The organism is Micrococcus sp. Alg238-R198 (assembly GCF_900537135.1).
Taxonomy (GTDB): Bacteria; Actinomycetota; Actinomycetes; order Actinomycetales; family Micrococcaceae; genus Micrococcus; species Micrococcus luteus.
The window spans coordinates 1-56,137 of the sequence record NZ_UNRH01000005.1 but is presented as its reverse complement, the minus strand read 5'-3'; the positions used below and the strand labels follow the sequence as shown (position 1 = coordinate 56,137).

Genomic DNA, 56,137 nt, shown 5'->3' with positions numbered 1-56,137 from the left:
GATCCGGGCGGCGGGTCTGCCGTGGGACAGGGGCGTGCACGAGGCGCTCCTCACCGAGCAGCTCGGCCCCCGGCCTGCACAGGGCGAGCGTCCCGCCCGCCTGCAGGCCCTGGCCGAACGCATCGCCGACGTCCTGGGCTCCCCCGGGCTGAGCCCCGACTCGCAGCCCAGCCTGCTGCGGGCGCTGCAGACGGCAGGCGTGGCCGTGGAGTCCACGCGGCAGTGGGACCTGAAGCACTGGATCGACGCCGGCGGCGCGGAACGCGAGGCGCGGGCCGCGCTGCTCGCGCCGCTGCTGGAGTACAAGGCCCTGGTCCGGCTGTGGACGGCCAATGGCTGGCACTGGCTGGACCAGTGGATCGGCGACGACGGCCGGTTCCACGCCGCCTACCTGGTCGGCGGCGTGGTGACCGGGCGGTGGGCCGCCCACGGCGGTGGGGCCATGCAGATCCCAGCCGGGGTACGCGACGCCGTCCGCGCAGACCCCGGGTGGACGCTGACCGTGGCCGACGCCTCCCAGGTGGAGCCGCGCATCCTCGCCGCGATGGCCGCCGACGAGGCGCTGGCCCGTGCCGGGACCACGCCCGACCTGTACCGGGAGGTCGCGGAGCAGGGCCGGGCGGCCGGCACCGCGCTGGCCGACCGCGGGCGCGCGAAGATCGCCCTGCTGGGTGCGATGTACGGCTCGACGACGGGCGACTCCGCGGCGCTCATGCCGCACCTGCGCCGGCTCTACCCCCGAGCGATCGGCCTGCTCGAGCGGGCGGCCACCGTCGGCGAGGGCGGCGGCCAGGTGTCCACGTGGCTGGGCCGCTGGTCCCCCGCACCGGGGCGGAAGTGGCAGGAGTCCGTGTCCGACGTCGGCACCCAGGCCGCCGAGTCCGCGGCCCGGCGACGGCGGCGCTCCCAGGGCCGCTTCACCCGGAACTTCGTGGTGCAGGGCACCGCGGCCGAGTGGGCGCTGTGCTGGATGGGCGAGATCCGCCGTCGACTGCGGTCTGCGGGCATGCGCACGGAACTCGTGTTCTTCGTCCACGACGAGGTCGTCCTGCACGGCCCGGCCGCGGAGGCCGAGGCCGTGCGGACAGTCGTGGCGGAGTCCGCGAGCGCCGCCGGCCGCCTGCTGTTCGGTCCCGCCCCCGTGGACTTCCCGCTCACCGTCTCCAGCGTGGGGTCATACGCGGACGCGAAGTGAGGGGCGGCAGCGCGTCGGTCGCGGTCATGGCCTCCGTGCGCCGCACCGGGCCGAGGACCCTGGGACCTGGCACGATGCGGGACGAGGGCCGATCCTGGAGAGCGCCCGAGACACCCTTGTGAAGGAGACCGCATGCCCGTCGCCCCGCGTCCGTCCGACGGCGCCGCGTCCTCGGTCTTCACCCCGCACCAGCAGCGCATCCTCGCGGTGCTCCTCATCCCGATCTTCATGTCCCTGCTGGCCGTGTCCAGCATCAACGTGGCCCTGCCCGCCCTGCAGCGGGGCCTGGACGCCAGCGACGCGGAGCTGCAGTGGGCCATCTCCGGCTACACCCTCGTGTTCGGCATGGTGCTCGTGCCGGCGGGCCGGGCGGGTGACCTCTTCGGCCGCCGCCGGCTGTTCCTGGTGGGCCTCGGCGTGTTCGCGCTCGGTGCGCTCCTGTCCGGCCTGGCGCCCACGGGCGTCCTGCTCGTGCTCGCGCGCTTGGTCATGGGCGTGGGCGCGGGCCTGCTCAACCCGCAGGTCACCGGCTTCATCCAGGGCGAGTTCTCCGGCGCCTCCCGCGCCCGGGCGTTCGGGGCGCTCGGTGCCGTCGTCGGGGTGTCCGTGGCGGTGGGGCCGCTGCTCAGCGGCGGGCTCATCGCGTGGCTCGGCGGCGACCTCGGCTGGCGCGCGACCTTCCTGGTGAACGTGCCGATCGCCCTCGGCGCCCTGATCGTGGCCCGCCACTGGCTGCCGCGCACCGTCCCCGAGCGGGCGCGGCGTCCGGACCTGGACCCGGTCGGCGTCGTCCTGCTGGCCGGCGCCCTCGTGGCCGTCATGCTCCCGTTCCTGGACCGGGGGCTCGGGCCGTGGCGGTTCGTGCTCGTGCCCGTCGGCATCGGCCTGGCCGCCCTCTGGACGCGGTGGGAGGCCCGCTACGCACGACGGGGCCGCGCCCCGATGGTGGACCTGCGCCTGTTCCAGACCCGCAGCTTCGCGTGCGGCGCCCTGCTGATCGCCATCTACTTCACCGGCTCGACCAGCATGTTCGTCGTGATCGCCATGTTCATGCAGAACGGGCTGGGCTACCCGGCGCTGCACGCCGCGCTCATCGGCCTGCCTTCGGCGGTCATGTCGAGCGTGATGTCCACCGTGGCCGGGCGCGTGGTGCTGCGCACGGGCCGGAAGATCGTCGTCCTCGGCATCGCGCTGGCGCTGCTCGCCGTCGTGGGCTCCATCGGGGTGGCGTGGGCCAACCGGGAGTTCGGCCTGAGTCCGTGGTGGCTGCTGCTCACCCTCGCCATCTTGGGTGCCGGGCAGGGGCTGGTGGTCTCCCCCAACCAGACCCTCAGCCTGGCCGAGGTCCCGCCGCGGCACTCCGGCACGGCCGGCGGCGTCCTGCAGACCGGCCAGCGCGTCGGCACGGCCGTCGGCACCGCCGTGATCGTGGGGGTGTTCCTGGGCGTCGCCTCCAGTGCCGACTGGGACGGGGCGTTCATGGCCGCCTTCGCGCTGGTGGCCGGGTGCATGGCCCTCGCGCTCCTCGTCGCACTCGCGGACCTGCGCGGACCACGGACGGCGGCCCCCCGTGGCTGAGCCCCGCCCCGGCGACGTGCGCGTCACCCCCGGCCCCGGCGCACCCCGCGGGCTGATCATCCCCGCGGGCGAACTCGTCGAACGCTTCTCCCACGCCTCCGGCCCGGGCGGTCAGGGCGTGAACACGGCGGACTCGCGGGTCCAGCTCAGTCTGGACCTGGCGGCCACCTCCGCCCTCGACGACGTCCAGCGCGCCCGCGTCCTCGCGCGGCTGGCGCCCCGGCTGGCCGGGACGGTCCTCACCGTCAGCGTGGCGGAGCACCGGGCCCAGTGGCGCAACCGGGTGGCCGCCCGCGAGCGGCTCGCGGCGCTGCTGCGCGAGGCCCTGGCCCCGCCGACGCCGCGGCGGGCCACGACGCCGACGCGCGGCTCCCGGCGGCGCCGCCTGGAGGCCAAACACCGTCGCTCCGAGGTGAAGCGCACGCGCCGCCGCCCCGGCCTCGACTGAGGCCGCTCGCCCGCCGGCCGCGCGGGCTCAGACGCGGGTGTTCTGCGATTCCGGGGCCAGGGGCGCGTGGGCGGGGTTGGACAGGGAGAGCACGACGGCGGCCACGCGCGGGTGTTCGAGGAGGGCGTCCTCCACGCGCTGGAGCAGGACCGCGGCCTCGCTCTCCCGCTCGTCCCCGGCCAGGTCCACGGCCCCGACGACGAAGAGCTTCTCCGGGCCGACGTACTCGAGGTGCAGGTAGCTCACGGAGAGCACCTCGGGCCGCTCCAGCAGCCAGCGCAGCACCCGGGTCCGGATCACCGGGTCGGCGACCTCGCCGACGAGGAACGCCATGTTCCGCGAGAGCAGGAAGATCGCGACGACCCCGAGCAGCACGCCCACGAGGATCGAGCCGGCGGCGTCCCACCGGGGGTCCCCGGTGAGCTGGTGCAGGGCGAGGGCGGCGGCCGCGATGGCCAGGCCGATCAGGGCCGAGGCGTCCTCCACCCACACGGCGCGCAGGGTGGGGTCCGAGGTCTGGCGCAGGAACGTGGCATCGCTGATGTGCCGCCGCTCCGCGTCGCGGCGGACGCGCCGGTGCGCGTTCAGGAACGAGATGCCCTCGAGCACGAACGCGACGGCGAGCACGATGTACGCGATCGTGTACTCCGCCTCCTCCTCGGGGGCGGACCAGGCCGTGATCCCGTGCCAGACCGAGACCGCCGAGCCCACCGCGAACAGGCCGAAGGCCGCGACCATCGACCACACGTAGGCCGCGCGCCCGTAGCCCAGCGGGTGCCGCGCGTCGGGGGCTCGGCCGGCCCGACGCTCCGCCAGCAGCAGGAAGACCTCATTGCCGGCGTCGGCCCAGGAGTGCGCGGCCTCCGCCACCATCGCGGCTGAGCCGGTGACCGCGCCCACGATCGACTTGACGACGGCGATCACCGTGTTCACGCCGAGGGCGATCAGGACGGTCAGCAGGCTCTCGCCGCCGGACTCGGCGGCGGGCGGGGCGACGGCGGGCGGGGTGCGGGTCATCCTCCGAGTCTGCCCCTGCAGGCGCATGCCGGACCAGGCTCGCCGTGTCCGGGTCCGCCGGTCCAGGAGCGCGAGACGGGGTCCACGCGGATCGGCGTCGCCGAGCCCGTGAGGTCTCCGCATGCTCGGCCTAGCGTGGGGCCATGACGGATTCTCCCCTGCACCTCGACCACCCCGACGCCCCCCGCATCATCGTGCTCGGCGCGACGGGCTACGCCGGATCCCTCGTCGTGGACGCCCTCGTGGCCCAGGGCGCACGGCCCGTGCTGGCGGGCCGGAACCGGGACTCGCTCCAGCACGCGGCGAGGCGGCACGACGGGCTGAAGGTCGCCGTCGCCGACGCCGGTGACCCCGCCTCGCTGAGGGCCCTGGTCACGGAGGGCGATGTGCTGGTCTCCACGGTCGGCCCCTTCGAACGCTACGGCCGACCGGTCGCCCGCGCCGCCGCGGAGCGGGGCGCGCACTACGTGGACTCGACCGGTGAGGTCGGCTTCGTGAAGGACCTCAAGGCGGACCTGGACGCCACCGCCCGACGCACGGGCGCCACCCTGCTGCCCGCCCTCGGCTTCGACTACGCGCCGGGCATGCTCGCGGGCGGGCTCGCGCTGGCGGAGGCCGGTGGACGCGCACGGTCCCTGCAGATCGGCTACTTCGCCGACGGCGAGCTGGACCCGCGCGTCGACCTCAGCCACGGGACGCGCCAGACGATGGTGGGCGCCCTCACCGAGCGGACGATCACGTGGCGCGGCGGGCGGCTGGCGACCACGGGCCCGGCCAGCCGGTCGGCCGTCTTCCGGGTCGACGGGCAGGACCGCCGCGGCGTGCTGTTCGGCGGCACGGAGTCCCTGTTCCTGCCGCGGATGCAGCCCGGCCTGGACGAGGTCGAGGTCTTCAACGGCTGGTTCCCGGCGCGGCCCACGCAGATCGGCGCCGCCGCCCTCGGCGCGGTGGGGTGGCTCCCCGGCGTCGCCCGCGGCGTGCAGGCCCTGCTGCGGCCCCTGGCCGGGGGCCCGGGTGGCCCCGACGCCGCAGACCGGGCCCGCACGGGCTCCCGGGTCGGGGCGATCGCGCGCGACGCGGCCGGCCGCGTCGTGGCGGACGTCCACCTGAGCGGCCCCAACGCCTACACGTTGACCGGGGACCTCATGGCCTGGGGCGCCCGGCAGCTCGCCGCAGGCCGGGCCCGCGAGGCCGGCGTCGTCAGCCCGATCCAGGCGTTCGGCCTCGACGACTTCGAGACGGCCTGCACCGCGGCCGGTCTGGTGCGGGCATGATCCCGACGTCTGACCCCGCCCACGGCCCTCAGCGGGGGCGACGCCGGGGGCGGCTGATCCAGGCCAGATAGGCGCTGCCGCCGGTCAGGGCGGCGCCGCCGGCGGCCACCACCGGCCCGGCGAAGCGGCCGAGCCGGTCCTTGTACGCCACGAGCACGTTCGTGCCGCCGGTGATCATCGCGGCCACCACCATGGCGGCCACCACCCGGTCGCCCGTCCGCTCGAGGCGCGTCACGAGCGGCTCGAGCTCGCTCGCGCGGACGGTGACGTCGATCCCGCCGTCGTCGATGCGTTCCATCACCTTGCGGGCGTACTCCGGCAGGTCGATGCCGAGCTCGGCCGCCGCGATCGTGGCCCGGCCGATCCGGCCCGCCACCCGCCGGGGGTCGAGGTGCTCCCCCACGAGGCGCAGGGCGAAGGGGTCGAGCACGCGGGTGTAGTCGAAGCCGGGGTGCAGGCGGCGGCCGATGCCGTCCACGATGATCAGCATCCGCAGCAGCTGCACGAGCTCGGGCGGCAGGGACAGCCGGTGGCGCCGCACGAGGGCGAAGATCTCCGAGACCAGCTGCGCCACGCGGATGTCCTCGAGCTCGCGCCCCTCGAGGCGGCCGATGATCCGGGCCACCTCCAGCCGGAGCCGACGGCGGTCCACCGGCCCGCGCGGCGGGGCGATGTCCAGCAGGGCCCGCACCAGCCCGTCGGTGTCCTGCCGGGCCAGCGCCATGGCCAGGGCCGCGAACCGGCGCCGGAGGGACGGGGAGATCCGCCCGACGGAGCCGAAGTCGATGAACCCGACGGTCCCGTCCTGCTCGATGAACAGGTTGCCCGCGTGCGGGTCCGCGTGGAACACGCCGTGCTCGAACACCATGGCCAGCAGCACGTCGGCGGCCCGGTACGCCAGCTCCTCCCGGTCGATGCCGGCGGCGTCGAGTCCGGCCAGATCGTCCACGCGCAGCCCGGAGAGCTCCTCCATGGTCAGCACGCGCGAGGTGGTCAGGTCCCACTCGATCCACGGGAACCGCACGCCCGGGGTGTCCCGGAAGCCGGCGGCGATCTCCTCGCAGGCCCGCGCCTCCACCACGTAGTCGAGCTCGGCGCGCAGGGAGCGGTCGAACTCATCCACCATGGTCGGCACGTCCAGGTCGGCGAAGGTCCGCGAGGCCCGCGACCACGTGGCCGCCAGCGTCCGCAGGATCTCCAGGTCCGCCTGGACCTGCTCCACCACACCGGGCTTGCGGACCTTCACGACGACGGCGCGCCCGTCATGCAGGCGCGCACGATGGGCCTGGCCGATGGAGGCGGTGGCCAGGGGCGCCCGGTCGAACCAGGCGAACAGTGCGTCGACGTCGGCGCCGAGGTCCTCCTCGACCGTCCGGGCGACGGCCTCGAAGGGCACTGCCGTCGTGCTGTCCGTGAGGCGGGCGAACGCCGCGCAGTAGGCCTCGGGGAACAGGTCCGGGCGCGCCGAGATCAGCTGCCCGAGCTTCACGAAGGTGACGCCCAGCTCCTCGAACGTGCGCACGAACAGCTCGGGGCGGGCCGCGGCGTCGATGCCCAGGTGCGGCTCCCCCTCCTCGAGGGGCAGCCACCGGGAGAGCCCGGCCTGCACGGCCGTGGCCATGAGGCCGTTGCGGGCCATGACGTGGGCGATCTCGCGGTAGCGCTGCAGGTGGAGGGCCATGACGCCCACGCTACCGACCGCGCGGAGGGCCGAGCCCGCCCCGCTCAGTCGGCGTACCGCAGGGCGCCCGGCCGGACCCGTGCGTCGGCCCCGATCCGCACCCCGTCCGCGAGCGCGCCCGCCGCCCGCAGCTCCCGCAGCCGCGCCAGCACCCGGTCCCGCACGTCCCACGGGCTGAGCGTGTTGACGTTGATCTTGGTGGCGCCCTCGAAGCCGGCGAGTGTGGAGACGCGCCACTTGAGCATCACGCGCCAGGGCATCGGGAACGCGACGCCGGGCGGGCGGGTGTGCCATTCCTCGTTGGAGGGGACGTCGGGCCCGGTGGCCGCGTGGGCGGCGTGCAGCAGGTCGGACACGGCGCGCAGCTCGGCCGCGGACTGCCGCCACGGCTGCCCCACCGGGCTCGTGGAGTAGACCTCGACCGTCGGGTACCGGTGGCCGAAGCCGGCGAACATCACGGCGTGCTCGTTGGCGGCGATCACGAGGTCGTGCGCCACGGCCACGTCCAGCGCGGCGTGGTTGAACACCTGCGGGTCCTCGCGCAGCCGGTCCAGGGCGGCCGCGTTCTGCGCGCCGACCTCGTCGATGGCCACGAGCTGCTTGTGCAGGTGGTCGAAGGAGGCGCCGGCGGGCTTGAGCCAGTTCTGGAACACGGAGACGTACCGCACGGCGGGCGTGGTCGCGTAGAGGTCCCGCATCGCGTCGGCGGTCAGGGCCAGGAACGCGTGGTGCTCGTCCGGGGTGAGGGTGCCCGAGGAGGCCAGCTGGTGGTCGTCCACGGCGCCGTCGACGAAGTGCCGCCGGGCGATCACCACGTCGTGCGTGCCGCCGAAGAATGCGGCCGACGCCGCGATCAGCTCCGCCTCGGACATCGCGGCAGCCTCCTCGGCGGAGCGGCCGGAGGCGCGCAGCTTCGCGGCGACGACGGCGCGCACGTGGGCGCGGCCGGCCTCGGTGGCCAGGTACTCGTCACGGCGGCGGCGCGCGTCCGGGGGGAGTTCGTAGCCGTGGTTGAGACGCCAGTAGTCGTAGCTGAGGATCTCGAAGAGGTTGGGGACCCGGCGGAAGGCCGGGGTCGTCTCCCCGAGCCGCTCCGCGGCCGGATGCCGCAGGATCTGCCAAGCCGGGGCGCCGTCGTCGGCCCTCGTGGAGACGATGCGTGACTTCTCCGGCGGCGTCTCCAGCAGGCGGTGCTCGCAGAAGGCACAGTGCCGACCCTGCTGGGCGGGGTCGAGCGGCTGCGGGGCGGGCCGGACGAGGCCGAGCGGGCGGTGGCCGCGGCCGGGCACGGTCCAGACCTCGGTGCCGGTGAAGGGGTTGCGCTGCTTGACGGTGCCGTCCGGCAGTCGGGTGAGGGGCTCGCTCACAGACGGGTGCACGAGGCCAGGATACGAGGCGGTGCCGACCCGGTGTGCCGAGCCCTGTTCGCCGTCGTCGATCACGCAGGGCGGGCCCCGTGACCTCCGGCGTGATCATCCCCACGGCCACCCGTGACGCGGGTACGCTGATCGCTGTTCCACGTCACAGCGCTCTCGCTCGACTCGTCTCACCCGCACGGAGGCCTCACCCATGTCGTCCCGCATCCACCACCCCGGCCTCCGGTCGAAGGTGATGTCCGCCGCGGAGGCGGCGGCGTTCATCCAGCACGGCACCACCGTGGGCATGAGCGGGTTCACGGGGTCCGGCTACCCGAAGGCTGTGCCGATGGCGCTGGCCGAGCGGGCGAAGGCGCTGCACGCGCGCGGCGAGGAGTTCCGCATCAACCTCCACACGGGGGCGTCCACCTCCGCGGAGATGGACGGCGCGCTGGCCGAGGCGGACGCCGTCGCGCTGCGCACCCCGTTCCAGTCGGACCCGACGATGCGCGCCAAGATCAACGCTGGCGCGATCGAGTACATCGACACGCACCTGTCCCACCTGGCGCAGGCCGTGTGGAACGGCTTCTACGGGCCCATGACCACGGCGGTGATCGAGGTGTCCGGGATCCGCGAGGACGGCCGTCTCGTCCCCAGCTCCTCCGTGGGCAACAACAAGTCCTGGATCGACCTGGCGGATCAGGTGATCCTCGAGGTCAACTCGTGGCAGAGCGAGGACCTCGAGGGTCTGCATGACGTCTACTACGGCACCGCGCTGCCCCCGCACCGCTCGCCGATCATGCTCACCCACCCCGCAGACCGCATCGGTGAGACGTACCTGCGGTGCGATCCGGCCAAGGTGGTGGCCGTCGTCGAGACCCACGCCCCGGACCGCAACTCCCCGTTCAAGCCCGCCGACGCGGACTCGATCGCGATCGCCCAGCACCTCGTGGAGTTCTTCGAGCACGAGGTGGCCCAGGGCCGGTACGACGAGCGGCTGCTGCCGCTGCAGTCGGGCGTGGGCAACATCGCGAACGCGGTGATGTCCGAGCTCGTGAAGTCCCGGTTCACGGGCCTGTCCGCGTTCACCGAGGTGGTGCAGGACGGCATGCTCGACGCCCTGGACTCCGGCACCCTGGCGACCGCGTCCGCGACCGCGTTCTCCCTGTCCACCGAGGCCGCCGAACGGTTCAACGACAACGCCGCGAAGTATCGGGACAAGCTGATCCTGCGCACCCAGGAGATCTCCAACCACCCCGAGCTCGTGCGCCGGCTCGGCATCCTCGCCATGAACGGCATGCTCGAGGCCGACCTGTACGGCAACGTGAACTCCACGCACCTGATGGGCACGAAGATGATGAACGGTCTCGGCGGCTCCGGCGACTTCGCCCGCAACGCGTTCACCTCGTTCTTCCTCACCCCGTCCACGGCCAAGGGCGGGGACATCTCCTGCATCGTGCCGATGGTCTCGCACGTGGACCACACCGAGCACGACGTGCACGTGGTGGTCACCGAGCAGGGGCTGGCCGACCTGCGCGGCCTCTCCCCCAAGCAGCGCGCCCGCACGATCATCGACACGTGCGCGCACCCGGACTACAGGGAGCAGCTGCGGGACTACTTCGACCGCGCGATGCGCGGGTCGGACGGCCTGCACACCCCGCACCTGTTGGGCGAGGCCCTGTCCTGGCACCAGCGCTTCCTCGAGACCGGGACGATGCGTCAAGGCTGACGGCCCGCCGGACCGGACACCTGCGGGACACCTGCGACGGGGCACCCTACAGTGGGCCGCGCCTCGCGGCAGGGTGAGATCACGCCGGCTCCGGGCACGTGCCCGGAGCCGGCCCAGGCCCGCGGGGCCGGCGACGGCGTCAGCCGCGCCCGCCCTGCTCCCGCTCGGGGATTCCCGCGGCCCACAGGGCGGCCGCGATGAGGGCGGGCTGGCCGAACAGCCGCGCCAGGCGGCGGCCATCGGTGTCCAGCCCGAAGCCGTCCTTGCGCTCGGCGTACTGCCCGATGTTCCCGGGGTAGATCGCGGTGTAGAAGGCCGCCAGGGCGGTGCCGGTCAGGCGGCGCTGCCCGGGGAGCGCCAGCAGAGCGGCCCCGAGGCCGATCTCGGCCACGCCGGATCCGAGCACCACGAGGTCCGCCGGGAGCGGGACCCACGAGGGCACCTGGGCGCGGAACTCACGGCGTGCCACGGTGAGGTGGGACAGCCCCGCGGCGGTCATGAACCCGCCGAGGCCGAGGCGGGCGGCGGTCTGGGAGAGGGGGACGGACTGCCGGTGCTTCGTCATCACGCCTCCCCGAGCTCGAGGACGACGTCGATGTTGCCCCGGGTGGCGTTCGAATAGGGGCACACCTGATGCGCCTGCTCCATGAGGGCGCGGGCCTGATCCGCGGGGACATTGGGGAGCACGACCTCGAGGGTGACCTCCAGGCCGAAGCCCTCACCCTGGCGGCCGATGCCCACGCGCGCGCCGACGGAGGAGTCGGTGATGTCGGCACGGGAGGCACGGGCGACCATCTGCAGGGCCGAGTGGAAGCACGCGGCGTAGCCGGCGGCGAACAGCTGCTCGGGGTTGGTGCCCTGGCCGGAGCCGCCCATTTCGGTGGGCACGGCGAGGTCGAGGTCGACCCGCCCGTCGGTGGTGCGGACATGGCCGTCGCGGCCGGCGCCGGTGCTGAGCGCCTCGGCGGTGTAGATGGTCTCCATGGGAGGTCCTTTCATCCGCCCGCCCCGTGCGGGACGAGTCGGCTCCAGCCTGCCACCCGGCTAGGTCGCGCGCAACCAAGTCGCTCCCCAGCGACCACTAGAATCGCTCCCATGGATGCCGCGCCGACCCCCAGCCTCGCCCTCGAGGACCAGCTCTGCTTCGCCCTGCACCGGGCGACGCGCGCCGTCACGCGCGGCTACGGCCCCCTGCTCTCCCGCCTCGGCCTCACCTACCCGCAGTACCTCGTGATGCTCACCCTGTGGCAGGCGGAGAGTGACGCCTCGGCCGAGACGGAGGCGTCGACGTCGGACGCCGCCGGCGCGCTGGGGGTCGGCGCGCTGCGGGACCGGCTCGGCATGGACAACGGGACGATCACACCCCTGGTGCGGCGCCTGGCCGGCATGGGGCTCGTCACGCGGGAGCGCGACGTCCACGACGAGCGACGCGTGCTGGTCCGGCTGACGGACGAGGGGCGGGCGCTGCGGGCGTCCGCCCGGACGGTCCCGGTGGACGCCCTCACCCGGATCCCCCTCGACACCACCGAGCGCCAGGTCCTCATGGACCTGCTGAACCGGATCACCGAGGCCGCCGGGCCGCGCTGAGACGGCGGGAGCGGCCCGCGCGGAGCGCGGGTCAGCGCACCCGGTCCAGGATCGCCCGGGCGACGGCGTCCGCCTCGCGCTCGGGTAGCCAGTGGTCCGCGTCGAGCTTCACGAACCGGTACTCCCCCGCCACCTGCCCGGCCGTGAGCTCGGCGGCCCGCGGCCCCAGGGCCGCGTCCCGGGTGCCCCACACGTACGTGGTGGGGACCGACACGGGCGCGCTGCGCGTGGTGGTCACCAGATCCGGGTTCGCCCGATACCAGTTCACCGGACCGCGCAGGCTCTGCGGGGTGGAGAACCGGCGGGTGTAGTGCTCCGCCCCGGGGACCTGCCCCCGCTGCAGCAGGGAGCCCAGCCGTCGCGCGAGGATCCGTTCGGGGAGGGACGGTGCCTGGAAGGCGGCGATGTACCAGCTGCGGCGCAGCTGGTCCGGGCCGCGCAGGGCGCGGGCCAGGGCGGCCGGGTGCGGCGTGGACAGGACGGTCAGGGACGCGACGCGCTCGGGGTGGGCGGTGGCCAGCGCCCAGGCGACGGCGCCGCCCCAGTCATGGCCGACGACGTGGACGCGCCGCGCCCCCGCCGCGTCCGCCAGCGCGACGGCGTCCCCCACGAGCGCCGGGAGGCGGTAGGCCGCCGTCGCCCGCGGCGCGGCCCCCGGGGAGTAGCCGCGCTGGTCCGGCGCGAGGGTGCGCAGCCCCGCGGCGTGCAGCAGCGGCTCGACGTGCCTCCAGGACGTGGCGTCCTGCGGGAAGCCGTGCAGCAGCAGGACCACCTCCCCCTCGGCCGGCCCGCCGTCGCGGACATCGAAGGTCAGGCCCTGATGCCGGAAGGTGGCCATGCCGCCCCCGAGTGCGCCGTCGCTCGTCACAGCCGGACGACCATCTTCCCCGTGTTGGCGCCCTCGAGCAGGTCGATGAACGCCTGGGGCGCGTTCTCCAGACCCTCCCGGACGGTCTCGTCCCACTGGATCTTCCCGTCGGCGACCCACGGGCCCACGCGCTCGAGGAACTCGGGACGGACCTGCGCCGCGTACTTCTGCAGGACGAAGCCGCGCAGGGTCAGCCGCTTGCCGATCGCCAGGGCGAGGTTGCGCGGGGCCGCCGGCGGCTCCGTCGAGTTGTACTGGGCGATCGCACCGCACATCGCCACGCGGCCGTCGACCCGCATCGCGGCGATGGCGGCCTCGAGGTGGTCGCCGCCCACGTTGTCGAAGTAGACGTCGATCCCCTCCGGCGCGGCCTCGGCCAGCAGGTCCGTGGGCGAGCCGTCGTGGTAGTTGAACGCGGCGTCGAAGCCCAGCTCCTTCACCCACGCCACCTTCTCGGGCGTGCCGGCCGAGCCGACGACGCGCGAGGCGCCCAGGAGGCGGGCGATCTGGCCGGCGACCGAGCCGACGGCCCCCGCGGCGCCCGAGATGAAGACGGCGTCGCCCTCCTGCATCTCGGCCACGTGCACGAGGCCGGTGTAGGCGGTCAGACCCGTCATGCCCAGCACGCCCAGGTAGGTGCTGTCCGAGAACTGGGAGGTGTCCACGGCCTGGACGGTGTCGCCGTCGAGGACGGCGTGCTCGCGCCAGCCGAGGCCGTGGAGCACGGACGTGCCCTCCGGCACGTCCGCGTGGCGCGAAGCGATCACGGTGCCCACCGCGCCGCCGTCGAGGGGGGCGTCGAGCTGGAACGGGGGCACGTAGGACTCGACGTCGTTCATGCGGCCGCGCATGTACGGGTCCACGGACATCACGGTGTTGCGCACGAGGACCTGGCCCTCGGTGAGCTCGGGGAGCTCGACCTCGGTGAGGCGGAAGTTCTCCGGCGTCGGGGCGCCGTGGGGGCGGGAGGCGAGGTGGATCTCGCGCGTGTGGGTGGGGGTGCTCATCGAGTGGTCTCCTCGGGGTCGAAGTGGTGGGCTCGGCGGAGGGGGGTCAGCGCGCGAGCAGGTCGAGGACGCGGCGGGCGGCGTCGGCGGAGGAGGCCGGGTTCTGACCGGTCACCAGGGTGCCGTCCGTGACCACGAAGCTCTCCCCGTCCGGGCCCTTGCGGTAGTCCGCGTCGGCGGCGATCAGCGCGTCCTCGACGAGGAACGGGACGACGTCCGTCAGCTGGGCGGCCTCCTCCTCGCCGTTGGTGAACCCGGCGACCTGACGGCCGCGCACGAACGGGGTGCCGTCGGCCGCGGTGATCGGGTGCAGGATCCCGGGCGCGTGGCAGACGAGGCCGAGCGGGCGCCCGGCCGCGTCGCTGTCGAGGATGATCCGCGTGGAGTCGGCGTCGGACACCAGGTCCCACAGCGGGCCGTGACCGCCCGGGTAGAAGACGGCGTCGAACCCGTCCACGTCCACCCGGGCCAGGGGCGTGGTGTGGGCCAGGGCGGCCTTGGCCTCCTCGTCCTGGTCGAACCGGCGGGTGGCCTCGGTCTGCATCTCCGGCTGCGAGCTCGTCGGATCGATGGGCGGCTGGCCGCCGCGGGGCGAGGCGAGGGTGACCTCGTGGCCGGCGTCCGTGAAGACGTAGTAGGGCGAGGCGAACTCCTCGAGCCAGAACCCGGTCTTGCGGCCGGTGTCGCCCAGCTGGTCGTGCGAGGTGAGGATCATCAGGATGCGGGACATGTCTGGGGCCCTTTCGTCGGTGGGGACTGCACTCTCATGGTCGTACGCAACCGAATCTCGGGCAAGGGTGACGGTGCCCACCGGCCTCACGCCGCGGCCGCCGCGCCCAGGACATCAGCGCTCCGTCACCCGCCCGTCCTGGACCTGCCAGCGGCGGTCGGTGCGGACGGTGTCCAGCATGCGGCGGTCGTGGGTGACGAGCAGCAGGGCGCCCTCATAGGTCTCCAGGGCCTGTTCGAGCTGCTCGATGGCCTCCAGGTCCAGGTGGTTGGTGGGCTCGTCGAGCACCAGGACGTTCACCCCGCGGGCCTGGAGCAGGGCCAGGGATGCCCGGGTGCGCTCGCCGGGCGAGAGCTCGTCCACGGGGCGGTTCACGTGGTCGGCCCTGAGGCCGAACTTGGCCAGCAGGGTGCGCACCTCCCCGGAGGCCATCTCGGGCACGAGCGCCTCGACGGCCGCGGCGAGCGGGACGGTCCCGACCAGCAGCGAGCGCGCCTGGTCGATCTCCCCGATCTGCACGCTGGACCCCAGGGCGGCCATGCCCTCGTCCGGGGCCTGGCGGCCCAGCAGCCCGCGCAGCAGGGTGGACTTGCCGGCCCCGTTGGGCCCGGTGATGCCGATCCGCTCCCCCGCGTTCACCTGGAGGGACACCGGGCCGAGCGTGAAGCCGCCCTGCCGGAACACGGCGTCGTTGAGGGTGGCGACCACCGAGCTGGAGCGCGGCGCCGCACCGATGGTGAACTCCAGCCTCCACTCCTTGCGCGGCTCCTCCACCTCCTCCAGGCGCGCGATGCGGCTCTCCATCTGCCGGACCTTCTGGGCCTGCTTCTCGCTCGACTCACTGTTGGCCTTGCGGCGCAGCTTGTCGTTGTCCGGGGACTTCTTCATCGCGTTGCGCACGCCCTGGCTGGACCACTCCCGCTGGGTGCGGGCGCGGGAGACGAGGTCCTGCTTCTGCTCGGCGAACTCCTCGTACTTCTCCCGGGCCTGCCGGCGGAGCGTGGCGCGCTCCTCCAGGTAGGCCTCGTAGCCGCCGCCGTACACGTGGTTGCTGTGCTGGGCGAGGTCGAGCTCGAGGACACGGGTGACGCAGCGGGCCAGGAACTCGCGGTCGTGGCTCACCAGCACGACGCCGCCGCGCAGCTCCTGCACGAACGCCTCCAGCCGCTGCAGACCGTCCAGGTCCAGGTCGTTGGTGGGCTCGTCCAGGAGCACGACGTCGAAGCGGGAGAGCAGCAGCGCGGCCAGGCCCACGCGGGCGGCCTGCCCACCGGAGAGGGAGGTCATGAGGACCTGTTCCGGGGAGGCGGAGAGGTCCAGACCGAGGTCGGCCAGGACGGCGGGGATGCGCTCCTCCAGGTCCGCGGCGCCGGAGGCCAGCCAGCGGGTGAGGGCGGTGTTGTAGCGGTCCGCGGCGGCGTCGGTGACGTCCGGGTCGGCCAGTGCCTCGGCAGAGGCGTCCATCTCGCGGGTGGCCTCGGCGCAGCCGGTGCGGCGGGCGATGTACCCGGCCACCGTCTCCCCCGACACGCGCTCGTGCTCCTGCGGGAGCCAGCCGACGAAGGCGTCCGAGGGGGCGAGGGACACGGTGCCGGCCTGCGGGGCCAGGTCCCCGCCGAGGATGCGCAGCAGCGTGGACTTGCCCGCGCCGTTGGCCCCCACGACGCCGACGACGTCCCCCGGCGCGACGGTGAGGTCGAGCGCGTCGAACAGCGTGCGATGGCCGTGGCCGCCGGCCAGGCCGGAGGCGACGAGGGTGGCGGTCATGCTTCTCCTGGCTCGGGTGCGCTTCCCTGGGGCGGGTCACCGCCACACTGTCACAGATCCCCCGGGGCACCGCCCCCGGGCCCCGACTCCCGGATCTGCGGCGCGCTTCCTTCCTTGCCCTGACAGGGGGAGAGTCATAGCGTCGCCAGGGTCAGGTGCGCGGCTCCGCGCGGCGCACACGGCGCTCCAGAGAGGGAAGGCAGAGCACTGATGACTGAACCGGTGAAGTACACGCCCGACATCGAGCATTCGGTCGACCGCGAGGAGGACCTGACCCGCGAGATCCTGGCCCAGATGGGCGCGGCACAGCGCCGCGCGGCGGGAGAGCACAAGCACGCCCACCGCGACGCCCACGCCAAAAGCCACGCCGTCCTCAAGGCCACGCTGGAGGTGCACGAGGGCCTGGCTCCCGAGCTGGCGCAGGGCATCTTCGCCCGTCCGGGCACCTACGAGGCGGTGGCGCGGCTCTCCTCCGCACCCGGGGACATCCACACCGACCGCACTCCCGCCCCGCGGGGCTGGGCCTTGAAGGTGCTGGGGGTGGAGGGCAAGCGGCTGCTGCCGGATCTGGACAGCCACAATCAGGACTTCCTCATGGTGAACTTCCCGACGCTCGCCTTCGGCACCGTGGCCCGCTACAAGGAGATGCTGAGCCTGCTGGAGAAGAACTCCCAGTCCCCCGAGCTGCTGCAGCGCCTGACGACGGGCGCCGCGCGCGTGGTCCGGGGTGCGGTGGAGACCGTCGGGGGGACCCCCAGCGCCACCCTGGAGGGCCTGGGGCGGGACAACGCCCACGTCCTCGGCGAGACGTACTTCACCCAGGGCGCCCTGCGCTACGGGGACCACGTCGCGAAGATCTCGCTGGCCCCAGCGTCCGAGAACGTGCGCGCCCTGACCGGTCAGGACATGAAGGTGGAGGACTTCTCCTCGATCAGCGAGATCGTCGCCGACTTCTTCTCGCGTGAGAGCGCAGAGTACGTCCTGCGGGCGCAGCTGGCGACCGACCCGGAGCGCATGCCGGTGGAGGACGCCTCCGTCCTGTGGGACGAGGAGGAGGCCCCGCACCAGCCCGTCGCCACCCTGCGCATCGAGGCGCAGGAGAGCTACAGCCATCCCCGCCGCGTCTACGGCGACGACGCCCTCACCTTCAACCCCTGGAACGGCGTGGTCGAGCACCAGCCGTTGGGCTCCATCATGCGCGTCCGCAAGCGCGCCTATGAGCAGTCCACTCGCTTCCGCCACGAGTTCAACGACCGCCCGGCCCCCGAGCCGTCGTCGCTCGACGACATCCCGGACTGATCCCGGCCCCACCCCTCACCATTCACCCCAAAGGATTCTCGAAGGAGGACCTCATGACTGACCGCTCAGACCCCCGGCTCCAGGACGAGAGCCGTCTCGACGCCGTCAAGCGCGCCGTCGAGGACGTCGCCCAGGACGCCCCCACGCTGGCCAAGATCGCCCTCGAGGCGATGATCCGCGAGCACAACCCGGACCTGTCCGGCACGGCCGACTCCGCCGGCCGCGTGGGGATGCGCTCGGGCAAGGTCTCGGAGCTGACCGCGATCGCCCGCCTCAAGCCGGGCGGCGCCGAACGGCTGCAGCGCATCTTCGACCTGACCCGCGGCAACATGGACGGCGCCCAGCGCGTGTCCACGCTGCACGACATGCGCTTCGTCTTCTTCGACGACAACACCCGGATCCTCTTCGCCACGGCCTACGACGGCGACTGGGATGCGTACATCAACGACTTCGCCACCAAGATCCCCGAGCTGATGGACCTCCTCTTCCAGAACGTGGAGGGGTGGCCGGGCATCGACAGCCCGGCCGTGAAGGACTTCATCGCCGAGCACCAGATCACCGCCTCCGGGTGGTTCGTGGCGAACCCGCAGGTCACCGTGGTGGACACGCGTCGACTGCAGCGCACCGAGGACGCGGTGAACACCTTCCTGGACCAGATGGCCGGGCGCACCGACCTGGACGAGGACACCGCGGCCGCCCTGAAGCAGCTCACCGACACGATCTCCACCCCCGAGGCGGTGGATTACTGAGATGGGCGTGCTCAAGGACCTGAAGGAACGTTTCGATCGGGAGCGGGTCGAGCTGGACCTGGACGACATCCAGGGCCTGGTGCTGCGGTCGCGGCCTGAGCCCTACGTCGGCGCCCACGCCATGCTGACCGTGGAGGAGGCCGAAGGCGGTCGGGACTTCGTCCGTCGCCTGACCGAGTACGTGACCTCCGCGCAGGACTGGGCCGACGACCTGCAGTCCTGGACCGGCGTGGCGATCAGCTATGCCGGCCTGCGCGCCCTGGGGCTGCCCGAGGACTCCCTGGCCAGCTTCCCGCTGCCCTACCAGCAGGGGATGGCCGCCCGCGCTCAGCAGCTCATGGACACCGGGCCGAACGCCCCGGAGCACTGGGACGAGGCGTTCACCCAGGACGCCTGTCACATCGCGCTGACGATCTACGCGGCCGACGCCGACGCCCTGGACGCCGCCCTGGACCAGGCGGAGAAGGTGCTGGAGCACTCCACCGGAGTGACCCTGGTGGCCACCCACCGGTTCGGGGTCGACGAGCTGAACAAGAACCCCTTCGGCTTCCGGGACTCCATCTCGCAGCCGACGGTGGCCGGCAGCGGGGTGCGGCCACAGCCGGGCCAGGAGCGCTCCATCTCCGCCGGCGAGTTCATCCTGGGCGAGAACAGCGAGACCGGCTCCCCGCTGGCCGTGCCGCAGCCGGATGTGCTGGGCCGCAACGGGACCTACGTGGTGCTGCGCAAGTTCGCCAGTCGGGTGGGCGCCTTCAACGAGTACCTGGCCTCGCAGAGCCCGGACCCGGAGGAGCAGCACCGGATCGCCGCGAAGATGTTCGGCCGGTGGCGCAGCGGCGCCCCGCTGGTGCTCTCCCCGGACCACGACGACGAGGAGCTGGGCAACGACCCGGAGCGGCGCAACGACTTCACCTTCGAGGACGACCCGAAGGGCCTGATGTGCCCGCACTCCAGCCACATGCGTCGCCTCAACCCGCGGGACAGCGACCTGTCGATCATGACGGACGTGAACATCAAGCGGATCATCCGGCGCTCCTCGACCTTCGGTCCCGGGTGGTCGCCGGAGGTGAGCTCGGCCGACGACGCGAAGGAGGACCGCGGGATCTACTTCATCTTCATCAGCGCCCGGGCCTTCGACACGATCGAGTTCATGCAGCAGGAGTGGATCAACGGCGGCAACTTCGTCGACCTCGGCTCCGAGCGGGATCCGATCGTCGGTCTGCACGAGGACGACCCCACGGAGGGGCAGTTCACCATCCCCGCCGAGCCGGCTCGCAAGCGCATCAACGGCATCACCACCTTCAACCGGATGGCCGGGGGCGAGTACCTCTTCATGCCCTCGCTCAACGCCCTGCGGTGGATCGGTGAGGCGGGCTGGACCTCCGAGCAGTCGGACGCCGAGGCATGATGCAGCCTCCGTCCCCGGGCGGCCCCGCAGGCGCCCTGCCGTGGCAGGTGGACCTCGACTGGCTGTGGGGCACCCCGCCGGGCAACGACGGCTCCCCCGCGACCCTGCGGCTGGACGTCGTCGGCTCCGGGGCGGCCCGGGCCGCCGCCGCGTGGCTGAGCTCCCTGCCCGGGGACGAGGACGGCGTCCGGGGCAGGGGCGGCTGGCGTGCCGACCCGGGCGAGCAGCCCGGCGCGGACGACCACGCCGTCCTGCTGCTCACCTCGGCCGGTGAAGACGTGGCGGACGGGCTGGAGGACGCCGCCGACGACGCCCACGCGGCGCTGGCCGCCGTCGAGGGCCTCACCCTGCGGTGGACTCCCCTGCCCCGTGACCCGTCCCGCTGAGGCGCTCGCGCCCCGTGAGTAGGCTGGAGTGATGGCGACGGTACTTCTCGTGCGGCACGGCCGCACCACGGCCAACGCGACCGGACTGCTGGCGGGCCGCACCCCCGGGGTCAGCCTGGACGACCACGGACGGGAGCAGGCGGCCCGCACCGCGGATCGGATCGCGGCCGTGCCCGTGGCCGCGGTGGTGGCCAGTCCCCTGGAGCGGTGCGCGCAGACGGCCCGCGCCCTCCTCGATCGCCAGCCGGGGACGGTGCCCTCGCTGGTCGACGACGACCTCACCGAGTGCGACTACGGCCAGTGGCAGGGACGCGCGCTCAGCGACCTGGCCACCGAGCCCCTGTGGGCGACGGTGCAGACCCAGCCGTCCGCCGTCGTCTTCCCCGGCGGGGAGTCCATGGCGGGCATGCAGGCCCGCGCGGTGGCGGCGATCCGCCGGCACGACGCCGCGGTCGAGGCCGAGCACGGGCCCGGGGCGGTGTGGGTGGCGGTGAGCCACGGGGACGTCATCAAGTCGATCCTGGCCGATGCGCTCGGCACGCACCTGGATCTGTTCCAGCGGATCGAGGTGGGGCCCGCCTCCGTGTCCATCGTGAGCTACGGTCCGAGCCGCCCGCGGGTCTGGGCCACCAACACCGACGCCGGGGACCTGTCCTGGCTGGCGACCCTCGGCCCGTCCGACGACGCCCCGGTGGGCGGCGGCGCGGGCACGGGCGCAGGCACGGGCACCGGTGCAGTGGACAAGCAGACGCCTAGGATCGTGGCATGACTGATGCACCTGCCCCCGCCCATGAGTTCGACTGGCCGGATCGCGTCGTGATCGGGACGCTCGGGCGTCCCGGAGCCCGCACGTTCTACCTGCAGGTGCGCACCGGGCCCCGGCTGGTGAGCCTGGCCCTGGAGAAGCAGCAGTCGGCCCTGATGGCGGAGATGATCGACGAGATCCTCGACGATCTCATGGCGCTGGAGGGCAACCCGCACAGCGTCCCGGCCAGCACGCCCGTGGAACTCGTGGACAACGATCCGCTGGACCCGGTGCAGGAGTGGTTCCGGGTGGGGGCCATCGGCCTGGGCTGGGACCCCACCACCGCGCAGGTGCTCATCGACGCGCACCCCCTCTCCGACGACGACGCCGACCCGGCGCCCGAGGCGGACGCCGAGGCCGTGCGCGTGCGCATGCCCGTCGGCGCCGCCCGGGCGTTCGCCCGGCGCACCCGGGAGGTCGTGGACGCCGGCCGTCCGGTCTGCTCGGACTGCGGCCAGCCCATCGACCCCGACGGCCACGACTGCACCCTCCCCGACTCCTGATGAGCGCCGCGGACGTGCCCGCCGGCGAGCTGATGGCCGGGGAGCTGACGCTCACCGGCCGCATCACGACGGCGTCCAACGCCACGTTCCTCGGCGCGATCGGTGACACCCCGGTGGTCTACAAGCCGGTGGCCGGCGAGGCCCCGCTGTGGGACTTCCCCGCGGGCACCCTGGCCCGCCGGGAGGTGGCCGCGCACCTGGTGTCCGAGGCGCTGGGGTGGGACATTGTGCCGCGCACCTGGCTGCGCGACGGCCCGTTCGGTAAGGGCATGGTGCAGCTCTGGCAGGAGCAGGATCCTGAGCAGGATGCTGTGGACCTGTTCCCGGCGGACCAGGTGCCGACCGCGGGGTGGCTCACGATCCTGGAGGGCGAGGACGAGGACGGAAACCGGCTGGTCCTGGCCCACGAGGACTCGGCGGCGCTGCGCCGCATGGCGGTGTTCGACGTGCTCGTCAACAACGCCGACCGCAAGGGCGCCCACATCCTCGCCATGCCCGGCGGCCACCGCCACGGCGTGGACCACGGGCTGACCTTCCATGTGGCGGACAAGCTGCGGACCGTGCTGTGGGGGTGGCTGGGCGAGGCGCTGAGCGAGGAGGAGCGCGACGGCGTCGCCCGGGTTCTCGACGGGCTCGACGGTGAGCTGGGGCGGGGGCTGGCGGAGCTGCTGAGTGCCGTGGAGATCGGCGCCCTCGCCGAGCGTTCCGCCGGCTTACTCGACGACGGGACCTTCCCTGCCCCGAGCGGGCTGACGCCGGCCGTGCCTTGGCCGCTGTTCTAAGCGGCCTGAGGCGTCAGCGCGTCCGGCTGATCGTGAAGTCCAGCGAGTTCTCGCCGACGCCGGCGAGGATCGGCCCGGAGACGGGGAAGGGCAGGTCCTGGAACGCGTTGCCTGACACGGAGATCTCGCTGCTGCGCAGGGTGGTGTCTGTGGAGCACGTCGAGGTCCACGTCCGCGTCTGGCAGCCCACGAGGGCCGCGGCGGTCAGGCCGAGGCCCAGGAGCGAGGTGGTGACTCGTGTGCGCACGGCGCCCACCCGATCGGAGATCCCAGCGGGCGTCCAGCGCGGTCGCAGGGACGGCGGGTGCACTCAGTCCACGAGCCCCGCCGCGGCACCGGCCGCGCGGTAATCCGCGGCGAGCGAGTCCAGGGTGGCGTGAGCGTTGAGCCCGCTGGGGTTCGGCGCCACGAACAGCCGCGTGCCCGGCCACGGTGTCTGCTGCTCCCCCAGCGCCGCCTTCGGGCGTCCGAACGCCTGCCGGTAGGCCGTCACCCCCAACACGGCGACGACGGCCGGCGCATGCGCGGCCACGAGCGCGTCCAGGCGGGCGGGGGCGGCGGCGAGATCCTCCGCGGTGAGCTCGTCGGCGCGGGCCGTGGCACGCGGGACGAGGTTGGAGATCCCAATGCCGCGGGCGTGCAGCTCGGCGAGGTCCTCGGCCTTGTAGCCGTCGGAGGCGTCGATCAGGTGTCGGGTGAGCCCGGCGCGGTGCAGGGCCGGGTAGAAGCGGTTGCCGCGGCGGGCGAAGTGCGCACCGGTGGCGGCGGTCCACAGGCCGGGGTTGATGCCGATGAACAGCAGCCGCAGCGGGTCTGGCAGCAGGTCGGGGACGGTGTGGTCGCGGAACTGCTGGAGCTCGGCCTGGGTGAAGCGCATGTCAGTAGTGATACCTCGCCTGGAGGATGATCAGGTCCTCGCCGTCGACGAGGTAGACGAGCCTGTGCTCCTCCGTGATGCGCCGGGACCATGCCCCGGCTGCGCCGTACTTCAGCTGCTCGGGCTTGCCGATCCCCTCGAAGGGATGACACAGGGCGGCGTCGATGAGGGTGTTGATCCGTTTGAGGACCTTGCGGTCCGTGGTCTGCCAGTGCGTGTAGTCCTCCCAGGCGGAGCGGTCCCACACGAGGCGCACTCAGGCGTCCCCGTCCAGGCGGTCCAGAGGGTGCTCCTCGACGCTCCCTGCGCGGGCGCGCTCGTAGGCGTCCAGCAGCCGGCGGGCGTTGGCCGGGGAGCGGAACAGGTAGGCGGTCTCCTGCCAGGCCGCGTACTCGTCCGCGGGCATGAGGACGGCGTTGCCCCTGCGGGAGACGATCTCCACGGCCTCGCGGTCCGCATTCACTCGCTCGATGAGTGGGAACAGGGTCTTGCGGGCTTCACTGGCACTGATGGACATGCGGGCCTCCTCAGGCGCGTCGTGGTACCTGCTTATGGTACCAGTCGGTGAGGTGGAACTCAGGAGGCACCCTGCGGGATGCAGAGGACCATCGAGACGACCGAACCCTGTTCGTCAGAACATCGCCGCTGAAGTCCCATCGGTCCTACTCTGGCTGGAATCCCCTGCCGCACAAAGGACTTCCGATGACTGGAATACCGTTTCTGCTCGTCTTCATCCTCGCCATCGCCCTGATGATCGTCATGATCTCCCGATGGAAGATCCACCCCTTCCTCTCGATCATGGTCGTCGCCTTCGCCTTGGGGATCATCGGTGGGATCCCGCTGGTGAAGTCGACCGGCGCCGAAGGGGAAGCGCCCGTCAAGGGCATCGCCGACGTGATCGGGGAGGGATTCTCCGGGATCTTCACCTCGATCGGCATCGTCATCATCCTGGGCACGCTCATCGGACTCATCTTGGAGCGCACCGGCGGTGCCTTCAGGATCGCCGATGCGCTCGTGAGGGTCGTCGGCAAGCGCTACCCCGTCCTGGCGATGCAGCTCATGGGCTGGGTGGTCTCCATCCCCGTGTTCTGCGACTCCGGCTTCGTCATTCTCAACCCCATCCGCAAGGCCTTGGCCCGTCGCACCGGGGCGTCACCCGTGGCGATGACCGTGGCCCTGGCCGCGGGCCTGTACACCTCGCACGTCTTCATCCCGCCGACCCCGGGGCCCATCGCAGCCGCACAGAACCTCGGCATCGGTGACCACCTTCTGTTGGTGATCGGCCTCGGCGTCCTCGTCTCGATCCCCGCACTCCTCGTCGCGTACCTGTATGCCCTCTACATCGGCAAGAGGGTGACCTCCCCTGAGGAGACCGGCACGGAGGACGCGGATGAGCTGGAGGCGGCCTACGACGCGCTTCGCCGGTCCTACGGGCGGATGCCTGGGACTGCTGCGTCCTTCGCGCCCATTGTCGCCCCCATCCTGCTCATGGCTCTCGGCTCGCTCGCATCCGTCCTGAAGTGGACCGGCCCCGCGGGTGACTTCGCCCGGTTCCTCGGCACGCCGATGATCGCGCTCGCCGTCGGCACCCTCTGTGCAGTCGGCGTGCTGTTCAGCGTGCGCCGGGGTGAGACGTTCTACGACCTGACAGAAGAGACCCTTCGGGTCGTCGGCCCCATTCTGTTCATCACGGCGGCCGGCGGTGTGCTGGGGCGCGTCATCACCGCCACCGACCTCGTCACCTTCATCGAGAGCAACGCTGCGCGGTTGTCGGTCATCGGACTGTTCTTCCCCTTCCTCGTCTCCGCCGTCCTGAAGACCGCGCAGGGCTCCTCCACAGTGGCACTCACGACCACGTCGGCCATGGTCTTCCCGATGCTGCCCGCACTGGGCTTCGAGACCCCGGTGGCCAGCGCGCTCGTGGTCATGGCCATTGCGGCCGGCGCCATGACCGTCTCCCATGCCAACGACTCGTACTTCTGGGTGGTCACCAACTTCAGCGGCATGACGCCCTCGCAGGGCTACCGCACCCAGACGATGGTCACGCTCCTGATGGGAGTCACCTCCATCGTGTTCATCTGGCTCCTCGGCCTCGTCCTCGTCTGACCCCGTCACCTGACTTAGGAGATCCACGCGTGCAGCGCATCATCGTCATCCCAGACTCATTCAAGGGGGCCCTGTCGTCGCGGGAGGCGGGCTCCGCGATCGCGGCGGGTCTCGCGTCGGTCACCGACGCCGAGGTCCTCGTGGTGCCCATCGCCGACGGCGGGGAGGGCACCGTCGAGGCCTTCGTGACTGCCGCAGGAGGCGCCTTGCGATCCGCGACCGTCTGCGGGGTGTTCTACGGCGAACGCGTGCCCGTCCATTACGGACTGATCGACCCGGACGTGGCGGTGGTGGAGACAGCCTCATGTGCCGGGCTCCCGCTCGCTTCCGGACGCGAGGACACGGGGCGGGCCACGACGTTCGGAGTCGGCGAGCAGATCCTCGACGCGGTGTCCGCTGGCGCGCGCAAAGTCATCGTCGGGGCCGGCGGGAGCGCCACGACGGACGGCGGCACGGGCGCTGCCGCCGCCCTCGGCGTCCGGTTCCTCGACGCCGCTGGTGAGGAGTTCGTCCCGACCGGCGACACCCTCACCCGGATTGCGCGGATCGACTCCACCCCGGCACGAGACCGGCTCCGCGACGTCGACGTGGAGGTGATGTGTGACATCAGCAACCCCCTCACGGGATCGCAGGGTGCAGCCCACGTGTTCGGCCCCCAGAAGGGGGCGGATCCTGCATCAGTGGCGAGCCTGAATACCGGCCTGGTTCATCTCGCCGGCATCGTCGAGCGAGACCTCGGGGTCGCGATCGACGCGCTCCCCGGTGCGGGAGCGGCGGGGGGTCTCGCCGGTGGCCTGCACGCCTTCATCGGGGCCACCTTGAAGCCGGGTATCGACGTCGTCCTCGAGACGGCGGGTTTCCATGACCTCATGAAGACCGCTGACCTCGTCATCACCGGTGAGGGGCGCATCGACGGCCAGTCCCTGGCCGGGAAAGTGCCGATCGGCGTGGCCCAGGCCGTGCGCGCAGCCGGTCGTGCGATTCCGGTGATCGTCCTCGCCGGCTCCGTGGGACAGGACGCGGACACCCTCTACGACGAGGGCATCACCGCGATCGTGCCCATTGGCCGCGGCCCCCAGGACCTGGCGACAGCGATCCGCCGTACGGCAGAAGACCTGACCGCGACCGCCCGCGACGTCGGGCGCCTGGTGATGGCCTGCTCCCCCGCCGGGCTCACACGTTGAGGAAGGCGAGGACGGGAACCGGTTGGTCCTGGACCCGGAGGCCACGCCGCATGGCGGTGTTCGACGTGATCGTCAACAACGCCGACCGCAAGGGCGCCCACATCCTCGCCATGCCCGGTGGTCACCGGTACGGCGTGGACCACGGGCTCACGTTCCATGTGAACGACAAGCTGCGGAGCGTGCTGTGGGGATGGATCGGTGAGGAGCTGAACGAGGAGGAGTGCGACGGCGTCGCCCGGGTTCTCCACGGGCTCGACGGTGAGCTGGGGCGGGGGCTGGCGGAGCTGCTCAGTGTCGAGGAAGTCGAAGCCCTTGCCGAACGCTGTGCCCAGGTGCTCGACGACGGGACCTTCCCGGCACCGAGCGGGCTGACACCAGCCGTGCCTTGGCCGTTGCTCTAAGACGCCGCCGTAGGTGCCGATGCTTGTCCACAGGGGCGGATAACCTGGCGGCTGCAGTACACGGCCCACAGGATCACAGCGAGTCATGTGACGACCGCCAGTCAAGGGGGCCCTGTGCGAACGCCTGCGCAAGACCCCCCGGGGAGGCGTCACGGTGTTGCGATGCTGGCAGCACACGGCTTCCACATATCACTTTGCATGCGCCTCACCGCGCCCTCTGGGGCTAATCGCGATGCCCCTATGCATGCAAAGTGCGAGCCACTTCCACAGCATACCCTGATCTCGTGGTCGCTCTACCGCACGCCATTCGCATCTGCCTTCGGGCACGTATGTTTCGATTCTGCTGAGGACCCCGTTACGCCGCAATGAAAGTGCGGGCTGCGTCACGCCTGCGTAAGTGAGATGGCGACTGCGCAAGGATCCCAATCCTCTCACCCGTGGCGATTACCGCCGAGACGGCAACGCAGGAATCCAACTCCGGAACGCCTATCTCAGTGGACAATTCACGCAAGCAAAGTTGGGCTCGCAGGGTCGTCATGAGGGCAGCGCACGCAAGTGGCAGAAGGGCAACGCAGAACGAAAGGGAGGAATGACCGGACGCAAATCACTGCGACTTTCGACACAGCCACCGTTTGTTAGCATAATAGATCAGATAAAGCCACGTGGAGGCGAATCAAATGCAAACATCATACGCAAAGATATGCCAGTACCGGTGACCCCACAGGGGGGCAATTGTGGTACCGTGGCGGATCAGCGAATCGGTCTCCCATTAGGGACTCGTGGAGTCAAGCGATTCACTCCGCCCGAGCCGAGTCAGCCAACCAACCAACCCCTAAAGATTTCTATTTTACATTCCTCGCATTGCGAGCGTTGTATGTTGCGACCACTGCGTTAATGTCGAGGCCCTCGTTCAACGCTTTCCGCGCGCGGTCTAGGGCCCGATTGCTCAGCCCCTGCCATGCAATGTTTCCCTTAGGAGTCGTTCTGCATCTATAACAGGCCGGATCTGCCTTGAGATCAAGATAATGAATCATGGCATATCCCTGATGCCGAGTCAGCCCGAGCTTCTCCCCTAGCTTGCTTAACTTGAGTGAGTACCGATCGAAGGTGTCGACTTCCCGGTATGCGGCAGCATCTTCACCCTCCCGCGCTAGCCGAACAGCAACTTCCCCTCGTTTCGAATCAATCCTGAGACTGATCTCCTGGACCTGATCCGAAGGGCGTGGCGACCCGACTAGCTGTAGGCCAACCACGCCAGGAAACGCCGATGTCCAGTCGGAATTCTCCTTGAGGTTCCGCAGGGTCCGGTTGATCTCCGATTCTGCCGGCGGCTCCGTCTCTCCTCGAGCTGCGCGATCAAGAGACATGAGCGGCAACACTCGCGCCCTTGCCTCCGCGCGGCGCCGCGTGCCAGGTCGGAGCAGCTTTGCAATTTGCTCGGCCTCCCTCCCGACGACGAGGCCGACGTCAGTGGGCGGGGTGGCCGATACAGGGAGCACGCGCCCCGGCATCACGTCGGTGAGATCCTGACCGGTAAGACTGAGCAGCACTTTGCGGAAGATTGTCACAGCCGATCGCAGGTGCAGCCACAGAACATCGTCACTCATCACAATGACGTCATGGGTCGCGGTGTCTCGATCGTCCTTGAGAGCGAGCAGGACAACTCGGTCTCCGTCATCGATGAGCCCCAACGAGGTCTCCGCGATGGCCACACACTTACCGAGGTCGAAGGAACGATCGCTTCCGGAAAACTTAACCTTCTTGCGCTGCTCGTAGATCGCGGCCTTCAACAGCATCTCGAAGGCGTGTGCGGCCATCATGACCGTCGCGTGCTCACGCCCTGTCGGGCTTGGTCGATTGAACAGCTCAATAGCGAGGGTCAGCGACTCTACGGCGGTCTCGACGTACTGTTTAGTTTTTCGGGCAACCATGCGCGGGTGACCTTCTTATTCCGTCAGTACTTGTTTGATTAGTGATGCGATGTCGTCCCGCTGCACCTGATCGCGGAACGTAACGTCGATGCCCTCGGAGCTCATCGATTCGAAGAACCGCCGTGCTGCCCCCATCCTTAACTTCTCGCTATCGCGGAGGTCCGAGTGCCTCTTGACGTCCTTTGTCTCGATGATGAAGTTCAGGGACAGTCCGCCGTCCTCGCGCCTGAGCACGTACATGAAGTCCGGGCTCGTAGTGCCGCCGAAGTACAGAGGCACCTTGATCGACCGGCGCGGGATCTTCCCGAAGACAATGACCTCGTCGAGCTTCGAGTCGCGGATGGTTTCGGACTCCTTCGGTGAGTCGTACACAAACGCGTCGTACAGGAACTTGTCCGGCACGATGGCCTTGTCGTCGCGGAAGACGCCGATGTTGCCCTGCGTGATGCTCTCGAGCGGGGCACCATCTGCATCGGTGAGTTCCGTGCCGAGTACGAGCCCCTCGATCTTCGAGTACGTGAACCGCTCGAGGTAGTTACACTCCATCCACTCCGTGAACCCAGCAACAAACTCATGCAGGGTCGCCTTGTTGAAGAAGTCGGCGGGGAGGCTCTTCTTCGCGTCGAGGCGGACGAGCCCCGCGTGGACACGATCGATCGGGAGTCCCGTCTGAGCACGGACACGCTTCAGCCAGTCGCCGTACGGCATCGTCTCGGTTGCGTTGAAGACCTTCTTCGTCTCCGTCCGAACCTCCAGGGACGAGCCCTCGTCAGCCTGCACGACGACATCTTGCGCGAATCGACCGAACTCGTGCCGGTAGATATCAGCGCCCAGCACCTCGTCGATGCACTCATCCATCTCGTCGGCCGCGAGCTCGTCGAGGCGGAGGTAGTACTTGGCGTTCAGCGTCTCCCAGAGGTCCTTGAGCGCGGAGTACCGCTCGGAGCGAATGCCGACCTTAACCTTCTGATTTCCCTTCACCACCTTGTCAGGCTTCAGGCCCGTCTTGTTGAACGCGGGGTAGGCAGCGAACAGGTCATCTTCGCGCCCCGGGACGACGTTCTTGTCGGGATCGACGAGCCCCTGCTGCAGGAGTTCGATGAAGAGTTCCGTCTCCGTCTTGCCGAGCTCGTCGGCGACCTTGGGCAGTAGCTCCTTCACCTTGGCTGGGCCCACGGCGACGTCGGAGTTGATCTCGTCGACGAGAGACTCGGCGAACTTTTGCTCCGTGTAGTCGATGAGGTAGGTGAGGTAGAACTGCTCGCCCGCGAGACGAGTGCCTTTCGCGTCCACGGGCAACCGGAGGCCACGGCCTACCTCCTGGAGCTTCGAGATCTCCGATCCGGACGACCGGAGCTTGACGATCTGGAACACGTTCGGGTTGTCCCAGCCCTCGCGGAGCGTCCACTTCGAAAACAGGAATCGACGAGTGTTCGGCGCACCGTTCGCCGTCTCGAAGGACAGCATCGCCTCCTTATTGCGGAGGATGTCGTCGACCTCGCGTTGGATGGCCTCGTCGGTGGTGGAGTTGTCCGCGGAGAAGTATCCGCCGTTCGTCGCCTCGACATCAGCAAGCGACGCGCGCAGGTAGGCGACGTACTCCTTCGCGACGGGCGAGGAGTCGCCCTCGCGCTTCTCGATCTCCGCGGTGAGCCGTGCGGTGAGGAGCTCCTCGAAGCGCTGTCTGAGGTGCCCCTTCGAACCGTCGCTGCCGCGATAGGACTCGATCGAGTCGATAAAGAACAGAGTGAGGGTCTTGACCTTGGACGAGCGGCGGAAGTTCTCCCACTCGGTCTCGAAGTGGTTCTCCAGTGCCTGTCGCATCATCAGGCTCTGATAGGTGTCGGAGTAGACCCGGGCCGAGAGGATGTCCCCCGTCCCTAGCGCCTGACCGTTGGACAGCGTGACGCCGGACTTGATCGTCGGGTTGTCGGTCTTGCCGATCCCCTCGATTGTGATGCCCGCGAATGCGCCGTCGGCGATGCCGAGCGACTCCCCCATATCGAAGGTGAGCGACTTCCCCGTACCGATGTTCTGGAACGTGGCCTGCTTCGGCTTTCGCGCGGAGAGACTAGTTGTTGTGGGTCATGAGGTTCTTGCCACGAGGCGCCGGCTGAGATGAGACGAGTGGGCGTGTCAGATGGTCTGTGTAAGCCGTACCGAGAGGAACGGTAAGAATCATGACCATGATCGACGAGAAGAACCCAGGCGAGCCCTCGGGCCAGGACCTGGTCGAGCAGCTGAAAGCCTCAGGGCAGCTTGATGCCCTGTTCGCGCAGATCGACGCGGGCGGCGTCGAGCTCACCGGTGACGGCGGGTTCGTGCCCGCGCTGGTCAAGGCCGCGCTCGAGCGGGGCCTGCAGGCCGAGCTGACCAGCCATCTGGGCTACGAGAAGGGCTCGAGCGAGGCGCCGAAGCACGCCAACTCCCGCAACGGGACCACCCCGAAGACCGTGGAGTCCGAGGTCGGGCCGATCGAGCTGGACGTCCCGCGAGACCGGGGCGGGTCGTTCACCCCGCGCCTGGTGCCCAAGGGCCAGCGGCGCCTCGGGGGCCTGGATGACATGATCATCAGCCTCTATGCCGGCGGAATGACGATCCGGGACATCCAGCACCACCTGGCCTCCACGATCGGCACGGACCTGTCGCACGAGACGATCTCCAACATCACCGACGCCGTGAGCGAAGAGGTCCTGGCGTGGCAGTCGCGGCCGCTGGAGGAGTTCTATCCGGTGATCTATCTCGACGCAATCCGGATCAAGATCCGAGAGAACAGCCAGGTCCTCAACCGTGCCGCCTACATCGCCGTCGGCGTGGACCTCGAGGGCATCAAGCACGTGCGGGGGAGCTGGGTCCAGGACACCGAGGGCTCGGCGTTCTGGGCCCACGTCTGCGCCGATCTCGCCAACCGGGGCGTGCAGGACGTGCTGATCGTGTGCTGCGACGGGCTCAAGGGCCTGCCGGAGGCGATCGAGGCGACGTGGCCGGACTCGATGGTCCAGACCTGCGTGGTTCACCTGATCCGGGCCGCGATGCGGTTCGTGGCCTACCAGGACCGCAAGAAGGTCGCCGCCGCGCTGAAGCCGATCTACACCGCCCCCAACGAAGAGACCGCGAGGAAGGCGCTGGCCGAGTTCGAGGCCTCCGAGCTCGGCACGAAGTACCCGTCTGCAGCCGCGACCTGGGCGAACTCCTGGGAGCGGTTCATCCCGTTCCTGCAGTTCCCACCCATGCTCCGCAAGGTCATCTACACGACCAACAGCATCGAGTCGCTGAACTTCCAGCTACGGAAGGTGACCAAGAACCGCGGCCACTTCCCCTCGACCGAGGCGGCGGTGAAGCTGCTCTGGCTGGCGATCTGCAACATCGAAGACAAACGCGCCGCCGAACGCGCTCGGGACCGGGGCAAACCCGCCGGCCAGCGCAAAGCCCAGGGCCGGCTCGTCGAAGGTCAGGCCGTCACGAACTGGAAGCAGGCCCTCGCCCAGCTCGCCGCGGCCTACCCCGACCGGATCAACCCCTACCTGTGACCACCCCGCTTACACAGACAAGTTGACACGCCCGCGAACGGCGAGCTCAGGCTTGGTGTCCCGCGCTCGGTTCGCGACCATGATCCTCCGCGCTGCACAGCTGGAGGCCCAAGATCTTCCGTTGTTGCCTTTGTCTTCAGATCCCACTGAACTGCGTGTCGTAGCGCGTGGCCATGCGCATGATCATCGAGTCGTAGTGAAAAGCGTCCCCCGGCTGCGGTGCGGGTCGGGAATGAACGACTTTCACAGGACTGTCATCGTTCCGAAGGTCGAGGACAGTTACGCCAATTGCATCAAAACCGATACCGATGGAACTGGAACGAGTCCGAAGAGTATTAAGGGTGTCCAACACCCGTTGACAATCACCGGGCTGCTTGTGAGAAGTGACAACGGGTTCCTGCCCGAGATGAATGCGCTCAACGTTTGCAGGGTTAGAACTTACAAACACGTCTGCGACATTAACCTGTGCGTATCCAATCGCCAAGGCTGTCTGGCTCTCACCGTGTACAGAGATGTGGGAACTGGTCAATTCATCATGAAGACGCGGAAGTGACTTGACGTGAGCAGTCATCGTGGCCTTAGCTTCTAGAGCCACCAGAACCGACCCGACAGGCGCCACAGGAATATCTGGTAGCGACGTCAGCTCGCCCATCTCTTCTCCGGAGAGGTTCATGTTGTAGCGCTGCGCGAGAGAGACCAGGGACTCGCCGCGGGCCGATGTCGCCGCTCCTCCTGGTCGGGCGATGACCAAGTCAAGCACCTTGCTCTTCTTCGTTTCGAAATCACTCAACTTCAGATTGACACCAAGGACAATCTTGCCGTCGCGGGCATGTTGCCGCATCACACTCGACGAGCGAAGCAAGTCGAAGGCGACGCCCCAACTGGCCACTTTTCCATGACGATCTGATCGAGAATGATATTGCCAGCGAATTCCATATTTGGTGGGGTCTGCCGGTTCGCTCATGGTTCGAGCCAGAATATCGGGGCCAAACACGTTCATGCCTCCAACTTGGTAATCAGCTGATCTTCAGTCAATGCCCTGTCCGCCTCAGCCACAGCCTCGCGGAATCCCGGATATCGGCCCAAGTTCCCCTGGAGAAGGCGCGAACGGAAACCCGACACCGCACGCCGGCTCAACGCCGGGGCTGACGACACGTCAACATGCTCCAGCAAGTGCTCATACGGTTCCAGAGTGGGAAATTCGCTGGCCTCCACTCGCCATCGCTTCCCGCCCATACCAGCAGCAGCGTTCGGCCACTGCCTGGATGAGCCCCAATCGACGGAGGGGCACACCACTTCGCCTGGCGCGAAGACTCGCCGAGCCACCCACTCTGCAACACGCACCGAGACTGCATTGCCAAGGAGTTTGCTCCGGGTTCCGCGCGTCCGCGCAGCGCTCAAGCCGAAGTCGAGATCAGTCCACCCGCGGGGGAACCCCTGCAATGATTCCATTTCTGCTTCCCTCGGCACCACCAAGGCGCGAGTGGCGTCCTCCGCGCCACGGACCCAAATGGCAGGAGGTGAAGCGATGCCGATCGTGGAGCCACCCTTGAGCGTCGGAATCGCGTCGGGTGCCCACCCCAATCCACCCTTACCCTCCGTCCAGTAGAATCCAAAGGCGTCGGAGGAATAATGATCATCAGGGCGTGACGCCGCCTCGTCCGCAAAAAGGACCTCCGACGGGTTGAGGTTCACCGAGGCAACAACGATTACACGACGGCGCCTCTGCGGCAGTCCCGTAAAACGAGTGTCGACGACCCGGTAAGCCCAAGAGTATCCAAGGGTCTCCATCTCCTGGACCAGGAACTCCATCGCAGCACCCTTGTCGAGGGCCAGCATGTTGGGGACGTTCTCAATGAGCAGTGTGGGAAGTCGTCGTCCAGCAGAGATGCGACGCCGAAGCAGCTCGAACAAATGCGTCACCAACCCGGACTGCTCCCCGCGAATGCCCGCAGTTCGACCTGCCTGTGAGAGATCCTGACAGGGGAACCCAGCGGAAAGTATGTCAGTTGCCTCCGGCAGGGATGCCAGCTCTCGAACGTCTGGGTGCAGCTCAGCACCGGGAAACCGATTCTTCAGAACGATTTGAGCAGGGGCCCAAGACTCACACAGAAGATCTGTCTCGACCTTTGATCCCAACGCATTGTGGAAGCCCTGCTCAATGCCACCGATACCTGCGAATAGACCCGTCAAGTGGACCATACGACGCCTACCTCTCTGCATGGCCTGGTGGGCCATGACCTACGACTCTACCCGTGTCCAGCTCGGCCCCACATGGAGCCGCGGGACGGTGAGATGCTGTCTGAGGCCATCGTCTCGCGCACCCCGGACACGTTAGGCGAAACTGCCCACGAGCGGTCCACCGCACTCAAGGTTCTCCTCATTCGGTGCGGACCGCACGCCTAATGACAAGCTCAGGGTTCTTGTCCACCGTCGTGAAGATCGGGGCGGGGCTCCACTCGCCCTTGGGATACGTCCAACCAGTCAGATCAGGCCCCTCACCGCAGCAGGTCCTTCACGATCTTCCCCGTCCCGTTCTTCGGCAACGAGTCCATGAGCGTCACCGGCTGCGGCCCCTTGTACGAGAGTAGGCGCTCGCGCACGAACGCGGAGAACTCGGCCTCGGCGACGTCGGGGTGCACATAGAGCGCATCCTCGACCTCGCGCGGGTACACGTTGTAGCCGTTGCGGATGTTGATGTCCTTCAGCCGGCCCACGATCCGGTAGTAGCCCTCCTCGTCCCGCCGGGCGAGGTCGCCGGTGCGGAGCCAGCCGTCGTCGTCGAACGCGGCGGCCCCGGCCTCCGGCAGGCCCAGGTACCCGGACATGACCACGGGCCGGTGGATGCGCAGCTCGCCGGGGGTCTCGGTGTCCCTCTCCGGCACCTCCACGCCCTCCGGGGTGACGATGCGGAACTCCACACCCTCCAGCGGCCGCCCCACGGTGCCGGGGCGGCTGGGGCCGTCCATGGGGTTGAAGCACACGGGCCCGCAGGACTCGGACAGGCCGTAGGCCTCGCGCACCGGCACGCCGAAGGCCGCCTCGGCCTCGGCCTCCCGCAGCGTCTCCACGGCCAGTGGCGCGCCGCCAGAAAGCACGTAGCGCAGCGCGCCGATCAACTCACCCGAACTCCGCCCACACCCGCCTCTCCACCCCATCCACGGTCATCACGCCGCCGTGCGGCAGCACCCACTGCGGCCGGGTGTGGCCGAACGGGACGCCCACGCACACCACCGCGTCCGGGTTGTAGCGCCCGACCTCCTCCACCACCACATCGGCCTGCTCCGCGCTCCGCCGCGCCCGCTCCTCCGCACCGCGCGGCGCCTCGAAGGAGCTCGTCGGCGGGCGGGCCGCCAGCACGGCGTCCACGGCGCCGAGCACGCCGCGCTCCCCCAGGATCCGCAGCAGCCGCCGCACCTCGCCGGCGCTCGGCAGCTCCTCGCTGGTCTCGATGAGCAGCACACCGCCCTCGAGCACCGCCATGTCCGCAGGCCCGCGGCCGGCCGCCATCACCCACGGCAGCACCTCGAGGCAGCCGCCCCACGTCCGGCCGGTCACCGCGCGCTGCGGCCCGGCCCAGCGCCACGGTGAGGCGCCCGCACCGGGCGCGCCGCCGACGCCGCGCGCGCCGTCGTCGTGCAGGCCCGGCACCGGCTCGCGCGTCCCGAACTCGGTGAGCGCCCGCGGGTCCAGCCAGTCGACGCCGTGGTCCTCCGACTCCCCCGGCTCCGTGATCTCCAGCCGCCCTCCCGTCAGCAGGGCGGCTCGCAGGGACGCGGCGTGCACCTCATCCACAGCCGGTCCTGGCCCCAGGTGCACCTGGGTGGACCCGCCGTAGAAGCTCGCCACCCCGTTGCCCCACAGCCACTGGTGCAGGTTGGTGTTGTCGCTGTAGCCGAGGAACGGCTTGGGGTCCGCGCGCACTGCGTCCGCGTCCAGGTGGCCGATCACGGTGATCTGGTCCTCCCCGCCCACCGTGGCGATCACCGCCCGGATCTGCGGGTCCGCGAACGCCGCGTTCAGGTCCCGCGCCCGGCTCTCAGGACTCGCCCCGAGCTGCCGGGTGGTGGGGTACTCGACCGGCTCCAGTCCGGTCACCTCGGGCAGGCGCCGCATCGCCTGCTCATGCACCGCGGGCGCGAAGCCGGGAGCCGCGAACGACGGCGAGACGACGGCGATCCTGTCGCCCGGCTGGGCCTTGGGCGGGTGGACGAGCGGCTGAGTCATACCGGGAGCGTAGCGAGAGGCCATCTGTCCGTCGTTCCTCTCGCTCAGGCCAGACGACCTGCGCCCGGACCGCCCGGCGCCCTTCACCCCTGGCGCAGCTCGCGGCGCAGGATCTTGCCCGTGGCGTTCTTCGGCAGCCCGTCCAGGACGGTCACCTCCCGCGGCTGCTTGTAGCGGGCCAGCCGCTCGGCCGCGAACGCCTGGAGCTCCTCCCCCGTGACGGCGCTGCCCGGGGCCAGCGAGACGAAGGCGGCGATCTCCTCGCCCAGCCGCTCGTCCGGCACACCCACCACGGCGGCCTCGACCACATCCGGGTGCTCGTAGAGGACCTCCTCCACCTCGCGGGGGTACACGTTCATGCCGCCGCGGATGATCACGTCCTTGAGCCGGTCCACGATCATCACGTACCCGGCCTCGTCCCGGCGGGCGATGTCCCCGGTGCGGAACCAGCCGTCCTCGTCGAACGCCGCCTCCGTGTCCTCCGGGCGGCCCCAGTAGCCGGCCATGATGCCCTCGCCCCGGATGCGCAGCTCACCGGAGGTCTCGAGGTCCTCCTCGGGCACCTCCGTGCCGTCCATCGCGACGATCCGGAACTCGAAGCCGTCCACCGGCCGGCCCACGGTGCCCGGGCGGGTCGGCGCGTCCACGGGGTTGAAGAAGCACGCACCCGCGTTCTCGGACAGCCCGTAGCCCTCCAACACGGGCACGCCGAACAGCGTCTCCGCCGCGCGCAGCGTCTCCACCGGCAGGCTCGCACCGCCGGAGAGGGGCATGCGCAGCCGCGAGAAGTCCGCCGGCTCGGTCCCGGCCTCACGGCGGGCCCGGGCCACGGAGAGGAACGCCCCGTGCATGGTGGGCACGCCGGGCAGGAACGTGATGCCGTGGTCCTGCAGCTGGTCGTAGGCGGCCTCCGGCACGAACCGCGGCATCAGGGACAGGGTGGACCCGGCGAACACCGCGCCGTTGAGCACCACCGAGAGCCCGAACACGTGGAACATCGGCAGCGCCGCGAACACGACGTCGTCCGGGCCGAGCCGGCCCAGACCGGTCGCCGTCGCCATGGCGTTGGAACGCAGGTTCGTGTGCGTCAGTCGGGCACCCTTGGGCCGCCCCGTGGTGCCCGAGGTGTAGAGCAGGACGGCGTCGTCGTCGGGGTCCCGCGGGGTGATCTCCGTGACCGGGGTGATGCCCTCGGCGTCGCACTCCCGCCCGACCGCTTCGAGATCCAGGGTGACCACCTCGACGTCGACGTTCCCGGCCACCCCGTCCACGGCCGGCAGCCCGGGCATGGCCCAGAGCATGCGCGCCCCGGAGTCCTCGAGGAAGTACTCCAGCTCACGGGCGGTGAACAGCGGGTTGAGCGGCACCATCACCGCGCCCAGACGCATGAGCGCCTCGTAGACCGCCACGAAGGCCGGGATGTTGGGCAGCATCATGGCCACCCGGTCCCCCGGGCCCACCCCGCGGTGGCGCAGCCAGCCGGCCGTCGCGGCCGTGACCTGATCCAGTTCGCGGTAGGTCATGCTGGCCTCGCCGATCCGCAGGGCAACGGCATCCGGCTGCCGGGCCACGGTGGCCGAGAGCAGCTCGGCCACATGACCCCGGCGCTCGGTGGGCCGGCCGACGGTGGTCGCGGAGGTGTCGGGGGTCTCGGAGTTCGTCACGGTGGCTCCTGATCTGGTCGGGGCGGTCATCGGAGGGGGGTCAGAGGAAGGCGGAGTGACCGGTGAGGCCGCGGCCCACGATCAGCGAGTTCACCTCGTAGGTGCCCTCGTACGTGAAGATCGCCTCGACGTCGCAGAAGAACCGGCCGAGCCCGACGTCGGCGAGGATGCCGTTGCCGCCCATCATCTGCCGGCCCAGCGCGGCCGACTCGCGGCACATCTGGGAGGTCTTCAGCTTCACCAGGGAGGCCTGCGTCATGGACACCTCGCCGGCGGCCTCCAGCTGCACCGCCCGGTGCGCCATGCCCAGGGTGGCCGCCAGGTTGGCCGCGATCTGCACGAGCAGGGACTGCACCAGCTGATGCCCGGCGATCGGGCGACCGAACTGGGCGCGCTCCAGCGCGTAGCGGCGGGCGGCGTCGAGGATGCCCTGTTGCGCGCCCACGGCCTGCCAGCCCAGGCCGTTGCGGGAGCCCAGCAGGATCACGTTGGTGTCCGCGAAGGTGTTGGCCTTCTCCAGCTTGTTCTCCGCCGGGACGCGCACGTCCGTGAAGGTGATGTCCGCGTTCTGGACGATCTTCACCGCGGTCTTGTGCTCGATCTTGGTGGCCTCGTAGCCGGAGGTGTCGGTCTCCACGATGAAGCCCTTGACCTGGTCGTCCTCCTCGTCCCGGGCCCACACGATCGCGATGCGGGACATGGTGCCGTTGCCGATCCACCGCTTGGCCCCGTTGATCACCCACTCGTCCCCCTCTCGGCGGGCCGTGGTGGCCATGCCGCCGGCGACGTCGGAGCCGTGCTCCGGCTCGGTCAGCGCGAAGCAGCCGGTGTACTCCATCGCGTACAGGCCCGGAAGCCACTTCTGCTTCTGCTCCTCCGAGCCCAGGGCCTCCAGGGTGGCCCCGACGAGGTCGTTGTGCAGGGCGAAGTACACGCTGAGGGAGATGTCCGCGCGGGCCAGCTCGGCCATCAGGTACCCGCGGAACAGCGGGTCCTCGGTCATGCCGCTGATGTGGTCGTAGCCCAGCTCCCCGACGCGGCAGGCGATCTCGTGCGGGAACTCGTCCCGGCTCCAGGCCTCCGCCACGTGCGGGGTGACGATCTCGGCCAGGGCGGCGCGGATCTCCGTGAGCTTCTCCTGCTGCTCGGGCGTCAGGAGGCGGTGGTACTCGAGGACGTCGACGTCGATCAGCGAGCGGGTGCGGGAATCCGTGGTGGTCATGAGGGGCTCCTGGAGGTCGTTCGAGGGGGGTGCTGAGTCGTGGGGGTCAGGCGGTGGGGCTGGCCAGGGCGGTGAGCGGGATGCCCCGCTTCTCCCCCCATGCCTGCCAGTGGGCGGCGTCGTGCCGGGAGAGGGCCTCGGTGAGCTGCGCGCGGACGTCCCCGTCCGCGTCCAGCCCGAGGCCCTCGACGAGCGCGGCCGCGAAGTGCGGCTCGAGCGCGCCGACGGCCACATGGCCCTCGGCCGCCGGATACACCCCGTAGTGGGGCAGGGCCCCGCCCAGGGGGCTGCGCGGGTCCGTCATGCGGTGCCGGTTGGGCAGGGCCAGGGCGTGCGCGGCCTCGGCGAGCGCCACCGTGGCGTGCCCGCCGTCCCCGTCCGCGCCGCGGGCCCACAGCAGGGCCAGCGCGGTGGAGACGGCCCGCTCGGCACCGTGCAGATCCGCCGCGAGGATCCGCGGCGGAGCCCCCGGCGCCAGCAGGCCCGCCGCGGCCTGGTAGTTGATGTCGTGGCCCGGCACGTCCGTGCGGTCCCCGGCGTATCCGGTGATGTCCACCTGGCAGATCCGCCGGTGGCGGGCGCGGACGGCGTCGGCGTCCAGGCCCAACCGGCGCAGCGCCCCGGAGCGGTGGGAGGTGAGGAACACGTCCGCCTCGGCCAGGATCTGCTCCATCTCGGCGACCCCGGCCTGGGACTTCATGTCCACCGTGCGCACCGACTGCCCGCGGTGCAGCTCCTCGTAGAGGGCCGGCACCAGGGTGGCCACGGGGTCCCCGCTGGGCGGGAGCACCGTGACGACGTCGGCGCCCAGCTCCTGCAGGCGCGCCGCGGCGGCGGGCCCGGGCAGGTTCAGCGCGATGGTCACCACGCGCACCCCGGCCAGCGGTGCGGCGCTCATCGGCCCGGCCCCTCGCCTCGCTCGGCCCGCTGCCGGAGGGTGTCGCCGGGACGGAACCGCTCGCCGTAGCGGTCGGCCAGCTCGTCGGCGCGGGCCACGAACGCGGCCGGCCCGCCCTCGCGGTGCGTCATGAACGTCACGGGCCCACCGGTGTGCGGCGGGAAGCCGATGCCGAACACGCCGCCGAGGTTCGCCGAGGGGGCGTCGGTGAGGACGCCGTCGTCGAAGCAGCGGGCCGTCTCGATGGCCATGCGGTACAGCAGGCGGTCCTGCAGGTCCTGCTCGGGCACGTCCGCCCCGGTGGCGAAGTGCTCGGCCAGGCCCGGCCACAGGTGCTTGGGGCCCTGTTCCGGGTACTCGTAGAAGCCGGCGCCCTGAGCGCGGCCCGGGCGGCCGAACTCGTCCACCATGCGCTCCACCACGCGCTCGCCCGGCCGCACCGGACGTTCACCGCCGGCCTCGGCGACGGCCTTCTCCTCCTCGCGGCGGATGTGCTGGATCAGGGTCAGGGAGACCTCGTCCATCATGGCCAGCGGGGAGGCCGGGAAGCCGGCGTGGCGGGCCGCCCGCTCGATCCGCTGCGCGTCGACGCCCTCCTCCACGAGGGCCGCGGCCTCGAGCACGAGCGTGCCGTAGACGCGGGAGGTGTAGAAGCCGCGCCCGTCGTTGACCAGGATGGGCAGCTTGCGGATCTGCTGCACCAGGTCGTAGGCGCGCTCCACCGTGCGCTGGGAGGTCTGCTCACCACGGATGATCTCCACGAGCCTCATCCGGTCCACCGGGGAGAAGAAGTGCAGGCCGATGAAGTCCTGGGAGCGCTCCCGCGGACCCTGCAGCAGGGTGATCGGCAGCGTGGAGGTGTTGCTGCACAGCAGGGTGTCCGGGCCGACCACCTTCTCCACCTCGGCGAACACCGAGTCCTTGAGCTCGAGGTCCTCGAACACGGCCTCGATCACCGCGTCCACGTGGGCGAGGTCCTGATAGTCCTCGGTGGGCTGCACGCGGGCCAGGACGGCGTCGGCGTCCTCACGGCTCATGCGCCCCTTCGCCACGCGCCCCTCGAGGAGGGCACCCACCCGCTCACGGCCGCGCTCGGCGGCCTCCAGGCTGACGTCCTTGAGCATCACGTCCACGCCGTTGAGCGCGAGCGCGTGGGCGATGCCCACGCCCATCATCCCGGCGCCCAGCACCGCCGCCGTGGTGATCGTGCTGCGCTCGCGGGAGGGACCGCCCAGGGCCGCGCCGGAGCGCAGCGCCTGCATGTCCGAGTGGAACGCCTGGATCATGGCGGAGGAGGTGTGGCCCGTCACGAGGGACACGAAGTACCGGGTCTCGATGCGCGAGGCGGTGTCGAAGTCCACCTGCGAGCCCTCCACCGCGGCGCTGAGGATCGCCTTCGGGGCGGGCAGGTCCGCGCCGTGGAGCTGCCGGCGCAGGGTGGCGGCGAACGCGGGCAGGCGGGAGGCGAAGGAGGCCTGGGCGGGGGTGCCGCCGGGGATCCTGAAGCCCTTGACGTCCCAGGGCTTCACGGCGGCGTCGGCGTCGGCGCGGTGCTCCAGGATCCAGCGCTTGGCGGCGGGCACCAGGTCCGCGGGGTCGGTCACGACCTCGTCGATGATCCCCTTCTCCATCGCGGCCCGGGCGTCGCGGGCGGTGCCCTGCAGCAGCCACTCCATCAGGGCGCGCTCCACGCCCACCATGCGCACCAGGCGGGTGATGCCGCCGCCTCCGGGCAGCAGGCCCAGGGTGACCTCCGGGAGGCCGACCTTCAGCCCCGGGTCGTCCACGGCGATGCGCCGGTGGCAGGCCAGGGCGATCTCCAGGCCGCCGCCGAGCGCCGTGCCGTTGATCGCGGCGACCACGGGGCGGCCGAGGGTCTCGAGGCGGCGCAGCTGGCCCTTGACCCGCTGCGTCAGCGCGAACACGGACTCCACGTCCTCGGGGCCGGCCTGGGCCAGGGAGTCCAGGTCGCCGCCGGCGAAGAAGGTCTTCTTCGCGCTGGTCAGGACGACGCCGGTCACCGTGTCCCGCTCCGCCTCCAGGCGGTCCACGACGGCGTCCATCGCGTCCTGGTACCGCTCGTTCATCGTGTTGACCCGCGCCTGCGGGTCGTCCATGGTCAGCGTGACGACGCCGTCGGCGTCCTGGTCCCAGGTGATCATGTGCTCACTCATGCCGGTGCTCTTCCTGCCGTGCTGGTCGGTCGGGTGGGTGGGGCGCTCAGACGCGCTCGACGATCGTGGCGACGCCCATGCCGGCGCCGATGCAGAGCGTGGCGATGCCGGTCCGCAGGTCGCGCCGCTCGAGTTCGTCCACGAGGGTGCCGAGGATCATGGCGCCGGTGGCCCCCAGGGGGTGGCCCATGGCGATCGCGCCGCCGTTGACGTTGGTCTGCTCCTCGGTCCAGCCCATCTCCTTCATCAGCAGCAGCGGCACGGCCGCGAACGCCTCGTTGATCTCCACGAGGTCGATGTCCGCGGCGGTCATGCCGGCCACCTCGAGGGCCTTGCGGCACGCCGGGGTGGGGCCGGTGAGCATGATGGTGGGCTCGGAGCCGACGACGGCGGCGGAGACGATCCGGGCCCGCGGGCTCATCCCGGCCCGCCGGCCGGCCTCCTCGGAGCCGATCAGCGTCAGCGCGGCGCCGTCGACGATGCCCGAGGAGTTGCCGGGGTGGTGCAGGTGCTCGATCCCCGCCAGCGAGCTGTACTTCTCCAGCGCCACGGCGTCGAAGCCCGCCTCCCGGCCCAGCGCCTCGAAGGAGGGCTTGAGCGTGGCCAGGGTCTCCACGGTCGAGTCGGGGCGGATGGTCTCGTCCCGGTCCAGCACGGTCATCCCGTTCATGTCCGTCACCGGGACCACGGAGCGGGCGAACCGGCCCTCCTGCCACGCCGCCGCGGCACGGCGGTGGCTCTGCGCGGCGAAGCGGTCCAGCTCTGCGCGGCTGAATCCCTCACGGGTGGCGATCAGGTCCGCGGAGACGCCCTGCGGGATGAAGTCGGTGGCCAGGGAGGTGGCCGGGTCCATGGCCCACGCGCCGCCGTCGGAGCCCATGGGCACGCGGGACATGGACTCCACGCCGCCGGCCACGAGCAGGGACTCCCAGCCGGAGCGGATGCGGGCGGCGGCCTGGTTGACTGCCTCGAGTCCGGAAGCGCAGAACCGGTTCAGCTGCACGCCGGCCACGGTCTGCGGCAGGCCCGCCTTGAGGGCGGCCACCCGGGGCAGGACCGCGCCCTGGTCGCCCACCGGGCTGACGCAGCCGAGGATCATGTCCTCGATGTCGGCGGGGTCGAGCCCCTCATGGCGGTCGCGCAGCGCGTGGGTCAGGCCGACGACGAGGTCGATCGGCTTGACCTCGTGGAGGGAGCCGGAGGGCTTGCCGGCACCGCGCGGTGTGCGGAGGGCGTCGTAGAGGAAGGCGTCCTGGGTCACGGGGTCTCCTGGGGTCGGGGTGGGTCTGGGGAGGTGGCTGGCCGGTCAGCGGCCGGAGGTGAGGGCGTCGGCGTAGTCGGCGCGCAGCTTGCGCTTGTTGACCTTCCCGACGCCGGTCCGGTCGATCTCCGTCACGAAGCGGACCTCGTCGGGCAGCTGCCAGGTGGCGAAGCGCTCGGCGAGTGCGGCGAGGACGGCGTCCTGGTCGACGTCGGAGTCCTCGTCCCGCACCACGAGGGCCAGGGGGCGCTCCTCCCACTGGGGGTGGGGGACGCCGATCACGGCGGCGTCGCGGACCCCGGGGACGGTCATGATGTGGTTCTCCAGGTCGATCGAGGAGATCCACTCGCCACCGGACTTGACCACGTCCTTCAGGCGGTCGGTGACCTTGAGGTAGCCCTCCGGGGAGAGGTAGCCCAGGTCCCCGGAGCGCCAGTAGCCCTCGTCGTCGAAGCCGGCCTCGGTGGCCTCGGCGTTGTCGGCGTAGGAGGTGGTCACCCAGGGCCCGCGCAGGCGGATCTCGCCCACGTTCTCCTCGCCGGGCGGCAGCAGCTCGCCCAGGGGGTCGGTGATCTTCACGTCCACCCCGACGACGACGAGGCCCTGGAACCGCTTGAGGTTCCACCGCTCATCCTCGGAGAGGGTGTCCATGAGGCTCGGCTTCATGCGGTTGAGGGAGACGATGGGCGAGGTCTCCGTGGCCCCGTAGGCGTGGATGACCTCCGCGCCGGTGAGCTCGTCGAAGCCGCGCATCATGGCCACGGGGGGCTCGGTCGCGCCGCACAGCAGGCGCACGCCGTCCATCCGTGGGGGCGTCTCGAGGGTGCGGAGGTGGTGGAGCATCGGCATGAGGATCGCGGGCGCGGCCGGGGCCACGGTGACGCCGTGGTCCACGAGGGTGGAGGTCAGCCACGGGGTGTCCGTGAGGTTGAACCGGCCCGGCAGCACCAGGCGCGCGCCCACGGCGACGGCGGCGAACGGCAGGCCCCAGCACTGCGCGTGGAACATGGGGGTCAGCAGCAGGGCGGTGTCCGCCATGGTCATGCCCAGGGTGGACACCACGGCGTGCGCGTGCAGCCAGGTGGCCCGGTGCGAGTAGAAGACGCCCTTGGGACGGCCGGTGGTGCCCGTGGTGTAGCAGGCGCCGGAGGCGGAGCGCTCACTCACGTTCGGCAGGTCCGCTGTCTCGAGCGGCTCCTGCCCGTCGAGGAGGGCCTCGTAGGAGAGGACGTCGCCGCGACCGGCCCAGTCGGCGGGGAGCTCGCCGTCGCCGGCCACGATCCAGCGGATGCCCCCGGGCAGGTGCGGTTCGAGCGCGGCGGCGAGCTCCAGGAGGGTCTCGTCCACGACGATCGTCCCCACCTGCGCGTGGGTGATCACGTAGGCCAGGTCCGTGGGCGCCAGGCGCAGGTTGAGCTGCACCATGGTCGCGCCCAGCAGCGGGACGGAGAAGTAGGACTCGAGGTGGCGGACGTCGTTCCACAGCAGCAGGCCGACCCGGTCCCCCGGCCCGACGCCCTCGGCATGCAGGGCCGCGGCCATGCGGCGCACCCGCTCCCACACGGCCGCGTAGGTGGTGGTCTGCCACGGGGAGCCGCCGCCGCGGGTGTGGATGATCTGCTGATCCCCGAAGGTCCGGGCGGCGTCCCGCAGGAGGCGAGTGGTGGTGAGCTGCTCGTCGTCGCCCATGGTGGACGGGGTGCCGAGGACGGTGTCGGTGGTCTGCATGGGTCCCCCTGGGAGGTGTGGTGGTCGCGGAGGCGGGCGGCAGTCATCTGTGACATGCCTCACTGGGCGTGTGTTGCACACTCAAGCACGATGTTGCACTAGCGTGCAAGAAGGGTGCGAGGGTCGTTTCGATCCCTGCCGTAGGGTTCAGCGAGCCCCCGCATCCTCGTCTCCCGACCACGGGCCATCCCATCCGCCGACCCAGCCCCGAGGACCCGATGAACACCCCCCTGCCCTTCGACCAGGACGATCTCTCCTCCCCCGCGCGCCTGCGCCTGGCGGCCCTCGAGCTGTATGCCGAGCGGGGGGTCGAGATGGCCAGCGTCCGCGAGATAGCGCAACGGGCCGGCGTCGCCCCCGGGCTGGTGCGGCACCACTTCGGCAGCAAGGCGGGGCTGACCCGCGCCGTCGATGACGACGTGCTGCGCCTGATCGCCACGACCCTCGACGAGGTCCCGCTCGTGGGCACCCCACAGGAGGTGTCCGCCGCCCGCGACGCGGCGTTCGCGGCCCTGCTGGCCGACCACCCGGTGGTGGGGGCCTACGTGCGCCGCTCGCTGCTGGAGGCCGGCGGGGAGACCGAGTCCCTGCTGGAGCGCCTCGTGGACCTGACCACGGGACAGACCGAGCGCCTGCGCCGGTCCGGCTTCGCCCCGCGGCGCAGCATGCCGACGTCCGTGTTCGGCACCGTCATCCGGCAGATGGGGCACCTGATGGTCGACCCGTCGGCGGACCGCATCTGGCGCCGGATCGCCGAGACCCAGGAGGACGCCGCCGAGCAGGCGAGCCCGCGAGTGCGGCTCGTGGTGGATCCGCCGCGGTGAGCAGGATCGCCTCCGACCGCGGCGGCGTCCGCGTACGCCTGCGCCGCCCAGTCCTCGCTGACCCCGACGAGCTCCTCCGGGTCCTCCTGGGTGGCCACGACGCCGGCCCGCCCGTTCCGGGAACGCCTGCGGTCGGTATGAGCGCACTTTGCAGGCTCAGAGCGACCGCACGCGTTCCAGGTCCGCGGGCGCCCCGCCCCCACCCGCCCCCGCCCCCGCACGCGCCGTTTCCCGAACGAAAACGCGAGGTGGGGCGTAGCCTGGCCGCCATGACCACCGTGTTCTACGACGACCAGGGCCGCCCCGAGCCGCCCTTCGCCGCGGGCGAGGCCGCCACCCTGCTGGGCTTCCTCGACTTCCTGCGCGCCACGATCGAGTGGAAGACGGCGGACCTGGACACGGCGGCGCTGCACCGCCGGCTGCCGGGGCACCCGTCCGCGATGACGCTCGGCGGCCTGCTCAAGCACCTCGCGTTCGTCGAGTTCTGGTGGTTCGAGGCCGTCGCCCTCGGCGAGCCCACCTCGGCGCCCTGGGTGGGAGCGGACTTCGACGCCGACCCCGACTGGGACTGGCACAGCGCGGCGCAGGACTCCGCGGCGGACCTGCGCGCCCTCTGGCAGGGCCAGGTGGAGCGCTCCCGGCAGATCGTGGTGGACCTGCTCGCGGCGGACGGCGACGACGGCGACGCGGCCCTGGCCCGCGCCCACCGGATCCGGGAGGGGCGGGACCCGGTCTCGCTGCGGTGGATCCTCACCCACATGATCGAGGAGTACGGCCGCCACGCCGGCCACGCCGACCTGCTGCGCGAGGGGATCGACGGCCAGGCCGGCGAGTGAGCCCGCCCCACCCGCAGTCCCGCCCACGGTCGCACCCGGGTTCATCCCCACGTCGGATGCCCGGCCCCGCGCCGGCTGGGTAGATTCTGTGCCATGGCCTCCCCCTCCCCTGCGTCCGCGCACCCGTCCGCCCCCGAGAGCGGGACGGGCCTGGGGTTCACCGGCGCGGCGGGGATCACCGGGCTCACCGCCGCCGAGGTCGCCGAGCGGGAGGCCGCGGGCCTGGTCAACGTGCAGTCGCGGGACACGTCCCGCTCGCTGGGTCAGATCCTGCGCGTGCACGTGTTCACGCTGTTCAACCTGGCGATCGCGCTGTGCGCCGTCGTCGTGATCCTGATGGGCCGCTGGCTGGACCTGCTGTTCTCGCTGGCGGCCGTGGCCAACGTGGTGATCGGCGTGCTCCAGGAGTACTCGGCCAAGCGGAAGCTGGACCGGATCGCGCTGCTGCACCAGGACGACGTCGTCGTCATCCGGGACGGGGCGCGCGTGCCCCTGCCGATGGCGCAGATCGTGCGGGACGACGTCGTGGTGCTGCGCCGCGGCGACCAGGTGCCCGTGGACGGCGAGGTCCTCGTCTCGGACGGCCTGGACATGGACGAGGCGCTGCTCACCGGGGAGAACGACCCCGTGCCCAAGACCCCCGGGGACGCCGTGCTCTCGGGCTCAGCCGTCGTGGCCGGCGCGGGCCTGGTGCGCGCGACGGCGGTGGGCTCGGCCTCGCACGCGGCCCGGCTCAGCGCCGAGGCCCGCCGCTACTCCGCCATCCGCTCGGAGCTGCGCGGCGCCCTGGAGAAGGTGGCCCGCGGGCTCACGATCGCCCTGGTGCCGATCATCGCGGTGATCGTGCACGGCCAGATGACGGCGGTCGGCGGCTGGTCCCTCGCCCTCTCCCAGCCGCGCGAGGCCGCCCTGGAGCCCGCGCTGATCGCGTCCGTGGCGGCGGTGACCAGCATGATCCCGCAGGGCCTGGCGCTCATGACCACCATCGCGTTCGCCGTGTCCGCGCTCAAGCTGGCCCAGCAGGAGGTCCTCATCCAGGAGCAGCCCGCCGTGGAGGTCCTGGCCCGCGTGGACACCGTCTGCCTGGACAAGACCGGCACCCTCACCGAGGGCGGCGTCCGGTTCGACCGGCTCACCGCACCCGCCTCGGCGGACGCGTCCCCGGACACCCACGACGACGGCGCCCCGGCCGAGGTCGGCGACGGGGCTCGGGCCGTGCTCGCCTGGTTCGGCGCGGACCCGGACGTGAACCCCACCGCGGCGGCCCTGCGCGAGCCCTTCACGGCCGTCCCGCCCGTGGACCCCGCGGCCCAGGTGGCGTTCTCCTCCGCGCGCCGGTGGTCGGCGGTCGCGTTCGGCCCCGAGGCCGGGGCGGCGGCCGGCACGTGGCTGCTCGGCGCGCCCGAGGCCCTCGTGGACGAGCGGCTCCTCGGCCCCGACGCCGCCGAGGCCGTCCGCGCCCAGGTCCACGCCGACGCGGACGCCGGCCGCCGCGTGCTGCTGCTGGCCCGCACGGACGAGCCCCTGATCGGGGATGCGCTGCCCTCCGGAGGCGTCCCGGTCGCCGTCGTGACGTTCCGCGAGAACGTGCGCCCGGACGCCGCCGAGACCCTCGACTACTTCCACGCCCAGGGCGTGCGGACCGTGGTGATCTCCGGGGACAGCCCGCGCACCGTGGCCGCCGTGGCCCGCGAGGTGGGCCTCGAGGTGGCGGGCCAGGCCTACGACGGGCGCACCCTGCCGGACGAGCCCGGGGAGCTCGCCGACGTGATGGCCGAGCACGACGTGTTCGGCCGCGTCAGCCCGGACCAGAAGAAGGCGATGGTGCAGGCGCTGCAGTCGAGCGGGCACGTGGTGGCCATGACCGGCGACGGCGTGAACGACGCCCTGGCCCTGAAGACCGCGGACCTGGGCATCGCCATGGGCAACGCGGCCCCGGCCACCAAGGCGGTGTCCCGGATGGTGCTGCTGGACGGGCGCTTCGACCGCCTGCCGCGCGTGCTCGGCGAGGGCCGCCAGGTGATCGCGAACATGGAGCGGCTCGCCCACATCTACCTGACGAAGACGACGTACGCGCTGCTGTTCGGCGTGGTGTTCTCCCTGTTCGCGTGGCAGTTCCCGCTGCTGCCGCGGCAGGCCTCCACCGTGGACTTCATCATGATCGGCGCGCCCACGTTCTTCCTCGCGCTGCTGCCGAACCCGCGCCGCTACGTGCCCGGATTCCTGGGGCGGGCGCTGCGGTTCGCGATCCCCTCCGGCGCGGTGATCCTGCTGTCCATGGTGGCCCTGCATTCGTACGTGCGCCTCACCGCCGGCGACATCGACCTGGCCCGCCAGCAGGCCGCGTTCATGATCACCCTGACCCTGCTGGGCCTGTGGGTGCTCAGCGTGATGTCCCGGCCGCTGAGCGCGCGCGTGGTGGTCCTCATCCTGGCGATGTACGCGGTGCTGGCCGCCGTCGTGCTGGTGCCGGCCTCCCGCTGGTACCACCGGATGGAGGTCCCGCCCACGGACGTGCTCGTGGCCGCGCTGGTGGTCGCCGCGCTCGGGTGCGGACTGATCGAGGTCATCCACCAGGTGCACCGCCGCCACGTGGCGAGGGTGCTGGCCGCCGCGGGGGCCTGAGACCCCTCAGCGGCGGGCGCGACGCACGGCGGCCCGGTAGTCGAGCCACGTCCACACCAGCACGACGACGGCGACCAGCAGGTACGCGACGTCCCACGCGCTGAGCCGCTCCCCGGCCACCACGCCCGGGAGACGGGTGGCCAGGATGAGCACCACGAACGCGGTGACCGCCCAGGCCCGCCGGCGGGGCGCGGCGACCCGGTCCTTCTGGAAGCCCGCGGCGTACGACTCCGGGGAGCCGAGCTCCTCGGCCAGCGGGCGCCCGGCCGCGGCCCCGCGTGCCCGCGCGTCACGGACGATCTCGCCCACCCGCGCGTCGGGCAGGTCCTTGCGCAGCCGCAGGACGCCGGCGAGGCGGCGGGCCCAGGCGTCGTCGTCGAGGGCGGCGGGGGGCTCTTCCACGGGACGGCGGGCCGCCGGGAGCAGCCGGTGTGCGAGCCAGGCGAGGCCCGCGCAGACCGGGGCGACGGCGAGCAGCCAGAACGTGCTCCCGGTGAACAGGTGCGTCGGCGCGTTCACCTCCACGAGCCACCAGGCGAGCACCAGCACGAAGGCCAGGAGGGCGCCGCCGGCCACCAGCGTGGCGGCCAGCCGCGGGACGCGGACGAGGAGCCGCTCCCAGAGGACCATCACCGCCACCCCGGCCACGCCCATGAGCACCGGGGCCAGCAGCAGCCCCCACGTGTAGTCGGTGGTGAGCCCGTCCCGGAGCAGCCAGACCAGGCAGAACAGGACGGCGATGCCGGCGGCGACCGTGAAGCCGACCACCGGCACATCGCGCCAGGTGGCGTCGGGTGCGGCGGGGTCGGGGTGGGGGCGGATGGTCATCGGTCGGGTCCCTCCTGTGTGGTCCGTTGCGGATCCCTTTCGGTGACCCTACGGCCTGGTCGAGCACGTCTCCGCATCGGGCGCCCTCCCTCGTGCCGGCGTCGGCGGTCGCTCTACCGTGGGGCCATGGACTCCACGCTCTTCACCCGTTCGGCCGACCGCGCCGCCCACGACGACGTCAACTTCCGCACCCGCAAGTGGGTCAAGCCGGAGGACCTCAACGCGAACAACACCCTCTTCGGCGGCTCGCTGCTGCGCTGGGTCGACGAGGAGGCGGCCATCTACGCGACCCTGCAGCTGGGCAACCCGCGGTGCGTGACGAAGCTGATCTCGGAGATCAACTTCCTGGCCTCGGCGAAGCAGGGCGACATGATCGAGATGGGCCTGCGCGCCACCGAGTTCGGGCGCACGTCCCTGAGCATGCGGGCGAAGGTGCGGAACATCGTGACCGGCGAGATGATCCTGACCATCGACAAGATCGTGTTCGTGTCCCTGGGCGAGGACGGCAAGCCCGTGCCCCACGGCTTCACCGAGATCACCTACGACCGCGACCGCCTGCCCCTGGACAACCCCCTCTGAGCCAGCCCGCCACCCCACGCGGTGCGGGGGCGGAACTCGGGGATCCCCACCCGGAATACCACCGAGTTCCGCCCCCAACGCGGGAGGGCAGGCGGCTCTAGTCGATGCCGCGGGCGGCCAGGGCGTCCCCGACGTCGTCGGCGTGCTTGAAGCTGAGCACCAGCAGCGGCAGCGCCCAGGCCCACGGCGCCATCCGCACCCCGCGGGCGGCCTGCGCATGCCGGATCTGCTCGGCCAGGGCGCGCAGGTGGCCGATCGAGGAGAGCACCAGGCCCATCGCCAGGCCCACGCGGTCCGCGCGGAACCCCGCCCGCACCAGGCGCGGCCCCGCCCACGGGATCCGCTCGACCGGCCGCAGCACCGCCTCGGCCACCCCGGTCATGTCCGCGATCCGGGTGGTGCGCGTCAACACCTGCGCGGTGAGCACGAGCCCGAGCACGCGCGCCACCATGAGTCCGGCGGCGAACGCGTCGGTGAAGATCCACTGCGCCGCGAACAGGACCACGTAGAACAGCCACAGAGCGCGCAGGTCGGAGGCGATCATCGCCGCACCGCGCCGCAGCCCGAAGCCCACGAGATACGCGGTCACGGCACCCACGACGGCGGCGCCCGCCGTCCACAGGGACAGCGGCAGCAGGGTCAGGGCCAGCACCCACACCGCGAACAGGCCCGTCTTGAGGCCGGCGCGGGCGCGGTGCAGGGGCGAGTCGCCGTGGATGTACAGGGACAGCATCAGCGCAGCTCCGCCGCCACGGCGTGGTCCAGGAAGCGCTCGTACGCCTCGACCACGTCCTCGGCCGGGCCGGTCCGCTCCACACGGCCGCCGTGGATCCACACCGCCTCGTCGCACGCACGGGCCAGCTCGAGGTCGTGGGTCACCAGCAGCAGCTGGAACCCGTCCGGGGCCGAGGGGTCGGCGGCCAGCAGCCGGTCGGCCACGATCCGCCGGTGCCGGCCGTCCAGCAGGGAGGTCGGCTCGTCGGCGATCACCAGGGACGGCCCGGCGGTCATCACCGAGCACATCGCCAGCCGCTGCGCCTGCCCCGAGGACAGGGACAGGCACGCCCGGTCCGCGAGCGCGGTGAGCCGGTGCTCCTCAAGCGCCGCGGCCACGCGCGCGGCGACGTCGTCCTTGGTCAGGCGGCGGCCGGCGTCGTCCCTGAGCGACTTCACGGTCAGCTCCACGTCCTCCCGGACGGTGGGCATGACCATCTGTGCGGCCGGGTTCGCGAACACGAAGCCGACGGTGCGGCGCAGCGCCTTCACGTCCCGGACGGCGTCCACCCCGTGCACGGTCACCTCCCCGGCGACGACGTCGGCCAGCCCGGCGATCGCGCGGGCCAGCGTGGACTTGCCGGAGCCGTTCTCCCCGATCACCGCCACACGCGGGGCCGTGAGGGTGAGGTCCACGCCGTCGAGGAGCACGACGACGCCCTCGGGGCCGTCGGCCTCGACGCGGACGCCCGTGAGGGTGACGGAGCGATCCGGGCTCATCGGAAGGCGCGGGGGTAGGCCTTCCACAGGCCGACGATGAGGATGACGGCCACGACGAGCTTGATCAGGTCACCGGGCACGAACGGGGCCATGGAGAGGACGGCGGCACCGAACTCCATCCCGGCGATCCCGACGAAGCCGAGCACGCCGAAGAAGTAGACCATCACGACGCCGCCGATCAGCCCGGCGACGGCCGCGCCGAGCGCGACCCGTCCGGCGCCGAGGCCGGGGCGGGCCCGGGAGGTGAGGGCCCAGAAGATCAGGCCGACGATCAGCGCGGACGGGATCCAGCCGAGGATGAAGCCGGCCGTCGGGCCGGCGAACACGCCCAGGCCGCCGCGGCCGCCGCTGAGCAGCGGCAGGCCGAGCGCCACGAGGCCGGCGAAAAGCGCCATCGAGGCGGCCCCGCGCCACGGGCCGAGGATCACACCGGCCAGGATCACGGCGATGTTCTGCAGCACGATCGGGGCGGGCACACCGGCGACGGCAATCGGCGGCACCAGCCCGAGGACGGCCATCAACGCGGTCATGACGGCGATGCGCGCGAGGCTGCCGCCGGCGGAACCGCGACGGGGGCGGCGGCCGGTGTCGGCGGGGCGGTCCGCCGTCGTGGTGGCCGCGGGGCGGACGTGGCCGTCATGGGACGAGGGCACGGAAGTGCTCATGGAGGGACTCCTGGTGCGGAAGCGAGTGCGAGGGGGCGCTCAGCCGAGGCGCGGGGCGCATGGCGAGTGCCCGACGGGTTGAACAGTGTTCAGGAGTCTACTGCAGGGGCGAGGGTGTGGGCGGCCGGGGTGCGTTCCCGGGGCGACACCGAGGCAGCGGTCGGCTTGGGCGTTGTGCTGACCGGCGATCAGCAGGAACGAGGTCTGCGGCCCGCCGAGCATCTCGCGGACCGCGGCCAGTACTGGCGAGCGGGGGCGTAAGGCGGGGTGGCCGGGCAGTCCGGGCAGGGCCATGACGTCTCGTGACCGGCCGGGCCCTGACCTCATTCCCCAGCATCCGCACCGACCTGCGCAACGCCGGCGTGAACGTGGTGGACCAAGAGGCCGCCCGAGACGGGAACCTGGCCACCAGCCGCTCACCCGATGACCTCTTCCCTGTGTTCCGCCGTGGGAGTACTGTCCAGCCCACCGGCGCCGGAAACCGCTCGTGAGCAGCGCGGTACGCCACATGGCGCAGGCGGGGCTGACTACCGGCTCGACGCCCGGCACCTCGGTACCCGCCGCCCTCCTATAAGCCAGCACCGGTCGAGGACGCGCCGGCCCTTCGAGGATCTCAGCCCACGTCCCGCCTCAGGACAACCAGAAGGAAGTGATCGCGGATGCGACGGATGACGCTGCCGAGTGGGGAGTCCATCCCTGTGCTGGGCCAGGGCACCTGGGGCTGGGGTGAGGACCCCGGCCGCCGCGGCGACGAGGTCGCCGCGCTGCACGCCGGCCTCGAGCTGGGCATGACGCTGGTCGACACCGCCGAGATGTACGCCGACGGCGGTGCGGAGGAGGTGGTTGGTGAAGCATTGGCGGGTCGCCGCGACGAGGCGTTCGTGGTCAGCAAGGTCATGCCGTCCCACGCCTCCCGTTCCGGCACGATCGCGGCCTGCGAACGCAGCCTGAAACGCCTGGGCACCGATCGGATCGACCTCTACCTGCTGCACTGGCAGGGCAGGTACCCGCTGCAGGACACCGTCGCGGCCTTCCACCATCTCGTCGAGGACGGGAAAATCCGATACTGGGGCGTCAGCAACTTCGACCACCGGGCCCTCGCCGAGCTGCAGGACGTGCCGGGCACCAGCGGGCTGACCACGGATCAGGTGCTGTACAACCTGTCGCGGCGAGGACCGGAGTACGACCTGCTGCCGTGGTGCGCCGACCACCAGCTGCCGGTCATGGCGTACTCGCCGATCGAGCAGGGCCGCATCCTTGACGACACGACGCTGAACGACGTCGCGGCCCGTCACAGCGTCAGCCCCGCGGCGGCGGCCCTTGCCTGGGTGCTGCGCCGCGACTCGCTCTGCACGATCCCCAAGGCGAGCAGCCCGCAGCACGTGCGCGACAACGCCACAGCACTGGACGTGGAGCTGACCCGCGAAGACCTGGATGCTCTGGACCGTGCGTTTCCGCCCCCGAGCGGACCGCGACCACTGGAAATGCTGTGACCCTGCCCCAGGGCGCAGCCCGGTCGGTCCGGGCGGTCCGGGCAGTCCGGGCAGCGCTCCGGTCAGCGCAAGTCTCCGAAGGACCTGCCTGTCACCTCCTCCTGAACCTGTGCACGCCATCCATCGACTCCTTTCCTCGAGCCCTGTCGGGTTCGCGGTAGGTGTTGTGGGGCATGAGGTTCTTGACATGGGTGCCGGGCTGAGATGAGACGAGCGGGCCTCTCCCGCAGGATGGAAGTTCCTACACCACCCACCTGCCCGAAAAGACCCACTCATGACTCACGCTAACGCACCCCTGACCCCCACCGGCCGTCTCAGGATGGTCCACCGCCACCTGCACGACGGGATCCCGCAGGCACACGTGGCCGCCGAGTTCCGCGTCAGCCGCCCCACGGTGGCCACCTGGGTGGCCCGCTACCGCGCCGAGGGCGAGGCAGGACTGCAAGACCGCTCCTGCCGGCCACGACGCTCTCCCGCCCAGCTCGACCCCGAGGTGGTGGCCCAGATCCAGACCCTGCGTCGCAGGGAGAAGTGGTCGGCCCGCCGGATCCATCACCACCTCGTCTCCGAGGGCCACCGGGTGTGCCTCCGAACGGTGGGCAGGTGGCTGCACCGGCTGGGCATCTCCCGGTTGCCAGACCTCGCGCCCACGGGTGAGGACCTGCGCCAACGACCGCAGAAGATCACCGCGAGAGGGCCGGGGGCACATGGTGCACCTGGACGTGAAGAAGATCGGGCGCGGTCAAGTCCCTGGAAGTGGTGTAACCGTCTTCGAGGTTGTAGGGGGCTTGTACCTGTCAGGTCTGCAGGGTCGGCATCACCTCCGTGCTCATCACGGTCTCTTGCTCCGTGGTCAGGGGCTCACGGCACCGGGCGAGCAGTTCCAGGCCGAGATACCGGCGGCCTTCGGCCCATTCATCTGTCTGCTCGGCCAGCACGGCCCCGACCAGGCGCACCACGGCATCCCGGTTCGGGAAGATCCCTACCGCGTCCGTGCGTCGCCGGATCTCCCGGTTCAGCCGCTCGGCGGGGTTGTTCGACCAGATCTGGCACCACACGTCCCTCGGGAACGAGGTGAACGCGAGGATGTCCTGTCGAGCGGCGTCTAAGTGGGCGGCCACCGCGGGCAACCTGTCCTGCACGTAGTCCAACAGGCGCTCGAACTGGGCGTGCACGGCCGGCCCGTCGGGCTGGTCATACACGCTGTGCAGCATGGCCTTCACCGCCGGCCACATGCTCTTCGGGGTCACGGCCATCAGATTCGCCGCGTAATGGGTGCGGCAGCGTTGCCACACGGCCCCGGGCAGGTTCGCCGCCACTGCTTCCACGAGGCCGCGATGGGAGTCCGAGGTCACCAGTGCCACCCCGGCCAGCCCCCGGGCCACCAGGTCCGCGAAGAACTCGTTCCACCCCGCCCCGGAC

The 56,137-nt window shown here is 71.2% G+C and carries 50 protein-coding genes and 4 pseudogenes (1 of these 54 cut by a window edge); 24 read left to right on the top strand and 30 right to left on the bottom strand.

All coding sequences use genetic code 11. From position 1 onward, the window contains the following. From G6R13_RS06360 to arfB, 3 genes are all read left to right on the top strand, one after another. Nucleotides 1-1,195, top strand: partial view of a bifunctional 3'-5' exonuclease/DNA polymerase gene (locus tag G6R13_RS06360; RefSeq protein ID WP_101965968.1) — the 3' portion only. Its footprint begins 548 nt before the window's first position; only the last 1,195 of its 1,743 coding nucleotides appear in the window; its start codon lies beyond the left edge, outside the window; it ends in the stop codon at nt 1,193-1,195. A gap of 132 nt (nt 1,196-1,327) precedes the next feature. Further along, nucleotides 1,328-2,773: an MFS transporter gene (locus G6R13_RS06355; protein WP_101965967.1), complete on the top strand. Its 1,446-nt coding sequence runs from the start codon at nt 1,328-1,330 to the stop codon at nt 2,771-2,773. Next, nucleotides 2,766-3,221: an alternative ribosome rescue aminoacyl-tRNA hydrolase ArfB gene (gene arfB / locus G6R13_RS06350; protein WP_101965966.1), complete on the top strand. Its 456-nt coding sequence runs from the start codon at nt 2,766-2,768 to the stop codon at nt 3,219-3,221. Before G6R13_RS06355 ends, arfB begins: the two co-directional genes overlap by 8 nt. A 27-nt stretch (nt 3,222-3,248) precedes the next feature. On the opposite strand, the gene G6R13_RS06345 is transcribed toward arfB, so the two are convergent. Beyond that, entirely contained in the window at nt 3,249-4,238 is a 990-nt protein-coding gene (locus G6R13_RS06345) for a cation diffusion facilitator family transporter (RefSeq protein ID WP_020626298.1), read from the bottom strand. Between the two features lie 143 nt (nt 4,239-4,381). On the opposite strand from G6R13_RS06345, the gene G6R13_RS06340 reads away from it, so the two are divergent. Further along, the gene (locus G6R13_RS06340) at nt 4,382-5,512 is read left to right on the top strand and encodes a saccharopine dehydrogenase NADP-binding domain-containing protein (protein WP_163721259.1); all 1,131 of its coding nucleotides are present in this window, start codon (nt 4,382-4,384) and stop codon (nt 5,510-5,512) included. A gap of 28 nt (nt 5,513-5,540) precedes the next feature. Here G6R13_RS06340 and G6R13_RS06335 read toward each other — a convergent pair whose 3' ends face one another. Together G6R13_RS06335 and G6R13_RS06330 are read right to left on the bottom strand one after the other, a co-directional pair. Next, on the bottom strand, nt 5,541-7,193 hold the full coding sequence (locus G6R13_RS06335; RefSeq protein ID WP_163721257.1) for an AarF/UbiB family protein: 1,653 nt from the start codon (nt 7,191-7,193) through the stop codon (nt 5,541-5,543). 44 nt (nt 7,194-7,237) lie between these two features. Next, nucleotides 7,238-8,560: a DUF4921 family protein gene (locus tag G6R13_RS06330; RefSeq protein WP_240335714.1), complete on the bottom strand. Its 1,323-nt coding sequence runs from the start codon at nt 8,558-8,560 to the stop codon at nt 7,238-7,240. A gap of 202 nt (nt 8,561-8,762) precedes the next feature. On the opposite strand from G6R13_RS06330, the gene G6R13_RS06325 reads away from it, so the two are divergent. Next, nucleotides 8,763-10,277 carry an acetyl-CoA hydrolase/transferase family protein gene (locus G6R13_RS06325; RefSeq protein ID WP_134416734.1) on the top strand — a complete coding sequence of 505 codons (1,515 nt, stop codon included), beginning with the start codon at nt 8,763-8,765 and terminating at the stop codon, nt 10,275-10,277. A 139-nt stretch (nt 10,278-10,416) separates the two neighbouring features. On the opposite strand, the gene G6R13_RS06320 is transcribed toward G6R13_RS06325, so the two are convergent. Then, the gene (locus G6R13_RS06320) at nt 10,417-10,842 is read right to left on the bottom strand and encodes a hypothetical protein (RefSeq protein ID WP_069941691.1); all 426 of its coding nucleotides are present in this window, start codon (nt 10,840-10,842) and stop codon (nt 10,417-10,419) included. After that, the gene (locus tag G6R13_RS06315; RefSeq protein ID WP_002855232.1) at nt 10,842-11,261 is read right to left on the bottom strand and encodes an organic hydroperoxide resistance protein; all 420 of its coding nucleotides are present in this window, start codon (nt 11,259-11,261) and stop codon (nt 10,842-10,844) included. Before G6R13_RS06315 ends, G6R13_RS06320 begins: the two co-directional genes overlap by 1 nt. A 111-nt stretch (nt 11,262-11,372) precedes the next feature. On the opposite strand from G6R13_RS06315, the gene G6R13_RS12440 reads away from it, so the two are divergent. Next, nucleotides 11,373-11,864 (top strand): MarR family transcriptional regulator, encoded by a 492-nt coding sequence (locus G6R13_RS12440; protein ID WP_063190263.1) that lies wholly within the window; start codon nt 11,373-11,375, stop codon nt 11,862-11,864. A 31-nt stretch (nt 11,865-11,895) separates the two neighbouring features. Here G6R13_RS12440 and G6R13_RS06305 read toward each other — a convergent pair whose 3' ends face one another. The 4 genes from G6R13_RS06305 to G6R13_RS06290 form a co-directional block, all read right to left on the bottom strand. Next, nucleotides 11,896-12,702 (bottom strand): alpha/beta fold hydrolase, encoded by an 807-nt coding sequence (locus G6R13_RS06305; RefSeq protein ID WP_225348578.1) that lies wholly within the window; start codon nt 12,700-12,702, stop codon nt 11,896-11,898. A 26-nt stretch (nt 12,703-12,728) separates the two neighbouring features. Next, nucleotides 12,729-13,739, bottom strand: coding sequence for an NADP-dependent oxidoreductase (locus G6R13_RS06300; protein WP_163721251.1), 1,011 nt, complete (start codon nt 13,737-13,739; stop codon nt 12,729-12,731). Between the two features lie 46 nt (nt 13,740-13,785). Then, nucleotides 13,786-14,469: a type 1 glutamine amidotransferase domain-containing protein gene (locus G6R13_RS06295; protein WP_163721249.1), complete on the bottom strand. Its 684-nt coding sequence runs from the start codon at nt 14,467-14,469 to the stop codon at nt 13,786-13,788. 114 nt (nt 14,470-14,583) lie between these two features. Then, nucleotides 14,584-16,236, bottom strand: coding sequence for an ABC-F family ATP-binding cassette domain-containing protein (locus tag G6R13_RS06290; RefSeq protein ID WP_163721247.1), 1,653 nt, complete (start codon nt 16,234-16,236; stop codon nt 14,584-14,586). Nucleotides 16,237-16,446: 210 nt separating this feature from the next. On the opposite strand from G6R13_RS06290, the gene G6R13_RS06285 reads away from it, so the two are divergent. The 7 genes from G6R13_RS06285 to G6R13_RS06255 are packed head-to-tail and all read left to right on the top strand — an operon-like array spanning nt 16,447 to nt 22,168. Next, nucleotides 16,447-17,535 (top strand): catalase family protein, encoded by a 1,089-nt coding sequence (locus G6R13_RS06285; protein WP_172717669.1) that lies wholly within the window; start codon nt 16,447-16,449, stop codon nt 17,533-17,535. 53 nt (nt 17,536-17,588) lie between these two features. Then, a complete protein-coding gene (locus tag G6R13_RS06280; protein ID WP_163721245.1) occupies nt 17,589-18,284 on the top strand; it encodes a hypothetical protein in 696 nt (231 codons plus the stop codon). Between the two features lies 1 nt (nt 18,285). Beyond that, a complete protein-coding gene (locus tag G6R13_RS06275) occupies nt 18,286-19,692 on the top strand; it encodes a Dyp-type peroxidase (protein WP_163721243.1) in 1,407 nt (468 codons plus the stop codon). Beyond that, nucleotides 19,689-20,078, top strand: coding sequence for a hypothetical protein (locus G6R13_RS06270; protein WP_163721241.1), 390 nt, complete (start codon nt 19,689-19,691; stop codon nt 20,076-20,078). The genes G6R13_RS06275 and G6R13_RS06270 overlap by 4 nt, the downstream gene beginning before the upstream one ends. Nucleotides 20,079-20,109: 31 nt before the next feature. After that, on the top strand, nt 20,110-20,847 hold the full coding sequence (locus tag G6R13_RS06265; RefSeq protein WP_205521335.1) for a histidine phosphatase family protein: 738 nt from the start codon (nt 20,110-20,112) through the stop codon (nt 20,845-20,847). Then, a complete protein-coding gene (locus G6R13_RS06260) occupies nt 20,844-21,386 on the top strand; it encodes a DUF3090 domain-containing protein (protein ID WP_134416745.1) in 543 nt (180 codons plus the stop codon). The genes G6R13_RS06265 and G6R13_RS06260 overlap by 4 nt, the downstream gene beginning before the upstream one ends. Then, complete coding sequence (locus G6R13_RS06255; RefSeq protein WP_163721238.1) at nt 21,386-22,168, top strand: SCO1664 family protein; 783 nt, start codon at nt 21,386-21,388, stop codon at nt 22,166-22,168. The genes G6R13_RS06260 and G6R13_RS06255 overlap by 1 nt, the downstream gene beginning before the upstream one ends. A gap of 13 nt (nt 22,169-22,181) precedes the next feature. Here G6R13_RS06255 and G6R13_RS06250 read toward each other — a convergent pair whose 3' ends face one another. The 4 genes from G6R13_RS06250 to G6R13_RS06235 all read right to left on the bottom strand — a co-directional run bounded on the left by G6R13_RS06250 (nt 22,182) and on the right by G6R13_RS06235 (nt 23,562). Beyond that, a complete protein-coding gene (locus G6R13_RS06250) occupies nt 22,182-22,415 on the bottom strand; it encodes a hypothetical protein (protein WP_163721236.1) in 234 nt (77 codons plus the stop codon). Between the two features lie 63 nt (nt 22,416-22,478). After that, nucleotides 22,479-23,045 carry a mismatch-specific DNA-glycosylase gene (locus tag G6R13_RS06245; RefSeq protein ID WP_163721234.1) on the bottom strand — a complete coding sequence of 189 codons (567 nt, stop codon included), beginning with the start codon at nt 23,043-23,045 and terminating at the stop codon, nt 22,479-22,481. Between the two features lies 1 nt (nt 23,046). Then, nucleotides 23,047-23,301, bottom strand: a complete 255-nt coding sequence (locus G6R13_RS06240; RefSeq protein WP_163721233.1) for a Txe/YoeB family addiction module toxin — start codon at nt 23,299-23,301, stop codon at nt 23,047-23,049. Then, a complete protein-coding gene (locus tag G6R13_RS06235; protein ID WP_163721230.1) occupies nt 23,302-23,562 on the bottom strand; it encodes a type II toxin-antitoxin system prevent-host-death family antitoxin in 261 nt (86 codons plus the stop codon). 185 nt (nt 23,563-23,747) lie between these two features. On the opposite strand from G6R13_RS06235, the gene G6R13_RS06230 reads away from it, so the two are divergent. From G6R13_RS06230 to G6R13_RS06220, 3 genes and pseudogenes are all read left to right on the top strand, one after another. Further along, entirely contained in the window at nt 23,748-25,151 is a 1,404-nt protein-coding gene (locus G6R13_RS06230) for a GntP family permease (protein WP_163721228.1), read from the top strand. Between the two features lie 29 nt (nt 25,152-25,180). Beyond that, nucleotides 25,181-26,335, top strand: coding sequence for a glycerate kinase (locus tag G6R13_RS06225; RefSeq protein WP_163721226.1), 1,155 nt, complete (start codon nt 25,181-25,183; stop codon nt 26,333-26,335). 1 nt (nt 26,336) lies between these two features. After that, nucleotides 26,337-26,736 (top strand): annotated as a pseudogene (locus G6R13_RS06220) (phosphatidylinositol kinase); the annotation flags it as partial. Nucleotides 26,737-27,578: 842 nt separating this feature from the next. Here G6R13_RS06220 and G6R13_RS06215 read toward each other — a convergent pair. Further along, complete coding sequence (locus G6R13_RS06215; RefSeq protein WP_163721224.1) at nt 27,579-28,667, bottom strand: DUF3644 domain-containing protein; 1,089 nt, start codon at nt 28,665-28,667, stop codon at nt 27,579-27,581. A 15-nt stretch (nt 28,668-28,682) separates the two neighbouring features. After that, nucleotides 28,683-30,722: pseudogene (locus G6R13_RS06210) on the bottom strand (type III restriction-modification system endonuclease); the annotation flags it as partial. Nucleotides 30,723-30,853: 131 nt separating this feature from the next. On the opposite strand from G6R13_RS06210, the gene G6R13_RS06205 reads away from it, so the two are divergent. Further along, nucleotides 30,854-32,197 (top strand): IS256-like element ISMlu11 family transposase, encoded by a 1,344-nt coding sequence (locus G6R13_RS06205; protein ID WP_163721296.1) that lies wholly within the window; start codon nt 30,854-30,856, stop codon nt 32,195-32,197. A 136-nt stretch (nt 32,198-32,333) separates the two neighbouring features. Here the strand turns inward: G6R13_RS06205 and G6R13_RS06200 are convergent, their stop codons facing one another. The 10 genes from G6R13_RS06200 to G6R13_RS06155 all read right to left on the bottom strand — a co-directional run bounded on the left by G6R13_RS06200 (nt 32,334) and on the right by G6R13_RS06155 (nt 45,371). Next, entirely contained in the window at nt 32,334-33,161 is an 828-nt protein-coding gene (locus tag G6R13_RS06200; RefSeq protein ID WP_197458584.1) for a hypothetical protein, read from the bottom strand. 32 nt (nt 33,162-33,193) lie between these two features. Then, the gene (dcm, locus tag G6R13_RS06195; protein WP_223247475.1) at nt 33,194-34,435 is read right to left on the bottom strand and encodes a DNA (cytosine-5-)-methyltransferase; all 1,242 of its coding nucleotides are present in this window, start codon (nt 34,433-34,435) and stop codon (nt 33,194-33,196) included. 260 nt (nt 34,436-34,695) lie between these two features. After that, entirely contained in the window at nt 34,696-35,316 is a 621-nt protein-coding gene (locus G6R13_RS06190; protein WP_051995213.1) for an AMP-binding protein, read from the bottom strand. Between the two features lies 1 nt (nt 35,317). After that, a complete protein-coding gene (locus G6R13_RS06185; RefSeq protein ID WP_163721222.1) occupies nt 35,318-36,424 on the bottom strand; it encodes a S66 peptidase family protein in 1,107 nt (368 codons plus the stop codon). Nucleotides 36,425-36,507: 83 nt separating this feature from the next. Beyond that, the gene (locus tag G6R13_RS06180; protein WP_240335713.1) at nt 36,508-38,088 is read right to left on the bottom strand and encodes a long-chain fatty acid--CoA ligase; all 1,581 of its coding nucleotides are present in this window, start codon (nt 38,086-38,088) and stop codon (nt 36,508-36,510) included. 40 nt (nt 38,089-38,128) lie between these two features. Next, on the bottom strand, nt 38,129-39,310 hold the full coding sequence (locus G6R13_RS06175) for an acyl-CoA dehydrogenase family protein (RefSeq protein ID WP_073117268.1): 1,182 nt from the start codon (nt 39,308-39,310) through the stop codon (nt 38,129-38,131). Between the two features lie 46 nt (nt 39,311-39,356). Continuing rightward, complete coding sequence (locus G6R13_RS06170; RefSeq protein WP_073117267.1) at nt 39,357-40,208, bottom strand: CoA transferase; 852 nt, start codon at nt 40,206-40,208, stop codon at nt 39,357-39,359. Beyond that, entirely contained in the window at nt 40,205-42,382 is a 2,178-nt protein-coding gene (locus G6R13_RS06165; RefSeq protein WP_036313876.1) for a 3-hydroxyacyl-CoA dehydrogenase NAD-binding domain-containing protein, read from the bottom strand. The genes G6R13_RS06170 and G6R13_RS06165 overlap by 4 nt, the downstream gene beginning before the upstream one ends. Nucleotides 42,383-42,428: 46 nt before the next feature. Beyond that, the gene (locus G6R13_RS06160) at nt 42,429-43,643 is read right to left on the bottom strand and encodes an acetyl-CoA C-acetyltransferase (protein WP_036313873.1); all 1,215 of its coding nucleotides are present in this window, start codon (nt 43,641-43,643) and stop codon (nt 42,429-42,431) included. Nucleotides 43,644-43,688: 45 nt separating this feature from the next. After that, nucleotides 43,689-45,371 carry a long-chain-fatty-acid--CoA ligase gene (locus G6R13_RS06155; protein WP_073117266.1) on the bottom strand — a complete coding sequence of 561 codons (1,683 nt, stop codon included), beginning with the start codon at nt 45,369-45,371 and terminating at the stop codon, nt 43,689-43,691. A gap of 218 nt (nt 45,372-45,589) precedes the next feature. Between G6R13_RS06155 and G6R13_RS06150 the strand changes: the two genes are divergently transcribed. The 3 genes from G6R13_RS06150 to G6R13_RS06140 all read left to right on the top strand — a co-directional run bounded on the left by G6R13_RS06150 (nt 45,590) and on the right by G6R13_RS06140 (nt 49,656). Next, on the top strand, nt 45,590-46,195 hold the full coding sequence (locus G6R13_RS06150) for a TetR/AcrR family transcriptional regulator (RefSeq protein WP_073117265.1): 606 nt from the start codon (nt 45,590-45,592) through the stop codon (nt 46,193-46,195). 269 nt (nt 46,196-46,464) lie between these two features. Then, nucleotides 46,465-47,031: a DinB family protein gene (locus G6R13_RS06145; protein ID WP_100059152.1), complete on the top strand. Its 567-nt coding sequence runs from the start codon at nt 46,465-46,467 to the stop codon at nt 47,029-47,031. A gap of 93 nt (nt 47,032-47,124) precedes the next feature. Then, nucleotides 47,125-49,656, top strand: a complete 2,532-nt coding sequence (locus G6R13_RS06140) for an HAD-IC family P-type ATPase (protein ID WP_144825151.1) — start codon at nt 47,125-47,127, stop codon at nt 49,654-49,656. A 6-nt stretch (nt 49,657-49,662) separates the two neighbouring features. Here G6R13_RS06140 and G6R13_RS06135 read toward each other — a convergent pair whose 3' ends face one another. Further along, complete coding sequence (locus tag G6R13_RS06135) at nt 49,663-50,484, bottom strand: hypothetical protein (protein WP_095353719.1); 822 nt, start codon at nt 50,482-50,484, stop codon at nt 49,663-49,665. 126 nt (nt 50,485-50,610) lie between these two features. Here G6R13_RS06135 and G6R13_RS06130 point away from each other — a divergent pair, with 126 nt between their 5' ends. Further along, a complete protein-coding gene (locus G6R13_RS06130) occupies nt 50,611-51,063 on the top strand; it encodes a hotdog domain-containing protein (protein ID WP_051050163.1) in 453 nt (150 codons plus the stop codon). 97 nt (nt 51,064-51,160) lie between these two features. On the opposite strand, the gene G6R13_RS06125 is transcribed toward G6R13_RS06130, so the two are convergent. Genes G6R13_RS06125 through G6R13_RS06115 form a run of 3 tightly spaced genes read right to left on the bottom strand, consistent with a single transcriptional unit; the run spans nt 51,161 to nt 53,222 of the window. Further along, nucleotides 51,161-51,796 (bottom strand): energy-coupling factor transporter transmembrane component T, encoded by a 636-nt coding sequence (locus G6R13_RS06125; protein ID WP_163721220.1) that lies wholly within the window; start codon nt 51,794-51,796, stop codon nt 51,161-51,163. Continuing rightward, complete coding sequence (locus G6R13_RS06120) at nt 51,796-52,557, bottom strand: ABC transporter ATP-binding protein (RefSeq protein WP_163721218.1); 762 nt, start codon at nt 52,555-52,557, stop codon at nt 51,796-51,798. Before G6R13_RS06120 ends, G6R13_RS06125 begins: the two co-directional genes overlap by 1 nt. Next, entirely contained in the window at nt 52,554-53,222 is a 669-nt protein-coding gene (locus G6R13_RS06115; RefSeq protein WP_036381852.1) for a biotin transporter BioY, read from the bottom strand. Before G6R13_RS06115 ends, G6R13_RS06120 begins: the two co-directional genes overlap by 4 nt. 299 nt (nt 53,223-53,521) lie before the next feature. On the opposite strand from G6R13_RS06115, the pseudogene G6R13_RS06110 reads away from it, so the two are divergent. The 3 genes and pseudogenes from G6R13_RS06110 to G6R13_RS06100 form a co-directional block, all read left to right on the top strand. Next, nucleotides 53,522-53,713 (top strand): annotated as a pseudogene (locus tag G6R13_RS06110) (DJ-1/PfpI family protein); the annotation flags it as partial. Between the two features lie 177 nt (nt 53,714-53,890). Further along, nucleotides 53,891-54,715 (top strand): aldo/keto reductase, encoded by an 825-nt coding sequence (locus tag G6R13_RS06105; RefSeq protein ID WP_233569937.1) that lies wholly within the window; start codon nt 53,891-53,893, stop codon nt 54,713-54,715. Between the two features lie 274 nt (nt 54,716-54,989). Next, nucleotides 54,990-55,455, top strand: a pseudogene (locus G6R13_RS06100) (leucine zipper domain-containing protein); the annotation flags it as partial. Nucleotides 55,456-55,512: 57 nt separating this feature from the next. On the opposite strand, the gene G6R13_RS06095 reads toward G6R13_RS06100, so the two are convergent. Further along, the coding region (locus tag G6R13_RS06095; protein WP_205521334.1) for a transposase at nt 55,513-56,137 on the bottom strand (625 nt) is incomplete at its 5' end.

What these genes read in the sequence shown, in the direction of transcription:
- G6R13_RS06280 (WP_163721245.1), top strand. Translation starts at nt 17,589, where the DNA reads ATGACTGACCGCTCAGACCCCCGGCTCCAGGACGAGAGCCGTCTCGAC.
- G6R13_RS06230 (WP_163721228.1), top strand. Translation starts at nt 23,748, where the DNA reads ATGACTGGAATACCGTTTCTGCTCGTCTTCATCCTCGCCATCGCCCTG.
- G6R13_RS06335 (WP_163721257.1), bottom strand. Translation starts at nt 7,193, where the DNA reads ATGGCCCTCCACCTGCAGCGCTACCGCGAGATCGCCCACGTCATGGCC.
- G6R13_RS06355 (WP_101965967.1), top strand. Translation starts at nt 1,328, where the DNA reads ATGCCCGTCGCCCCGCGTCCGTCCGACGGCGCCGCGTCCTCGGTCTTC.
- G6R13_RS06265 (WP_205521335.1), top strand. Translation starts at nt 20,110, where the DNA reads ATGGCGACGGTACTTCTCGTGCGGCACGGCCGCACCACGGCCAACGCG.
- G6R13_RS06285 (WP_172717669.1), top strand. Translation starts at nt 16,447, where the DNA reads ATGACTGAACCGGTGAAGTACACGCCCGACATCGAGCATTCGGTCGAC.
- G6R13_RS06290 (WP_163721247.1), bottom strand. Translation starts at nt 16,236, where the DNA reads ATGACCGCCACCCTCGTCGCCTCCGGCCTGGCCGGCGGCCACGGCCAT.
- G6R13_RS06325 (WP_134416734.1), top strand. Translation starts at nt 8,763, where the DNA reads ATGTCGTCCCGCATCCACCACCCCGGCCTCCGGTCGAAGGTGATGTCC.
- G6R13_RS06120 (WP_163721218.1), bottom strand. Translation starts at nt 52,557, where the DNA reads ATGAGCCCGGATCGCTCCGTCACCCTCACGGGCGTCCGCGTCGAGGCC.
- G6R13_RS06185 (WP_163721222.1), bottom strand. Translation starts at nt 36,424, where the DNA reads ATGACTCAGCCGCTCGTCCACCCGCCCAAGGCCCAGCCGGGCGACAGG.
- G6R13_RS06170 (WP_073117267.1), bottom strand. Translation starts at nt 40,208, where the DNA reads ATGAGCGCCGCACCGCTGGCCGGGGTGCGCGTGGTGACCATCGCGCTG.
- G6R13_RS06140 (WP_144825151.1), top strand. Translation starts at nt 47,125, where the DNA reads ATGGCCTCCCCCTCCCCTGCGTCCGCGCACCCGTCCGCCCCCGAGAGC.
- G6R13_RS06235 (WP_163721230.1), bottom strand. Translation starts at nt 23,562, where the DNA reads ATGTCCATCAGTGCCAGTGAAGCCCGCAAGACCCTGTTCCCACTCATC.
- G6R13_RS06320 (WP_069941691.1), bottom strand. Translation starts at nt 10,842, where the DNA reads ATGACGAAGCACCGGCAGTCCGTCCCCCTCTCCCAGACCGCCGCCCGC.
- G6R13_RS06255 (WP_163721238.1), top strand. Translation starts at nt 21,386, where the DNA reads ATGAGCGCCGCGGACGTGCCCGCCGGCGAGCTGATGGCCGGGGAGCTG.
- dcm (WP_223247475.1), bottom strand. Translation starts at nt 34,435, where the DNA reads ATGGCCCACCAGGCCATGCAGAGAGGTAGGCGTCGTATGGTCCACTTG.
- G6R13_RS06345 (WP_020626298.1), bottom strand. Translation starts at nt 4,238, where the DNA reads ATGACCCGCACCCCGCCCGCCGTCGCCCCGCCCGCCGCCGAGTCCGGC.
- G6R13_RS06175 (WP_073117268.1), bottom strand. Translation starts at nt 39,310, where the DNA reads ATGACCACCACGGATTCCCGCACCCGCTCGCTGATCGACGTCGACGTC.
- G6R13_RS06245 (WP_163721234.1), bottom strand. Translation starts at nt 23,045, where the DNA reads ATGCGCTTCACCCAGGCCGAGCTCCAGCAGTTCCGCGACCACACCGTC.
- G6R13_RS06125 (WP_163721220.1), bottom strand. Translation starts at nt 51,796, where the DNA reads ATGCTGTCCCTGTACATCCACGGCGACTCGCCCCTGCACCGCGCCCGC.
- G6R13_RS06135 (WP_095353719.1), bottom strand. Translation starts at nt 50,484, where the DNA reads ATGACCATCCGCCCCCACCCCGACCCCGCCGCACCCGACGCCACCTGG.
- G6R13_RS06165 (WP_036313876.1), bottom strand. Translation starts at nt 42,382, where the DNA reads ATGAGTGAGCACATGATCACCTGGGACCAGGACGCCGACGGCGTCGTC.
- G6R13_RS06315 (WP_002855232.1), bottom strand. Translation starts at nt 11,261, where the DNA reads ATGGAGACCATCTACACCGCCGAGGCGCTCAGCACCGGCGCCGGCCGC.
- G6R13_RS06305 (WP_225348578.1), bottom strand. Translation starts at nt 12,702, where the DNA reads ATGGCCACCTTCCGGCATCAGGGCCTGACCTTCGATGTCCGCGACGGC.
- G6R13_RS06155 (WP_073117266.1), bottom strand. Translation starts at nt 45,371, where the DNA reads ATGCAGACCACCGACACCGTCCTCGGCACCCCGTCCACCATGGGCGAC.
- G6R13_RS06275 (WP_163721243.1), top strand. Translation starts at nt 18,286, where the DNA reads ATGGGCGTGCTCAAGGACCTGAAGGAACGTTTCGATCGGGAGCGGGTC.
- G6R13_RS06130 (WP_051050163.1), top strand. Translation starts at nt 50,611, where the DNA reads ATGGACTCCACGCTCTTCACCCGTTCGGCCGACCGCGCCGCCCACGAC.
- G6R13_RS06200 (WP_197458584.1), bottom strand. Translation starts at nt 33,161, where the DNA reads ATGAGCGAACCGGCAGACCCCACCAAATATGGAATTCGCTGGCAATAT.
- G6R13_RS06260 (WP_134416745.1), top strand. Translation starts at nt 20,844, where the DNA reads ATGACTGATGCACCTGCCCCCGCCCATGAGTTCGACTGGCCGGATCGC.
- G6R13_RS12440 (WP_063190263.1), top strand. Translation starts at nt 11,373, where the DNA reads ATGGATGCCGCGCCGACCCCCAGCCTCGCCCTCGAGGACCAGCTCTGC.
- G6R13_RS06300 (WP_163721251.1), bottom strand. Translation starts at nt 13,739, where the DNA reads ATGAGCACCCCCACCCACACGCGCGAGATCCACCTCGCCTCCCGCCCC.
- G6R13_RS06145 (WP_100059152.1), top strand. Translation starts at nt 46,465, where the DNA reads ATGACCACCGTGTTCTACGACGACCAGGGCCGCCCCGAGCCGCCCTTC.
- G6R13_RS06105 (WP_233569937.1), top strand. Translation starts at nt 53,891, where the DNA reads ATGACGCTGCCGAGTGGGGAGTCCATCCCTGTGCTGGGCCAGGGCACC.
- G6R13_RS06340 (WP_163721259.1), top strand. Translation starts at nt 4,382, where the DNA reads ATGACGGATTCTCCCCTGCACCTCGACCACCCCGACGCCCCCCGCATC.
- G6R13_RS06205 (WP_163721296.1), top strand. Translation starts at nt 30,854, where the DNA reads ATGATCGACGAGAAGAACCCAGGCGAGCCCTCGGGCCAGGACCTGGTC.
- G6R13_RS06150 (WP_073117265.1), top strand. Translation starts at nt 45,590, where the DNA reads ATGAACACCCCCCTGCCCTTCGACCAGGACGATCTCTCCTCCCCCGCG.
- G6R13_RS06115 (WP_036381852.1), bottom strand. Translation starts at nt 53,222, where the DNA reads ATGAGCACTTCCGTGCCCTCGTCCCATGACGGCCACGTCCGCCCCGCG.
- G6R13_RS06215 (WP_163721224.1), bottom strand. Translation starts at nt 28,667, where the DNA reads ATGGTTGCCCGAAAAACTAAACAGTACGTCGAGACCGCCGTAGAGTCG.
- G6R13_RS06295 (WP_163721249.1), bottom strand. Translation starts at nt 14,469, where the DNA reads ATGTCCCGCATCCTGATGATCCTCACCTCGCACGACCAGCTGGGCGAC.
- G6R13_RS06270 (WP_163721241.1), top strand. Translation starts at nt 19,689, where the DNA reads ATGATGCAGCCTCCGTCCCCGGGCGGCCCCGCAGGCGCCCTGCCGTGG.